Annotated in this window: 55 protein-coding genes and 1 riboswitch; of the genes, 28 read left to right on the plus strand and 27 right to left on the minus strand. The window is 72.2% G+C overall.

What is annotated here, in order from left to right; genetic code table 11:
- Positions 1-34 precede the first annotated feature (34 nt).
- Genes ACZ69I_RS34020 through menC form a run of 3 tightly spaced genes read left to right on the plus strand, consistent with a single transcriptional unit; the run spans position 35 to position 3,026 of the window.
- On the plus strand, positions 35-1,117 hold the full coding sequence (locus ACZ69I_RS34020; RefSeq protein WP_470836452.1) for a M20 family metallopeptidase: 1,083 nt from the start codon (positions 35-37) through the stop codon (positions 1,115-1,117).
- Positions 1,114-1,917 (plus strand): GNAT family N-acetyltransferase, encoded by an 804-nt coding sequence (locus tag ACZ69I_RS34025; protein WP_470836416.1) that lies wholly within the window; start codon positions 1,114-1,116, stop codon positions 1,915-1,917. The genes ACZ69I_RS34020 and ACZ69I_RS34025 overlap by 4 nt, the downstream gene beginning before the upstream one ends.
- Positions 1,918-1,958: 41 nt before the next feature.
- Entirely contained in the window at positions 1,959-3,026 is a 1,068-nt protein-coding gene (menC, locus tag ACZ69I_RS34030; protein WP_467681883.1) for an o-succinylbenzoate synthase, read from the plus strand.
- A 28-nt stretch (positions 3,027-3,054) separates the two neighbouring features.
- On the opposite strand, the gene ACZ69I_RS34035 is transcribed toward menC, so the two are convergent.
- On the minus strand, positions 3,055-4,269 hold the full coding sequence (locus tag ACZ69I_RS34035; RefSeq protein WP_470836418.1) for an acyl-CoA dehydrogenase family protein: 1,215 nt from the start codon (positions 4,267-4,269) through the stop codon (positions 3,055-3,057).
- Between the two features lie 374 nt (positions 4,270-4,643).
- On the opposite strand from ACZ69I_RS34035, the gene ACZ69I_RS34040 reads away from it, so the two are divergent.
- From ACZ69I_RS34040 to ACZ69I_RS34050, 3 genes are all read left to right on the plus strand, one after another.
- A complete protein-coding gene (locus ACZ69I_RS34040; protein WP_470836419.1) occupies positions 4,644-5,237 on the plus strand; it encodes a M23 family metallopeptidase in 594 nt (197 codons plus the stop codon).
- A 36-nt stretch (positions 5,238-5,273) separates the two neighbouring features.
- Positions 5,274-7,022 carry an ankyrin repeat domain-containing protein gene (locus ACZ69I_RS34045; protein WP_470836420.1) on the plus strand — a complete coding sequence of 583 codons (1,749 nt, stop codon included), beginning with the start codon at positions 5,274-5,276 and terminating at the stop codon, positions 7,020-7,022.
- Between the two features lie 85 nt (positions 7,023-7,107).
- Entirely contained in the window at positions 7,108-7,974 is an 867-nt protein-coding gene (locus ACZ69I_RS34050) for an AraC family transcriptional regulator (protein WP_467681773.1), read from the plus strand.
- Position 7,975: 1 nt separating this feature from the next.
- Here the strand turns inward: ACZ69I_RS34050 and ACZ69I_RS34055 are convergent, their stop codons facing one another.
- Entirely contained in the window at positions 7,976-8,758 is a 783-nt protein-coding gene (locus ACZ69I_RS34055; RefSeq protein WP_467681775.1) for a helix-turn-helix domain-containing protein, read from the minus strand.
- Positions 8,759-8,842: 84 nt separating this feature from the next.
- On the opposite strand from ACZ69I_RS34055, the gene ACZ69I_RS34060 reads away from it, so the two are divergent.
- Positions 8,843-9,646: a sulfite exporter TauE/SafE family protein gene (locus ACZ69I_RS34060; RefSeq protein ID WP_467681777.1), complete on the plus strand. Its 804-nt coding sequence runs from the start codon at positions 8,843-8,845 to the stop codon at positions 9,644-9,646.
- 23 nt (positions 9,647-9,669) lie between these two features.
- On the opposite strand, the gene ACZ69I_RS34065 is transcribed toward ACZ69I_RS34060, so the two are convergent.
- A complete protein-coding gene (locus ACZ69I_RS34065) occupies positions 9,670-10,806 on the minus strand; it encodes an alpha/beta hydrolase (RefSeq protein WP_470836422.1) in 1,137 nt (378 codons plus the stop codon).
- Positions 10,807-10,989: 183 nt separating this feature from the next.
- Positions 10,990-11,193 (minus strand): hypothetical protein, encoded by a 204-nt coding sequence (locus tag ACZ69I_RS34070; protein ID WP_467681781.1) that lies wholly within the window; start codon positions 11,191-11,193, stop codon positions 10,990-10,992.
- Positions 11,194-11,608: 415 nt separating this feature from the next.
- Between ACZ69I_RS34070 and ACZ69I_RS34075 the strand changes: the two genes are divergently transcribed.
- From ACZ69I_RS34075 to ACZ69I_RS34105, 7 genes are all read left to right on the plus strand, one after another.
- The gene (locus ACZ69I_RS34075) at positions 11,609-11,941 is read left to right on the plus strand and encodes an STAS domain-containing protein (RefSeq protein ID WP_467681783.1); all 333 of its coding nucleotides are present in this window, start codon (positions 11,609-11,611) and stop codon (positions 11,939-11,941) included.
- A 112-nt stretch (positions 11,942-12,053) separates the two neighbouring features.
- Complete coding sequence (locus ACZ69I_RS34080; RefSeq protein ID WP_467681785.1) at positions 12,054-12,929, plus strand: DUF1206 domain-containing protein; 876 nt, start codon at positions 12,054-12,056, stop codon at positions 12,927-12,929.
- Between the two features lie 121 nt (positions 12,930-13,050).
- Entirely contained in the window at positions 13,051-13,665 is a 615-nt protein-coding gene (locus ACZ69I_RS34085) for a TetR family transcriptional regulator (protein WP_467681787.1), read from the plus strand.
- A gap of 72 nt (positions 13,666-13,737) precedes the next feature.
- Entirely contained in the window at positions 13,738-14,625 is an 888-nt protein-coding gene (locus ACZ69I_RS34090) for a LysR family transcriptional regulator (protein ID WP_467681789.1), read from the plus strand.
- Between the two features lie 103 nt (positions 14,626-14,728).
- On the plus strand, positions 14,729-15,784 hold the full coding sequence (locus ACZ69I_RS34095; RefSeq protein WP_467681791.1) for a tartrate dehydrogenase: 1,056 nt from the start codon (positions 14,729-14,731) through the stop codon (positions 15,782-15,784).
- Positions 15,785-15,906: 122 nt separating this feature from the next.
- Positions 15,907-17,343 (plus strand): C4-dicarboxylate transporter DctA, encoded by a 1,437-nt coding sequence (gene dctA, locus ACZ69I_RS34100; RefSeq protein WP_467681793.1) that lies wholly within the window; start codon positions 15,907-15,909, stop codon positions 17,341-17,343.
- A gap of 15 nt (positions 17,344-17,358) precedes the next feature.
- Positions 17,359-17,907 (plus strand): tellurite resistance TerB family protein, encoded by a 549-nt coding sequence (locus ACZ69I_RS34105; protein ID WP_467681795.1) that lies wholly within the window; start codon positions 17,359-17,361, stop codon positions 17,905-17,907.
- An 85-nt stretch (positions 17,908-17,992) separates the two neighbouring features.
- Here ACZ69I_RS34105 and ACZ69I_RS34110 read toward each other — a convergent pair whose 3' ends face one another.
- The 12 genes from ACZ69I_RS34110 to ACZ69I_RS34165 form a co-directional block, all read right to left on the minus strand.
- The gene (locus ACZ69I_RS34110) at positions 17,993-18,541 is read right to left on the minus strand and encodes a YciI family protein (RefSeq protein ID WP_467681797.1); all 549 of its coding nucleotides are present in this window, start codon (positions 18,539-18,541) and stop codon (positions 17,993-17,995) included.
- A gap of 48 nt (positions 18,542-18,589) precedes the next feature.
- Positions 18,590-20,941 carry a protein translocase subunit SecD gene (gene secD / locus ACZ69I_RS34115; RefSeq protein ID WP_470836423.1) on the minus strand — a complete coding sequence of 784 codons (2,352 nt, stop codon included), beginning with the start codon at positions 20,939-20,941 and terminating at the stop codon, positions 18,590-18,592.
- A gap of 115 nt (positions 20,942-21,056) precedes the next feature.
- Positions 21,057-21,428: a hypothetical protein gene (locus ACZ69I_RS34120; protein WP_470836424.1), complete on the minus strand. Its 372-nt coding sequence runs from the start codon at positions 21,426-21,428 to the stop codon at positions 21,057-21,059.
- Between the two features lie 134 nt (positions 21,429-21,562).
- Positions 21,563-22,618: a LacI family DNA-binding transcriptional regulator gene (locus ACZ69I_RS34125; RefSeq protein ID WP_470836454.1), complete on the minus strand. Its 1,056-nt coding sequence runs from the start codon at positions 22,616-22,618 to the stop codon at positions 21,563-21,565.
- A 52-nt stretch (positions 22,619-22,670) separates the two neighbouring features.
- Positions 22,671-23,552, minus strand: a complete 882-nt coding sequence (locus ACZ69I_RS34130; protein ID WP_470836426.1) for an ROK family protein — start codon at positions 23,550-23,552, stop codon at positions 22,671-22,673.
- Positions 23,549-25,258: a class I mannose-6-phosphate isomerase gene (locus ACZ69I_RS34135; RefSeq protein WP_470836427.1), complete on the minus strand. Its 1,710-nt coding sequence runs from the start codon at positions 25,256-25,258 to the stop codon at positions 23,549-23,551. Before ACZ69I_RS34135 ends, ACZ69I_RS34130 begins: the two co-directional genes overlap by 4 nt.
- Before the next feature lie 69 nt (positions 25,259-25,327).
- Entirely contained in the window at positions 25,328-28,549 is a 3,222-nt protein-coding gene (locus ACZ69I_RS34140) for a glycoside hydrolase family 38 N-terminal domain-containing protein (protein ID WP_470836428.1), read from the minus strand.
- 33 nt (positions 28,550-28,582) lie between these two features.
- On the minus strand, positions 28,583-29,395 hold the full coding sequence (locus ACZ69I_RS34145; RefSeq protein WP_470836429.1) for a carbohydrate ABC transporter permease: 813 nt from the start codon (positions 29,393-29,395) through the stop codon (positions 28,583-28,585).
- A gap of 11 nt (positions 29,396-29,406) precedes the next feature.
- Positions 29,407-30,381, minus strand: coding sequence for a carbohydrate ABC transporter permease (locus tag ACZ69I_RS34150; protein ID WP_470836430.1), 975 nt, complete (start codon positions 30,379-30,381; stop codon positions 29,407-29,409).
- Positions 30,378-31,688, minus strand: a complete 1,311-nt coding sequence (locus ACZ69I_RS34155) for an ABC transporter substrate-binding protein (RefSeq protein WP_470836431.1) — start codon at positions 31,686-31,688, stop codon at positions 30,378-30,380. The genes ACZ69I_RS34150 and ACZ69I_RS34155 overlap by 4 nt, the downstream gene beginning before the upstream one ends.
- A 202-nt stretch (positions 31,689-31,890) precedes the next feature.
- Positions 31,891-32,361: a cyanase gene (cynS, locus tag ACZ69I_RS34160; RefSeq protein WP_470836433.1), complete on the minus strand. Its 471-nt coding sequence runs from the start codon at positions 32,359-32,361 to the stop codon at positions 31,891-31,893.
- A gap of 46 nt (positions 32,362-32,407) precedes the next feature.
- Positions 32,408-32,992: a carbonic anhydrase gene (locus ACZ69I_RS34165; RefSeq protein WP_467681817.1), complete on the minus strand. Its 585-nt coding sequence runs from the start codon at positions 32,990-32,992 to the stop codon at positions 32,408-32,410.
- 189 nt (positions 32,993-33,181) lie between these two features.
- Between ACZ69I_RS34165 and cynR the strand changes: the two genes are divergently transcribed.
- The 3 genes from cynR (at position 33,182) to ACZ69I_RS34180 (ending at position 34,969) form a co-directional block, all read left to right on the plus strand.
- The gene (gene cynR / locus ACZ69I_RS34170) at positions 33,182-34,102 is read left to right on the plus strand and encodes a transcriptional regulator CynR (RefSeq protein ID WP_470836434.1); all 921 of its coding nucleotides are present in this window, start codon (positions 33,182-33,184) and stop codon (positions 34,100-34,102) included.
- A 252-nt stretch (positions 34,103-34,354) separates the two neighbouring features.
- On the plus strand, positions 34,355-34,705 hold the full coding sequence (locus ACZ69I_RS34175) for a PRC-barrel domain-containing protein (RefSeq protein WP_467681821.1): 351 nt from the start codon (positions 34,355-34,357) through the stop codon (positions 34,703-34,705).
- A gap of 108 nt (positions 34,706-34,813) precedes the next feature.
- Positions 34,814-34,969 (plus strand): DUF6131 family protein, encoded by a 156-nt coding sequence (locus ACZ69I_RS34180; RefSeq protein WP_361733010.1) that lies wholly within the window; start codon positions 34,814-34,816, stop codon positions 34,967-34,969.
- A gap of 184 nt (positions 34,970-35,153) precedes the next feature.
- Here ACZ69I_RS34180 and ACZ69I_RS34185 read toward each other — a convergent pair whose 3' ends face one another.
- The gene (locus ACZ69I_RS34185; protein WP_263398772.1) at positions 35,154-35,282 is read right to left on the minus strand and encodes an LPFR motif small protein; all 129 of its coding nucleotides are present in this window, start codon (positions 35,280-35,282) and stop codon (positions 35,154-35,156) included.
- Between the two features lie 250 nt (positions 35,283-35,532).
- On the opposite strand from ACZ69I_RS34185, the gene ACZ69I_RS34190 reads away from it, so the two are divergent.
- From ACZ69I_RS34190 to ACZ69I_RS34200, 3 genes are read left to right on the plus strand one after another with little or no spacing between them, the layout of a single operon-like run.
- On the plus strand, positions 35,533-36,066 hold the full coding sequence (locus ACZ69I_RS34190; RefSeq protein ID WP_467681823.1) for a (2Fe-2S)-binding protein: 534 nt from the start codon (positions 35,533-35,535) through the stop codon (positions 36,064-36,066).
- A complete protein-coding gene (locus ACZ69I_RS34195) occupies positions 36,063-37,058 on the plus strand; it encodes an FAD binding domain-containing protein (RefSeq protein ID WP_467681825.1) in 996 nt (331 codons plus the stop codon). Before ACZ69I_RS34190 ends, ACZ69I_RS34195 begins: the two co-directional genes overlap by 4 nt.
- 29 nt (positions 37,059-37,087) lie before the next feature.
- Positions 37,088-39,193: a xanthine dehydrogenase family protein molybdopterin-binding subunit gene (locus ACZ69I_RS34200; RefSeq protein ID WP_470836436.1), complete on the plus strand. Its 2,106-nt coding sequence runs from the start codon at positions 37,088-37,090 to the stop codon at positions 39,191-39,193.
- An 85-nt stretch (positions 39,194-39,278) separates the two neighbouring features.
- Here ACZ69I_RS34200 and ACZ69I_RS34205 read toward each other — a convergent pair whose 3' ends face one another.
- Both ACZ69I_RS34205 and ACZ69I_RS34210 read right to left on the minus strand, forming a co-directional pair.
- Positions 39,279-40,307, minus strand: coding sequence for a PHP domain-containing protein (locus tag ACZ69I_RS34205; RefSeq protein WP_470836438.1), 1,029 nt, complete (start codon positions 40,305-40,307; stop codon positions 39,279-39,281).
- Between the two features lie 137 nt (positions 40,308-40,444).
- Positions 40,445-40,672, minus strand: a complete 228-nt coding sequence (locus ACZ69I_RS34210; RefSeq protein WP_467681831.1) for a DUF5133 domain-containing protein — start codon at positions 40,670-40,672, stop codon at positions 40,445-40,447.
- A gap of 206 nt (positions 40,673-40,878) precedes the next feature.
- Between ACZ69I_RS34210 and ACZ69I_RS34215 the strand changes: the two genes are divergently transcribed.
- The 3 genes from ACZ69I_RS34215 to ACZ69I_RS34225 all read left to right on the plus strand — a co-directional run bounded on the left by ACZ69I_RS34215 (position 40,879) and on the right by ACZ69I_RS34225 (position 43,056).
- A complete protein-coding gene (locus tag ACZ69I_RS34215) occupies positions 40,879-41,181 on the plus strand; it encodes a hypothetical protein (protein ID WP_467681833.1) in 303 nt (100 codons plus the stop codon).
- A 110-nt stretch (positions 41,182-41,291) separates the two neighbouring features.
- Complete coding sequence (locus ACZ69I_RS34220; RefSeq protein WP_467681835.1) at positions 41,292-41,783, plus strand: hemerythrin domain-containing protein; 492 nt, start codon at positions 41,292-41,294, stop codon at positions 41,781-41,783.
- A gap of 130 nt (positions 41,784-41,913) precedes the next feature.
- Positions 41,914-43,056 carry a barstar family protein gene (locus ACZ69I_RS34225; RefSeq protein ID WP_470836440.1) on the plus strand — a complete coding sequence of 381 codons (1,143 nt, stop codon included), beginning with the start codon at positions 41,914-41,916 and terminating at the stop codon, positions 43,054-43,056.
- 66 nt (positions 43,057-43,122) lie between these two features.
- Here ACZ69I_RS34225 and ACZ69I_RS34230 read toward each other — a convergent pair whose 3' ends face one another.
- The gene (locus ACZ69I_RS34230) at positions 43,123-43,539 is read right to left on the minus strand and encodes a CBS domain-containing protein (RefSeq protein ID WP_389721524.1); all 417 of its coding nucleotides are present in this window, start codon (positions 43,537-43,539) and stop codon (positions 43,123-43,125) included.
- A gap of 304 nt (positions 43,540-43,843) precedes the next feature.
- Here ACZ69I_RS34230 and ACZ69I_RS34235 point away from each other — a divergent pair, with 304 nt between their 5' ends.
- Both ACZ69I_RS34235 and ACZ69I_RS34240 read left to right on the plus strand, forming a co-directional pair.
- Entirely contained in the window at positions 43,844-44,725 is an 882-nt protein-coding gene (locus ACZ69I_RS34235; RefSeq protein WP_467681839.1) for an SGNH/GDSL hydrolase family protein, read from the plus strand.
- A 217-nt stretch (positions 44,726-44,942) separates the two neighbouring features.
- A complete protein-coding gene (locus ACZ69I_RS34240; protein WP_470836456.1) occupies positions 44,943-45,755 on the plus strand; it encodes an endo alpha-1,4 polygalactosaminidase in 813 nt (270 codons plus the stop codon).
- Between the two features lie 39 nt (positions 45,756-45,794).
- Here ACZ69I_RS34240 and ACZ69I_RS34245 read toward each other — a convergent pair whose 3' ends face one another.
- The 4 genes from ACZ69I_RS34245 to ACZ69I_RS34260 are packed head-to-tail and all read right to left on the minus strand — an operon-like array spanning position 45,795 to position 48,525.
- Positions 45,795-46,676: an energy-coupling factor ABC transporter ATP-binding protein gene (locus tag ACZ69I_RS34245; RefSeq protein WP_467681841.1), complete on the minus strand. Its 882-nt coding sequence runs from the start codon at positions 46,674-46,676 to the stop codon at positions 45,795-45,797.
- Positions 46,673-47,422, minus strand: coding sequence for a cobalt ECF transporter T component CbiQ (gene cbiQ / locus ACZ69I_RS34250; RefSeq protein WP_467681843.1), 750 nt, complete (start codon positions 47,420-47,422; stop codon positions 46,673-46,675). Before cbiQ ends, ACZ69I_RS34245 begins: the two co-directional genes overlap by 4 nt.
- Positions 47,423-47,428: 6 nt before the next feature.
- A complete protein-coding gene (locus ACZ69I_RS34255; RefSeq protein ID WP_467681845.1) occupies positions 47,429-47,815 on the minus strand; it encodes an energy-coupling factor ABC transporter substrate-binding protein in 387 nt (128 codons plus the stop codon).
- Positions 47,815-48,525 (minus strand): energy-coupling factor ABC transporter permease, encoded by a 711-nt coding sequence (locus ACZ69I_RS34260; protein ID WP_467681847.1) that lies wholly within the window; start codon positions 48,523-48,525, stop codon positions 47,815-47,817. The genes ACZ69I_RS34255 and ACZ69I_RS34260 overlap by 1 nt, the downstream gene beginning before the upstream one ends.
- 30 nt (positions 48,526-48,555) lie before the next feature.
- A riboswitch (cobalamin riboswitch) is annotated at positions 48,556-48,739 on the minus strand.
- 171 nt (positions 48,740-48,910) lie between these two features.
- Here ACZ69I_RS34260 and ACZ69I_RS34265 point away from each other — a divergent pair.
- Positions 48,911-49,561 (plus strand): alpha/beta fold hydrolase, encoded by a 651-nt coding sequence (locus tag ACZ69I_RS34265; protein ID WP_467681849.1) that lies wholly within the window; start codon positions 48,911-48,913, stop codon positions 49,559-49,561.
- Positions 49,558-50,139: a histidine phosphatase family protein gene (locus ACZ69I_RS34270; protein WP_467681851.1), complete on the plus strand. Its 582-nt coding sequence runs from the start codon at positions 49,558-49,560 to the stop codon at positions 50,137-50,139. Before ACZ69I_RS34265 ends, ACZ69I_RS34270 begins: the two co-directional genes overlap by 4 nt.
- A gap of 127 nt (positions 50,140-50,266) precedes the next feature.
- On the opposite strand, the gene ACZ69I_RS34275 is transcribed toward ACZ69I_RS34270, so the two are convergent.
- Positions 50,267-51,028, minus strand: coding sequence for a CbtA family protein (locus ACZ69I_RS34275; RefSeq protein WP_467681853.1), 762 nt, complete (start codon positions 51,026-51,028; stop codon positions 50,267-50,269).
- Between the two features lie 22 nt (positions 51,029-51,050).
- The gene (locus tag ACZ69I_RS34280; protein ID WP_467681855.1) at positions 51,051-51,272 is read right to left on the minus strand and encodes a CbtB domain-containing protein; all 222 of its coding nucleotides are present in this window, start codon (positions 51,270-51,272) and stop codon (positions 51,051-51,053) included.
- A gap of 367 nt (positions 51,273-51,639) precedes the next feature.
- Between ACZ69I_RS34280 and ACZ69I_RS34285 the strand changes: the two genes are divergently transcribed.
- The gene (locus ACZ69I_RS34285; RefSeq protein WP_470836443.1) at positions 51,640-52,632 is read left to right on the plus strand and encodes a DUF3048 domain-containing protein; all 993 of its coding nucleotides are present in this window, start codon (positions 51,640-51,642) and stop codon (positions 52,630-52,632) included.
- A gap of 110 nt (positions 52,633-52,742) precedes the next feature.
- Here the strand turns inward: ACZ69I_RS34285 and ACZ69I_RS34290 are convergent, their stop codons facing one another.
- On the minus strand, positions 52,743-54,962 hold the full coding sequence (locus ACZ69I_RS34290) for an MMPL family transporter (RefSeq protein ID WP_467681859.1): 2,220 nt from the start codon (positions 54,960-54,962) through the stop codon (positions 52,743-52,745).
- Positions 54,963-55,081 lie beyond the last annotated feature (119 nt).

The following is a 55,081-nucleotide window of genomic DNA, read 5'->3' on the forward strand; positions in this document are numbered from 1 at the left end:
TCCCCCTTCCCGTCCCGCCCCGCAGCTCGGTGCCATGCTCGACGACCTCGAAGAACTCGTGTCCTGCGAGTCCTACTCCGCCGACCACGCCGCCGTGGCCCGCAGCGCCCGCGTCGTCGCGGCGCAGGGCGAGCGGCTGCTCGGCGCGCCGCCCCGGACGCTGGTGACGCAAGGGGTCACCCATCTGCAGTGGACTTTCGGGACGCCGCGGGTCCTGCTCCTCGGCCACCACGACACGGTCTGGCCGATCGGCACGCTCAGGACCCACCCGTTCTCGGTGCGGGACGGCGTCGCTCGCGGACCCGGCGTCTTCGACATGAAGGCCGGCCTGGTGCAGATGTTCCACGCGCTGGCCCTGCTGCCCTCTCTCGACGGCGTCTGCGTCCTGGTCACCGGGGACGAGGAGGTCGGCTCGGACACCTCCCGCGCGCTCATCGAGGACACGGCGCGCGCCTGCCGGGCCGCCCTCGTCCTGGAGGCCTCGGCGGCGGGCGGCGCCCTCAAGACCGGCCGCAAGGGCGTGTCCCACTACGACCTCACGGTCCACGGCCGCGCCGCGCACTCCGGCCTCGACCCCGAGAAGGGCGTCAACGCGGCCACGGAACTGGCCCACCACCTGCTCGCCCTCCAGCGCGTCACCGAGGCCGTGACCACCCGGACCGGGCCGGGCACGACGGTCACCCCGACGGTGATGTCGGCGGGCACGACCACCAACACCGTCCCGGCCCGCGCCGAACTGAGCCTCGACGTGCGGGTCCCGAGCCGGGCCGCGCAGGACGCGGTCGACGAACTCCTGCGCGGGCTCACGCCGCACCACCCGGGCGCCCGTCTGGAGGTCGGCGGCGGCCCCAACCGCCCGCCCCTGGACGCCGACGCGTCGCAGGAGCTGTTCGCGCTGGCCGACGAGGTGGCCACCCGGACGGGGATCGGCCCGCTGCGGCAGGCCTCGGTCGGCGGCGCGTCCGACGGCAACTACACGGCGGGCGTCGGCTGTCCCACGCTCGACGGCCTCGGCGCCGTCGGCGACGGGGCCCACGCCGACCACGAGCACGTCCTGACCGCCGACATGCCGCCCCGCGCCCAGCTCCTCACCGATCTCGTCGGAGCGATCCTGTGAGCCGCCCCGACATCCGGGAGCTGCACACGGTGGCCGAGTTCGAGTCCGTCGCGCACCTGTACGCCGGAATCTGGGGCACGGAGCCGAGCACGGCACCGGTCTCCGCGGAGGTCATGCGCGCGCTCGCGCACGCCGGGAACTATGTCGCGGGGGCGTACGAGGACGGCCGCCTCACCGGGGCCTCCGTCGCGTTCTTCGGCGAGCCCGCGGGCACCACCCTGCACTCCCACATCACCGGCGCCGTCATGGGCCGGGGCATCGGCCTCGCCCTCAAGCTGCACCAGCGCGAGTGGGCCCTGGACCGCGGCCTGAAGCGCATCACCTGGACGTACGACCCGCTCATCCGCCGCAACGCCCACTTCAACCTCACCAAACTCGGGGCACGCCCCGAGGAGTACCTGCAGTCCTTCTACGGCGCCATGGACGACGCCATCAACGGCGGCGACGAGTCGGACCGGGTCCTGGCCGCCTGGGACCTGTCGGCCCCGCGGCCGGAGACCGGGCAGGCGGGCATACGGCTGCCGGACGGCGCCGCACACGCCGTGCGCGACGACGGCGGGCGTCCCGAACCGCGGTCCACCGACGCGGAGTTCGTCCTCATCGACCTGCCGGACGACATCGAGGCACTGCGCCGCACCGACGCTCCGGCCGCCCGAGCCTGGCGCGTCGCCGTCCGGGAGTCCCTCGGCGGCCTGCTCGCCGAAGGAGCCCACGTCGTCGGCTTCCACGACCGGCGCAGCTACGTCGTCCGCCGCACCCCCGCCACCTCCGCGCCTCTGCCCACCGGGAGCAACCAGTGACCAAGACGAAGATCACCGGCATCGAGCTGCGCCGGATCGCGATGCCGCTCGTGGCGCCGTTCCGCACCTCCTTCGGCGTCGAGACCAGCCGTGACGTCCTGCTCGTACGGGTCGTCACCACCGACGGGGAGGGGTGGGCCGAGTGCGCCGCCATGTCCGAGCCCCGCTACTGCGGCGAGTACGTCGACGGCGCCCAGGACGTCCTGCGCAAGTTCCTGATCCCCGCGCTGCCCAAGGACGGTGTGGACGCCGCCGGAGTGGGCCGGGCCCTGGCTCCCTTCACCGGGCACCACATGGCGAAATCGGCCCTGGAGAGCGCGGTCCTCGACGCTCAGCTCCGCGCCTCGGGCGAGTCCTTCGGCTCCTACCTCGGGGCCGCGCGCGACCGCGTCCCGTGCGGCGTCTCGGTGGGAATCATGGATTCCGTCCCCCAACTGCTCGACGCCGTCGAGCAGTACGTCGCCGAGGGCTACGTCCGGATCAAGCTGAAGATCGAGCCGGGCTGGGACGTCGAGCCCGTGCGCGCGGTCCGCGAACGCTTCGGGGACGACCTGCTCCTCCAGGTCGACGCCAACGCCGCCTACACCCTCGTCGACGCCCAGCACCTCGCCGAGCTCGACGCGTTCGGCCTGCTCCTGATCGAACAGCCCCTCGCCAACGACGACATGGTCCAGCACGCCCGGCTCGCCAAGCTCTTGCGCACTCCCGTCTGCCTCGACGAGTCCATCGAGTCCGCCGCCCACGCGGCAGCGGCCATCTCCCTCGGCGCCTGTTCCATCATCAACGTCAAGCCCGCCCGGGTCGGCGGCTACTTGGAGGCCCGCCGTATCCACGACGTCGCCCGCGCCCACGGCGTCCCGGTCTGGTGCGGCGGCATGCTGGAGACCGGCATCGGACGCGCCGCCAACGTGGCCCTCGCGGCACTGCCCGGCTTCACCCTCCCCGGCGACACCTCCGGCTCACACCGCTACTTCGCCACCGACATCACCGAACCGTTCGTCCTCTCGGACGGCCACCTCGACGTCCCCACCGGCCCCGGCATCGGGACGGAGCCCTTGCCCGAGGCCCTCGAAGAGGTGACGACGTCGGCGGAGTGGATCGCTCTGTAGAGGCGGCCTCCCGGGGCCGCTCAGGCGTTCACCAGTCGGAGTTCTCCGCGTCGCACATGTTGAAGCCGAGCGTCGACCTGCCCACGTACCGCAGGCATTCCTCGGGGCCCGTGGGCAGTGTCGAGCAGAAGGCGGCCTCGCGCAGCAGGCGTTCCAGCGGGCCCGGTCTCCGCAGGGCTTCGGGGCCGCAGATCCGTACGGCGGCCAGGGCGAGGCGGGGGGCCAGTTCGCCGACGCAGTACTTCGCCGCGTGTACCGCGGTGTCGGCCTCCAGGGTGCCCTTCTCCTCGTCGACCAGCCGGGCGGCGGAGTAGACCAGCGAGCGGGCCGCCTTCAGGTCGACGCCGAGCCGGCCGATGTCCGCCTGGAGGGCAGGCGAGGAGCGGCGGCGCTCGTCGTCCCGCAGGAGACGGACCGTCGACCGCAGGATGGACTCGGCGATGCCCAGCTGCGCGCCGAGGCAGCCGGACACCGACCAGTGCGGCTCCCGTACGAGCCGGAACAGGGACAGCCCTTCCACACCGAGGAACAGCCGGTGCCGCGGGACGGGCACGTCGCTCATCGTCATGGTGGCGGTCCATGTGCCGCGCGGCGCGGGCGAGTTGCCGGGATCCGAGAAGGCGACGCCCTGATCGTCCTTCGCGACCACGAAGTGCGACACCCTGTCGCTGATCACGGAGCCTTCCGCGCGGGCCGCGACCACGTAGTGATCGGCGATCCCGGCGGGCGACACCGCGGACCTGATGCCTTTCAGCGCGTAGCCGTCGCCGGTGCGCCGGTAGGTGGCGCGAATGTCGCGGAGCCTGGTTCCGGTGCCCGTCTGGGACGTGGCGGAGGCGAACATGGCGCCGCTCTCCACCACTTGCGCGAAGAGCCAGGAGCGGAACCGGTCGGCGGCGACGGGCAGTTCGGATCCGCCGGTCTCGCACAGCGAGCCGATGGCCGCGTTGTGCGTGTGGAATCCGATGGCGGTCGCGGCGTCGCCGGTGGCCAGCGTCTCCAGGACCTTGGTGTAGTCGAGGAAGGACAGTCCCGCACCGCCGAACTGCCGGGGCACGAGCAGCTTCAGGAGTCCGGCGTCACGTATCAGGCGGTAGCCGCGGTGCGGGGTGAGGTGGCCCCGGTCGACCTCGGCCGCGGTGCGGGAGAGCTCCTGGGCCGTCCCGCGCACCCGGTCGAGGAGAGCCGTGGTCTCCGCGGCGTCCATGGCGTGTGTCCGGTCCTCTCCATCGACGCGTTCCACCCGGACTCCAGGAAGCGCTGCGTCGCCGGAGCGGACGCGTCCCCCTGCTCCCGTTGTCCTGACGTCGTCATGCGAGGCACAACCCCCTTGATGTGCACAGCAATACGGAAACCCGGCAAGGGTTCGTCTGACGCGACGCCCTGTCAGTATCGTCACGACATTTGAAATACGTCCAATATCTGTTCGTACTCGGCCCCAGTCCGGTCAGTTATGGGGGAATTAGTACTCCCGGCGGCGGGCGGACATGAGGGCCCTGTCCACCGGATGGCCCAGTCGACGTGCGTTCCACGGTCGCGGACGGTCTGCTGACGTAGATGGGTTACGACATAGAAAGCCCGCGCCGAGCGGGCACCACACGACGTGACGCACTGGGCATGGCAGCGGTGCTGCTGACGGGCGGGGCCTTCTCCGTGGGAGCGGACTCGCCCTGGGACGGCCCGCAGCCCGACGCCTCCTGCGCGGTCACCTACGACGCCGAGTTCGAGGCGGCCCTCGCGCAGGGCGACGCGGAGGTCCCCGAGGACGAGGCCCGCGGCCTCGAACAAGGCGGCCCGGCCCTGCGGTTCACACTTCCCCTGCGCCGCCGCTACCGGGTCACCACCCGCTACGGCGTGCGCGGCAACTGGCTCGCGGGCCACCACACCGGGGTCGACCTCGCGGTCCCGCGGGGCACCCCCGTGTACGCGGTGGGCGGCGGGGTCGTGGTGCTGGCCCGCTGGTCCGGCGCGTACGGCAACGCCGTCACGGTGCGCATGCCTAACGGGCACTACGCGGTGTACGGGCACCTCTCCCGCATCCGGGTGCGGCAGGGCACCCGCGTCGGCGCCGGTGCGCGGCTCGGCCTCAGCGGCAGCACCGGCCGCGCCACCGGGCCCCACCTCCATCTGGAGATCAGGGCCCGGCGCGGCTACGGCTCGGACGTCAACCCCTACCGGTACCTGGCCAGACGGGGCGCCCGTCTCTGGTGACGGTCCGTTGTCAGACCCTGCTGCCAGCATGAACGCATGGGATTCTTTGACGACTTGGTGCTCCCGGAGGAACCGGCCGAGCCGCTCGGCGAAGTGGTCGGGCTGGGCTCTCGTGGGGACGACGCGCCCCGCGACCGGCCGCCGGCCGACTGGTTCGCGCCGGCGTTGGTGCCCCAGCTCGCGGTGGCCGGTGCGGGACCGGCCGCCAAGGTGCTGGTGACCGGCTGGTCCGTGTGGCCGGACTCGGTCACGCTGCACCTTTCCGTGCACCGGTCGGTGGTCCGGCGGGGCGAGCGCCGCGGCCGGCAGTCGGGGCTCCGGGTGGGGCTCCTGCTGGCGGACGGCCGGCGGGTGACCTCGCTGGACGCGCCCGAGGAGGCGGTGCTCGGGCCGGCGCAGACGTATGCCGCGATGAGCTCGCGGGGAGCGGGGTCCGGGCTGGTCCCACTGGATCTCGACCCGAGCGACGACCGCGGAGCGATCTTCAGGAAGGGCGTCGACCTGTACCTGCCGGAGCTGCCGCCGCCCGGGGCGACGCGGCTGGTCGTGGAGTGGCCCGACGAAGACATCCCCGAGACCGCCACGCCGGTCGACGCCGCCGCGCTGCGCGCCGCGGCCACCCGCGCCATGGAGGTGTGGCCCGATCTTCCGGCGCCGGACACGGAGGCGGACACGGGCCCCCAGCTGATCTGGGTGGCCCATCAGGGCGGCCCGCCCGAGTTCCTCGCCCGGCCCGCGTCCGCGTACGAGCGCAGGAGGCGTCAGGAGCAGGAGGCGGCGCGGCTGCGTTACGTACCGCGGCCCGACTGGGAGGGCATGCGGTACGAGGACTGGGGCGACGCCGCACTGCTCCGCGCGCGGCTCGACGGCGGCGCACGGGCCGACGCCGTGGTCTCGTCCGGCGCCACTCCCCTGCACTTGGCCGCACAGCAGGGCGGCGCGGCGGCGGTGGCCGTGCTGCTCCCCCACGTCGCGCGGGTCGACAGGGGCGACGAGGAAGGGCACACCGCGCTGTGGCACGCCGCCTGCCGGGGCGACGAGGAGAGCGTGCGCGCGCTCGTCGCGGCCGGAGCGGACGTGTGGAGTCCGCAGACCGGCCCCTGGTCGCCGGGCCGGCTGCTCCTCACCACCGCGCTCGCACCGGTCGTCGCGGAGCTGCCGGGCGCGGTGCCGCTGCCCGCGCAGGAGCTGGCCGCCTTCCGTGCCGCGGACGCGCTCGTCGCGGCGTTCGACGACGAGGCGTGGACCGAAGGACTCGGCATCGCCTTCGTCCGCGATCTCGACGAGGAGGAGGCCGTCCGGCGGCTGGGCGCGGACCCGGCGCGCTGCCCCGACGTCACGCAGGAGCACGCCCCGTTCGACGAGGAGGACTACGACGCGTCCTTGCGCCACGTCTCGGTGACCGCCCTGCCCGGCAACCCCGGCGGCTGCGTCATCACGCAGGACGGGTACATGCCGCACGACGACGGCGTACTGCGGGCGATATCGCCGCGGACCACCGCGTATGGCATGTACTTCAACCCCAAGGGCGGCGTACACGGCACCCTCGCCAGGGACGGCCGGTGCCTGGCGTGGGAGGAGATCCTTCTCGATCCCGACGCGGCGGAACCGTCGGCGCACTGGCACTTCCGCTTCTGGCAGACCGGGCCCGGGGCCTCGTACACCGCACGCAAACTGGCATACGCCTGCGCGGCCGCCGGTCTCCGCGTCACCGACGGGCGGGCGGCCACCGAACACAGCCGCCCGCGCCGCTGGGTGGAGCTGCCGCCGGACCTCAGGCGCTGACCCGACCGCATCGGGCACAGAATGTCGGGTCCGAGACCGTACCCGCCCGTAGCGTGGTGATCGCGGGAGAGGAAGGAGACCGGACGTGCTGGAGCGGCTCAACCAGGCCATGGAGTACATCGAGCGCCATCTCGGGCAGTCCGTCGACGTGGCCGAGGCGGCGCGCGCCGCGGCCACCTCGGAGTACCACCTGCGCCGAATGTTCTCGGCGCTCGCGGGCATGCCGCTGTCGGAGTACGTCCGGCGTCGGCGGCTCACGCTCGCGGGCGCCGAGGTGCTCGCCGGGCGGGACACGCTCCTGGACATCGCGGTCCGCCACGGCTACGGCTCGGGCGAGGCGTTCGCCCGGGCGTTCCGCGCCATGCACGGCATCGGGCCCGGCGAGGCCCGGCGCACCGCGGCGACGCTCAGCTCCCAGTCCCGGATGACCTTCCGCCTCACCATCGAAGGGGGCAGCGACATGCGCTACCGCGTGGTGGACAGGCCGGCCTTCACCGTCGTCGGGCCCAAGGCCCGGGTGCCGCTGGTGCACTCGGGGCCCAACCAGGCGATCATCGATTTCGTCCGGGGCATCCCCCGTGCGGACATGGAGCGTCTGGAGAAGCTGTCCGAGCACGAACCGCGGGGTGTTCTCGCCGTCTGCGACGACCTGGACCCGAGCCGTGCCGAAGGCACCGAACTCGACTACTACCAAGCGGTCGTCACGTCCGCGCCCGCCCCGCGGGGCGCGGCCACGCTGGCGGTCCCGGCCGGGACGTGGGCGGTCTTCGCGACCTCGGGTCCGGTACCGGAAGCCATCCAGTACCTGTGGCGGGACGTGTTCACCGAGTGGTTCCCCTCGAACCCGTACCGCGCCCGCCCCGGCCCCGAGATCCTGCGTACGCGCCCTTCGGCGGACGAGGCCGAGGCGGACGCCGAGCTCTGGCTCCCCGTGGAGCGCGAGGAGGGCTGATTCAGGGCGCGCCCGCGCCCCGCCGGCCCGCGGCGAAGCGGGACGGCGGCAGGCCGAAGGCGCGGGTGAAGGCGGCGGTGAACGCCGCGGGCGACGCGTAGCCGATCCGGCCGCTGACCTCGCTGACCGAGGCGGTGCGCAGGAGCGGGAGGGCCGCGAGCAGCCGGGCGCGGCCCCGCCAGACGGCGGGGCTCTCGCCCGTCTCGGCGCGGAAGCGGCGCGTGAAGGCCCGTTCGCTCATCGCCGTCCGGGCGGCCCACACGGCGTTGGTGGCGTCGGGGTCCGGCGCGGCCAGGTACGCGCGGCAGAGCCCGGCGAGGTCGGCGGAGGCGGGGATGCCCACGTGGAAAGGGAGCGGGGCGCGCTCGGCGATCTCGTACAGGAGAAGCGCGGCGACGCTCCCGGACCGTCCGGAGAGGCTGTAGTCCGCCTCGAAATCCACGGCGGCCAGGAGCAGTTCGCGCAGCAGCGGGGGTACGTCCACGACCGTGCAGGTGGTGGGCCACCACGGGACGGCGCGCGGTTCGATGTACAGGCTCCGGGTGCTCACCCCCAGCATGCGGACCCGGTGGCGGGTGGCGGGCGGGATCAGTACGGCGCGCTCGGGCGGCACGGTCCAGGCGCCTTCGGCGGTGTCGACGGCCATGACCCCGGTGGCGCCGTAGAGGAACTGCGCCCGACGGTGCTCGTGCCAGTCCAGGACGTGGCCGGGCGGGTAGTCGGTGCCGATCGGCAGGACGGCCCGGTCGACGTGGTCGACCTCGGCCAGCGGGACGTTCTTCACCGGTCCACCGTAGTGGCCGGGACGCGAAGGAAACAGGCCGACCATCGGATGCGGGCCGCTCGGCGCGGCTGGTGGGGTGGGCCCATGGACTTCGTGATGTTGGTCGGGGTGGGGCTCCTCACCGGAGTGACGACGGTGCTGTTCGGCTTCGGCGGCGGGTTCGTCGCGGTGCCGGTCGTGGTGGGGGCGGACGCCGCGCTCGGCGCGGACGCGATGCGGGTGGCGACGGCCACCTCGGCCCTGGTGATGGTGGTGAACGCGGCATTCGCGACGGCCGTCACCCCGCGGCGGGTGCTCCGTGCGCTCCGCGGCAGCGGCGGGCTGCTCGCCCTGCTGGCGGCCGGCGCCTCGGCCGGTGCGTTCGCCACCCGGTTCGCTCCGGCCGCCCTGGCCCGCTGGGCGTTCGTCGGCTATGTGGCGCTCACCATCGTCGACCTGCTGCTGCGCCCCGGCTTCCTGCGCCCGCACCCGCGGACGGCGGCGCCCACCGATGCCCCGCGTCCGCTGCCGGCCGCCCTCGGCGCGCCGATCGGCGCCGTCGCCGCCTTCCTCGGTGTGGGCGGCAGCGTCATGACCGTCCCGGCGATGCGGCGGGCCGGGCACCCCATGCGGGTGGCGACCTCGCTGGCCAACCCGCTTACCCTCGCCATCGCGCTCCCGGCCACGGCGGTATCGCTTCCCGTGGCGGCGGTCCCGGCTGCGGCGGACGCTCACGTACACCTCGTGGGGCTGCTCGACTATCGCGCGGCCTCGGCACTGCTGCTCGGCGCCCTGCCGGTCATCGCGGTGCTGCGGCGGCGCCCGCCGCGGATACCCGACCGCACCCACGCCTGGGCCTACGTGGGGCTGCTCGCCCTGGTGGCGATCGTGATGCCGCTGCTTTCCTGAGGCCGTGCGGGCGGCGGCGCGACTCAGGGTTCCTGTCGCCAGCCGGTGGTGTCGGGGCACGGGGTGGGCGCAGGGCCGAAGGCGAAGCGGAGGAAGTGCTCCAGTGCGGGCGTCCAGGTTGCGAAGTCGTGTCCGCCGGGGCCCGAGCAGTACCGGTGGGAGACGCTCTGCTGCTTCAGCGTCGCGTGGAGTTCGTTGTTCCACGCGTACGGGTCCTCGTCGCGGCCTGCGTAGAGCGCCAGCTTTCCCTGGTACGAGCGGTACTCGTCGGGTCGGCTCCGGGCCACCTGGGCCGGGTTGAACGCGGGCCAGCCGGACTGCGGCCCGAAGACCAGCTCGGTGCGCTGCAGCGCGTTGGGGTTGCCGGGGAACAAGTACTTCCAGTAGTTCCCCGCGTCGCTGCCCGAGCCGTGCTTCCAGAAGCGGGCCCCGTAAAGGGTGGTGCCCTCGTTGACGATCTGCTGGTGATCGGGGCGCCGGATGTCCGTGCCTCCGGAGAAGGCGCCGACGGCACCGAACAGGTCGGGGCGCTGGGCCGCGTACTTCAGTGCGCCGTAACCGCCCATGGACATGCCCGCGACGGCGCGACGGCCGGACGTGGCGAAGTGCGCGTCGATCCAGGGCACCAACTGCTTGATGTGGAAGGTCTCCCACAGGGGCGCGAAGTTGCCGTAGGTGGCGCCCTGCCAGTCGGAGTAGAAGCCGACCTTGCCGCCTTCGGGCATCACGACGATGCCCTTGAAACCGGCTTTCGTGACGCTGTCGGTGATGTTGCCGCCGCCGCTCGTCCACTGCTCGTAGTCGGCTGCGCCGCCGTGGAGGAGGTAGAGCACGGGGTAGGCGGCCGAAAGGTCGTAGTCCGCGGGCAACTGGACGCGCACCCGTACGGGGCGGCGCACCGGGTCGATCTGCGGTGCCCCGGGCCCGCGCGGGGTGTAGAGCGCGCCCGTGGTGAACTCGGCCTCGCAGACGAGGCCGTCGGGCGAGGGCTGCCAGTACTGCATGTCCAGGCTGTTGGAGTCACCCGACCCGATGGCCGGGCAGCTCACGGCGGCGGCCGAAGCGGCCGGTGCCTGCGCCTGCGCCCCGGCGAGCATCAGGGCGGCGGCCAGAGCGGTGGACGCCGACCACGTCTTCGCGGCTCTCCTCCACCCGGGCAAGGATCTCCACCACCCGGGCATCGATCTTCTGCACCCCTGCACGGAATTCCTCCACCCCTGCATGGCCCCCACCCATCTCCTCGATCTCCGGCGAACGCCCCGGCTCGACCGGCGTTTTGGACGCTATCGCCGCCGGGACTCGCCCACATACAGCCGCGGGTGGACATCGGCTACCGCTCTGGTTTACCCCGCCGCACCGGGCTGCCCGGCCTGCCCCGTCACACTGACGAAACCGCGGGTGACGTGCGTCCCCGACCCGGCGTCCTCCGCCTCGTAGTCGGACTCGCCCACGCAGTCGCTGTACTCGTAGTTGGCCCTCGTCGTGCCGCTCAGGCCGCCCCCGTCGGTGGACGTGGGGCCGCCGAAGACGACGTCGGACCCGGGCATCACCCAGGGTGGCTTCTTGCCCGCGCCTGCCGGAGGCGGAGTGTTCCTGCCGCGGGCGGAGCCGGAGCCGCCGATTTCAATGCGCCCTCGGAACGACACCGGGCGGCTCCCACAGGGCTCCCGTGCGACCCCGCGACCCGATTCACGTGCATAACTACGCTCCGTAGTCGGCGAGTTGAAGCGCGACCGGCCGCGACACCCGGGCAATCTCCCTGCCCCATGAGGGTAAGAACGGCCCTGAGCGGGAACGATTGACATATGAACTCGGTGCCGCCCGGGACCCCGGTGGCATCCGGCGCCGGTCATCGCACGTCACGTCACCGCTTTGCTGGTTACTCTCCGTGAAGGGAGAGAGACACTGCTGGACTGGGAAACGGGCACTGCCGACTTCACCTTCGGCCTGCACCACCGCGTGGTGAACGGCACTGATGTCCTTGCGTTTTGGGGCGAACTGGACGCCTGGGCCGACCAGGAGCTCGCCCCCCGTGTCACGGCACTCCTCGACAGGGCCGGCCCCCGGGTCGTCACTGATCTACGAAAGGTGACCTTCATGGACGCCGGCGGCCTGCGGCTGCTGGTCCGGATCCGCAATCAAGTCGCCCACGACCAGGGCACCTTGTGGCTGGTCCCCGGCAGCGCGCGCAACTGGCGCCTGCTGCGCATCACCGCCCTCGACCGGGCGTTCACCATTCCGGCCTGCGCTCCGGCCTCCTGCGCGCGGACCGGCGCCCGCAGCGGATTCCACTGAGCCACCACCGCTACCAGCACCACGGAGAGAACCGCACGCCACAACACCCCCCGGCCGTATCAAGAAGACCCAGACCCCGCATGAGACGGAGAGCGCGGGGCATTCGGGAGCCATGCATCTCCCCTCCCTACGCCTCTCCTCCAGACGCACCCCCTCGGCCACCCTGCGCGGCAAGCGCAAGGCCCGCAAGGCGGCCAAGGGGCAGGGCGTCGCCACGGTGGCGCGCGCCGGATTCGTCGGCCGCGGCGTCATGTACCTCCTGGTCGGTGCGCTGGCCCTGCGGATCGCCTTCTCCGACGGCGGCGGTGGCCGCCAGGCGGACCGCGGCGGCGCGATGGCGGAGCTCGCCGACAAGCCCTTCGGCAACGTCCTGCTCTGGATGCTCGGCTGCGCCCTCGCCGGAATGGCGCTGTGGCGCCTCTCGGAAGCCCTCTTCGGACAGGCCGGACCCGACGGCGACGGCGCGGGCAAACGGGCCATGGCCGCCGTGCGCTGCGTCTTCTACGGCTTCGTGTCCTACTCCGTCCTCGCCTACGCCGCGGGCGACGAGGGCAGCGGCAGCGGTGCGAGCGACCGGAACACCCAGGACGCGACGGCCAAGGTGCTCGACTGGCCCGGCGGGCAGTGGATCGTCGCCGCCGCGGGCGCCGGAGTGATCGTCGCCGGGCTCTGGATCGCCGGGCGCGCCCTTCTGCGCAAGTTCCACAAGCGGCTGCGCATGTCCGAGATGTCGCAGCGCGTGCGCCGCGGCGTCGACGCCCTCGGCGTCTCCGGCGGCGCGACCCGAGGCGCGGTGTTCGCCTCTGCGGGCGGCTTCGCCGTCGCCGCGGCACTGAAGCACAAGCCCGGCGAGGCCAAGGGCATGGACAACACGCTGCGCTCCTTCGCCGATACCGGCGCGGGTCCCTGGCTGCTCGTCCTGGTCGCCGTCGGCCTCGGCGCGTTCGGGCTCTTCTCGTGGGCGAACGCGCGTTGGCGCAAGCTCTGACGACCGGCCGGGCAGGGTGCGCGTGATCATCCGGCGCACCCTGCTTTCCGTGACACCTGATGCCAGGCCGCCCCTGAGCGCCAGGAAGGGCATGCGAACGCCCGATGTGTACGATGTCGTGGTGACTTCCCGCCCCAAACTGAGCATGGCCGAGCGCAAACGCCGACTCGTCTCGGACGAACTCACCGAGTCCGCACTGCAGTTGCTCGCCCTGAAGGGGTACGACGCGGTCACCATCGACGAGATCGTCGCCGCCGCTGGCGTGTCCCGGCGGACGTTCTTCCGGTACTTCGCGTCCAAGGAGGACGTGGTCGTCCAGTTCCTGGCCGACATGGGGACCGACATACGCGCGGAGCTGGCGGGCCGCCCCGCCGGGGAGCGCCCCTCCGTCGCCCTGCTGCACGCCGTCGGGGTCCCACTGGCCGCCTGCTCGGCCGACTCCGAGCGTGCGCTGAACGTCGTGCAGCTCATCCTGCGGACACCCGCCCTGCTGGCCCGTTTCCTGGAGCGCCAGGCACAGTGGCGCGGCGACCTGACCGAGGAGCTGGGGCGCCGCACGGGACTCGACCCCGAAGCCGAGCTGTACCCGCGGCTGGCCGCGGGGATGGCGCTGACCGCGTTCGACACGGTGCTGCAGCGGTGGAGCGGCAGCGACGGCGCCGAGGACCCGGCCGAGCTGCTCGACCGGGCTTTCGACGTGATCGCCCCGGCACTGGACGCCGCCGCGCCCCGCTGACTCCCGTCCGACGTACACCGTTCGCCGCCCGCGGTTCGCGACGCCCGTTCGTGAGTCTCCGAGGATGTACGCATGGATGTCCGTCAGCTGGAGTACTTCCTCGCGATCGTGGACCACGGGGGTTTCAACCGCGCCGCTTCGGCCCTGTACCTCTCGCAGCCGTCGCTCTCACAGGCCGTCCGGGCGCTGGAGCGCGACCTGGGCAGCAGCCTGTTCCACCGGATCGGCCGCCGGGTCGTGCTCACCGAGGCGGGCACGGCGCTGATCGAGCCCGCGCGGGCCGCCGTGCGCAGTCTGGAGACGGCCCGGGCCAGCGTCGCCGCCGTGCACGAACTGCGCGAGGGCCGTCTCGACATCGCCGCCATGCCCTCCCAGGCGGTCGAGCCGCTGACCACGATGATCCGGAGCTTCAGCGCCCGCTACCCCGGCGTCTCGGTGAACATCCGGGCCGCCTTCACGCCGCGCGGGGTCATCGACATGGTGCGCACCGGGGCCGCCGAGCTGGGCCTCCTGGCGACGCCGGACCCGCTCTCCGACAAGGAGGTGATCTCCCATCCCGCGGGTGAACAGCGCTTCGTGCTGCTCACCCCGCCCGACGGGCCCTTCGCAGGGGCCGGGGCGGTGGCCCGCGAGGAGCTGGCCGGGCAGCGGTTGATCGTCGGGCAGCGGGGCACGGGGATGCGCGCGTACGTCGACGGGCTCCGCGAGAGCGGGATCGACTTCACGATCGCGGCGGAGACCGAGCACCGGGTGGCGATCCTGCCGCTGGTACTCGCGGGCGTCGGGCTCGCCGTGGTCACCGAGTCCTGGCGCACGACGGCCGAGCGGGCCGGGGCGCGCGTGCTGGACATCGAGCCGAGGACGACGCTGCAGATCGCTCTGGTGAGCCGCAGGGCCGAGCAGTCGCCTGCCGCTCGGACGTTCCTGACTTGCGGCCTTGCCGCCATCGACGGCGCGTAGCCCCGCCCGGCGCCTCGGTTCAGCCATCCCATAGGGCCCCCCTATAAGGCAGATCGGCAGAGTGTCTTGGACGGTCGAGTGTCCCGATTGCTGCAATCAGGACATGACCCACCACCACATCGCACTCATTCCAGGGGACGGCATCGGGGTCGAGGTGCTGCCCCCCGCCCGGCGGGTCCTCGACGCCGTCGGCGCGCGCCACGGATTCCGTCTCTCGTACACCTCCTACGACTGGTCGTGCGAGCGCTACGCCCGCGAGGGCGCGATGATGCCCGCGGACGGCCTGGACCAACTCCGGGACAAGGACGCCATTCTGCTCGGCGCGGTCGGCTCTCCGGGCGTCCCCGACCACGTCTCGCTGTGGGGCCTGCTGATACCGATCCGGCGGAGCTTTCGCCAGTACGTCAATCTGCGCCCGATCCGCGTCTTCGAAGGGGTCGAAAGCCCGCTGCGCGCCGCCGCGCCGGGAGAGGTCGACTTCGTCGTCGTCCGCGAGAACGTCGAGGGCGAGTACAGCGAGATCGGCGGGCGGCTCAACCGGGGCTTTCCGGAGGAAATGGCCGTACAGGAATCGGTGTTCACCCGCGCCGGCGTGACCCGCGTCCTCGACTACGCCTTCGCCCTGGCCGGGCGGCGCGGCTCCACCCTCACCTCGGCCACCAAGTCCAACGGCATAGTGCACACCCTGCCGTTCTGGGACGAGCTGGTCGCCGAGCGGGGTGCGGCCCACCCCGGGGTGGCCTGGGACCAGGAGCACATCGACGCCCTGGCCGCCAAGTTCGTCCTCGATCCCGGACGCTTCGACGTGGTGGTCGCCTCCAACCTCTTCGGTGACATCCTCAGCGACCTGGCCGCCGCCGTGGCCGGTTCCATCGGGATCGCCCCGGCCGCCAACCTCAACCCTGAGCGGGAGTACCCCTCCATGTTCGAGCCGGTGCACGGCTCCGCCCCCGACATCGCGGGGTGCGGCATCGCCAACCCGCTCGGCGCGATCTGGTCGGCCGCTCTGATGCTCGACCACCTCGGCCACCGGGCGGCCGCCGACGACATCACCGGCGCCATCGCCGCGGTGCTCGCCAAGACCGACCTGCGCACCCCCGACCTCGGCGGCGACGCCACCACCGCCGAGTTCACCGAGAAGCTCCTCGAACTGCTCTGACCCGCGCACGGCCAGGACCCGCTACAGACGGACCGCCCGCCGCTGCCACCGCCGTCGGCAGGCTGCACCGCGTCCCGACTGCGTCCACGTCGCATCCACGTTGTTCGACGAGGAGATACGCCATGGCAGCAACCGAACCCACCGCCCCTGCCGCGCGCCCCGCTTCACCACCGTCCAGGGGGCGCTGGTACAAGCAGCTGTACTTCTGGGTCCTGACCGCGATCGTCGCCGGGATCCTGACCGGCTGGCTCACGCCCTCCGTGGGCGTCGCCCTGGAACCGGTCGGCACCACCTTCGTCTCCGCCATCAAGATGCTGATCACCCCGATCGTCTTCCTGACGATCGTGGCGGGCATCGGCGGTGTGGACAGCCTGCGCCGGGTCGGCAGGGTCGGCCTCAAATCACTGCTCTACTTCCAGGCGGGCACGCTGGCCGCGCTCGCCGTCGGGCTGATCGCGGTCAACGTCTTCGAGCCCGGCGCCGGAGTCCACGCCCACCCCGGCGACCTCCGTCTCTCCGGTGACGCCGCGCAGTACGTGAAGGACGGCGAGAACCAGAGCTGGTGGCACTTCCTCACCGACATCGTGCCCTCCAGCGCGGTCGGCGCGTTCGCCGAGGGCAACATCCTCCAAGTCATCTTCTTCGCCGTCCTGTTCGGCATCGCGCTGAAGGCCGTGGGGTCCGTCGGCGCGCCGCTCGTCGACGGCGTCAACCGGCTGAGCACGGTCGTCTTCAAGATCCTGCATTACGTCATGCTCGCCGCCCCCGTCGGCGCGTTCGGCGCCATGGCGTACACCATCGGCAAGTACGGGATCTCGACGCTCACCAGCCTCGGCCGCCTGATCGGACTGTTCTACGGCACGTCGCTGTTCTTCGTCGTGGTCGTCCTCGGCGGCGTCCTCGCCCTGCTGCGGATCAACATTTTCCGGCTGCTGGGTTACCTGCGCGAGGAGTTCCTCATCGTCCTGGGCACCTCCTCCTCCGAGAGCGTGCTGCCCCGGGTGATGTCCAAGCTGGAGGGTCTCGGCGTGCGCCGGGACATCGTCGGCCTGACGGTACCGACCGGCTACTCCTTCAACCTCGACGGCAGCTCCCTCTACCTCTCCCTGGCCGCCGTCTACATCGCCCAGGCCACCGACACGCCGCTCTCCATCGGCGAGCAACTCGGTCTGCTCGCCGTCATGATCCTCACCTCCAAGGGGTCAGGCGGCATCACGGGCGCCGGTTTCATCGCCCTGGCCGCCACCCTCTCCACGGTCGGCACCGTGCCCGCCGCCGGCATCATGCTCGTCTTCGGGATCGACAAGTTCATGTCCGAGTGCCGCGCTCTCACCAACCTCGCGGGCAACAGCGTGGCCACCCTCGTCGTCGCCCGCTGGGAACGCGTCCTGGATACGGCACGCGTCAACAGGGTCCTGCACACCAAGGTCCCCGAGCCCGCCCCGGAGCGGGCCGGGCAGGAACCGGATCCAACGGGTCCGCCGGACGTGGAACTCCCGGAGGCGGGAAGGCGTTGGCAGAACGACGCGCAGAACGCGCGGGTGGAAGCGAACGGGTAGACCGAGGTGGCACGGATGGCGATGTGGGACCGGATCAAGGACCAGGCGAAGGGTCTGCAGCAGTCGCAGGGGGCGCGGGGCGCCGGCGGACACGGCAGGTCGGGTTCCGGGTCCGGCGGGGGCTCGAAGGCCCAGCTCGTGGGCGTCCTGAAGAACCAGCTCTCCTCCCTCAAGACCGAGCTCAAGAGCGGCGCCTATCGGGACGCCAGCATGGCCATGTGCGCCCTGGTCGCGGCCGCCGACGGCTCGGTCGACCCGGCCGAACGCCAGCACGTGGAGTCGCTGATCCTGCAGAACGACGTGTTGCAGAACTTCCCGCCCGAGCAGCTCAGGCAGCGGTTCAACAAGCACGTCGACCAGCTGACGGCCAACTTCCAGCACGGCAAGACCGAGGCCATGCAGGAGATCGCCAAGGCGGCGAAGAAGCAGACGGAGGCCAAGGCCGTCGTCCAGACCGGCTTCGTCGTCGCGGGAGCGGACGGGTACATCGTCCCGGCCGAGGAGCAGGTCCTGCGGGAGGCGTGCGCCGCGCTCGGCGTCTCCCCGCAGGAGTTCGGCCTCTGATCGGGCCCCACTCAGACGCTCGGCCCCGGACCGGTTCAGGTCCGGGGCCGAGCGTTTCAGCGGTCCGCTTCCGTCGGCCGGTTCCTCACCGCCTGCCGCCGAACTCCCAGTCGTGGACCTCGATGTCGGCATACCGGCCCTCGGTCAGAACGGTTCGTGCCGTGTCCGGGTCCGGCGCGCCGAGCAGCGCTGCCGTACCCAGCCAGCCGGCGCCGTCGTCGGACAGCAGCGGCCCGTACGCGATCAGCTCCTCCAGCCCACTCGGCACGTCCAGGTCGGCGGCAGGACCCGAGCCGAGGCCGAGCACCAGGTAACGGTTGCCGCCGGTCCGGCCGCCGGGGGCGTCCCACATGGTGCGTCCCAGCGTGTTGCGCCACCGGCGCAGCAGCACGTCCCGGTACGCGCCCGCCTGGTAGTTCGGTTCGTGGAAGGCGAACGCACGGGCGGCGGCGGGATCGGGCAGGTCGACGATGTGCACGCTGCCGGTGAGTGTCTCACCGTCGTCGGCGAAGGTCGGGCCGCGGGCGATCAGCTCCGCCGCGTACCGGTCCATGTAGGACCAGTGCTCCTCGATCAGCTCCTCGCGCAGGGAGCGGGAGCCTGGGCGGTCACGGTGGTAGCAGAAGAACTCCATGACCACAGACCCTTACCGACGCACGGCCGCATCACAACGGGATTCGGCTCACACGACCGCTCCCGTGCCCCGCTCCCTCCTGCGCCCGGCCTCCAACGGGCTGTAGCCGGCTGGCGCTTCGGCCGAGTCCGCGTTCGAGTCCGAGGGGCCGGGCCGCCCGGACGGCGGTGTCGGGGGATTGCGGTGTTCGAGCGCGACGGCGACCGGTACGGCCGTGAAGACGGTCGAGGCCATACCGACCAGCACCCCGGCGATCAGCGCCAGCGAGAAGTCGGCGAGCGAGTCCCCGCCGAGCACCGCGAGGGCGCTGAGGATGAACAGCGCGCCCATGCCCGTGTTCACCGTGCGCGGCAGTGTCTGCACCACCGCCCGGTTGACCGTGGCCTCCAGATCGCCGCGCGGGTGGCGGCGGCGCGCCTCGCGCACCCGGTCGAAGACGACCACCGTGTCGTTGACCGAGTAGCCGATCACGGTGAGCAGGGCGGCGAGGAACACGCTGTCGACGGGTTTGCCGAGCCACGCGAAGAGACCCACCACGAGCAGCACGTCATGGACCATCGCCGAGACGGCCGCCGCCGCGAACGTCCAGCGGAATCGCACGCTCAGGTAGATCAGCTGGGCGGCCACGGCGATGCCGAGGGCGATGAGCGCCTTCTGGCGCAGCTCGCTGCCGAGGCTCGGGCCGATCAGTTCGTCGCGTTCGACGGTCACGGTGCCGCCGGGCCGCTCCAACGCCGTTCTGACGCGCTGCTGTTCGGTGTCGGTCAGCCGTTCCGTGCGTACGGTGATGTCGCCGTCCCCGGACTCCTGCACCACCGCCCGCGGGAATCCCGCGTCGGACACGGCCGCGCGGGCCGTGTCGGCGTCGACGGACCTGCTGGTGCTGTACTCGACGAGGCGGCCGCCGGTGAACTCCACGCCGAACTCCAGGCCGCGCAGGGCGACGCCCGCGACCGCCACGGCGACCAGGAGGCCGCTGACGCCGACCCAGCGGCGGCGGTGGCGCACCAGGTTGGGGTCCCGCCGGGCCAGCCAGGCGCGCACGCGGCCCGTCGAGGCGATGCCCGTCAGCGCCGGGCGGCTGCGCACGGCTTCCCGGTTGACGGCGAAGTCCGCGAGGACGCGGGTGATGACCAGCGCGGTGACCATCGACGCGAGGACGCCGACGCACAGGGTGATACCGAAGCCCTTGACGGGTCCGGTGGCGAAGAAGAACAGCAGTCCGGCGGCGAGCAGCGTCGTGACGTTGGAGTCGACGACCGCGCTCCACGCCTTCGAGAATCCCGTGCGGACCGGTTTGGCCAGGTCCTTCGACCGGACGGCGAGGTACTCCTCCCTGGCCCGTTCGAAGACGAGGACGTTGGCGTCCACGGCCATGCCGATGGCGAGGACGAACCCGGCGAGGCCGGGCAGGGTGAGCGTCGCGCCGAGTGCCACCAGGGCGGCGTAGGAGATGAGGCCGTAGAGCGCGAGGGCGAGCCCGGCGAGGAAGCCCAGGAGCCGGTAGACCGCGGTGATGAAGAGGGCGGTCAGGGCGATGCCGATGAGGGCCGCCCGGGTGCTCGCCTCGATCGCTTCGGCGCCGAGCGTCGGGCCGACGGTGCGCTGCTCGACGACGTCGACGGGCACCGGCAGCGCCCCGCCCTTGACGAGGGCGGCGAGGTCACGGGCCTCCGACTGGCTGAAGTTCCCCGTGATCTGGGTGGTCCCGCCGGTGATGCCGGTCCCGCACGCGACCCCCTCGTTGACACCGGGCGCCGAGATGATCTTGTCGTCGAGCGTGATGGCGACCCGGCGTTCGGGCGCGCCCCGCGGCGCGCAGGCCGCCTCGCCCGTGACCTTCGCCCAGGTGTCCCCCGCCCCCTTGCGGAAGTCGAGGGAGACGGTCCAGCCGGCGAGGGACTGCTGGTCGAGCCTCGCCTCGGCGTCCTTGACGCCTTCGCCGGTCAGCTCGGTGGGGCCGAGCCTGAGGTGGTTGCCCGGCCTCTCGGGGTCGGGCAGGGTGCGCGATCCGTCGGCGGCGGGCTTCGCGGTGCCCTTGGCCGGTGACTCCCCCGTCACCGGGTGGACGGTCAGCTGCGCGGTGCGGCCGATGACTTCGGCCGCCTTGCGCGGGTCCTGCACGCCGGGGAGCTCGACGATGATGCGCTTCTCGCCGGAGCGCGCGATGCCCGGTTCGGAGACGCCGAGGGCGTCGACGCGCTGCCTGAGGACCTCCAGGGCACGGTCGGTGGACGCGGCGTCCGCGGTGACGGTGGGTGAGTTCCTGGTCTCCAGGACGATCTGGCTGCCGCCTCGCAGGTCGAGGCCGAGGCGGACGGATTGAGTGAGGGCGATGTAGAGGGACAGGGCGACGACCGCGAGGGCGACCACCGCCCGCCACAGGGGCGCGCGTGACATGGGTTCTCCACGGATGAGGGCAGGACGGAGGAACGCGTGACCGGGCGTCGCGCAAGCGGTACGGCGTACGGCATGCGGTGTGCGACGGGTCAGGCGTCGGGAACGGTCTGCGTGCTCATCGGTGGGGCGGCCCGCGCGGGGCGGCCGCCGCGTGGGTCCGCTGGGGCGGTGCGAACGCGGTGGCGGGCCGGGCATCGGGTCCGCTCAGGGCGCGCTGCGGCGCCGCGTCGAAGGCCGTGGGCGCCGGGCCGGCCGGCTGTGGCCCTGGAATGTGGGCGTCCGGCCGGTGGGCGACGGCGACGTGGAGGGCCGGGACGTCGTGGGGTCCGGTGGGTTTACCGGCGTGCGCCGCCACGGCGTGCCGGATGGGCGGGGCGTCCGCCGATGCTCCGCTCGCCGCGGCGGACGGGACGAAGAGGACGAGCACCGTGACGAAGAAGGACAGCGCGGACGCGGCCAGGCGCGCGGAACGGCTCTGCTGCGACACGCCTCTCCCCCGTTCCTCGGCACTCATGCGGGTGCGCACGGCATGGCCGAGCCCCGCCCCCGACCTGCCCAACGTGCGGGGCACCCCGGTACGTTCCGCACGAGCGCACAGATCGACGGCGTACGGCCGGAGCCTCAAGCTCCGTATTCCACCAGGCTGGTGGGCACCACGATCTGCCGGGGCGCCCCGGACGCACCCTCACCCCCTCCGGCGTGCAGCCTGTCGGCGAGGAGGCGGCCCGCCGCGCGGCCCACCTCGTCGCTGTCGTAGGCGACGAGTGTGAGCGCGAGGCCGAGCGCGTCGGCCAGCTCGAAGTCGTCGAAGCCCGCGAGCGCGACGGTTGCACCGCCCTCGGCGGCCCGCAGGGCGCGGAACGCCCCTATCGTGTTGCGGTTGTTGGAGCAGAACAGCGCGGTCGGCGGGTCGGGCAGCGCCAGCAGCCCGGCCGCGGCGCGCGTGGCCTCTTCCGGTTCCGTCTGACCCTGGCGTACGAGGCTCGGGTCGGTGGCGAGCCCCGCCGAGGCGAGGGCGGCCGCGTATCCGCGGAGCCGTTCCGTGCCGGTGTGGACGGCGGGCGGTGAGCCGAGGAAGCCGATGCGCCGGTGGCCGCGCGCCAGGAGGCGGGCCGTGGCGGCGTGCGCGCCGCCGAAGTCGTCCACCAGGACGCAGTCCGCGGCGAACCCCTCGGGCGGGCGGCTGGCGAGGACCACCGGCACGCCGTCGGCCGCCGCCGCGGCGAGGTGGCGCTGGTCGGCGCCCGCCGGGACGGCGATGATGCCGTCGACACGGCGGCCCAGCAGATCGGCGACCAGCTCCCGTTCGGCACCGGGGTCCTGGCCGGTGTTGCCGATCACCGTCTTCAGCCCGTGCCGGGCCATCACCGAGTCGACGCCGAGGGCCAGGCGTGAGTAGAAGGGGTTGGCGAGGTTGGTGACGACGAGCCCGACGAGCCCGGTGCCGCGGCCCAGCCGGAGACTGCGGGCGACCTCGTTGGGGCGGTAGCCGAGGGCGGCGGCCGCGGCCCGGACCCGCTCGCGGGTGGCGGGCAGCACCTGCGGGTCGTCGCGCAGCACCCGCGACGCCGTCATGGCGCTGACCCCGGCGCGTTCGGCGACGTCCCGCAGGGTGGGCTGACCGCTTCTGGGATCGCGCCGCGGCCGGCCGCCGCCGTGGTCGTGCGGTCCGGGCATGGTGCGGATGTCCTTCCGTTCCGTGCGGCGCCCGGTCCGGGCGCGCATCCGCTCAGGGCACGGCGGCCGCGTGCGCCGCCGCGCCGACGAGCGCCGCGTTCCCGCCGAGCCCCGCGGGGCGCAGCGTGACGGGAGTATCCCCCAGCCCGGCGCGCAGCGCGGGCCGGAGCAGGTCCCAGGAGGCGGCCATGGCGCCACCGACGACGAGGACGGTCGCGTCGAAGGCACGCAGGTGGGGGGCGAGCACGGCACCGAGGGTCGTGAAGGCCTCGTCGAGGACCTGCCGCGCGGGCCGCTCCCCCGCCCGTGCCCGGTCCGCGATCTCGCTGACGTCGAGGTCACGGGCCGTGTGCTCGCCGCCGTAGCGGGCCAGGATCGCCCGCCGCGACACAGTGTCCTCCAGCGGCCTGCCGTTCGCCCGCACGAGGTCGATGCGGCCCTGGGGTGGGACGCCGGGCCCCCGGTGCTGTGCGTCGCCGGCCACGAGGAAGGCCGACCCCACGCCCGTCCCGAGGGTGACTCCCACGCTGCGGTGGTGCCCGCGGGCGGCGCCGGCCCGCCACTCGCCGAGCAGGAAGGCGTGGGCGTCGTTGAGGAACACGGTGTCCGCCGGGCGCGGCCACACCCCGTCGAGGAGCACCGAGCGGACGTCGATGCCGTACAGGTCGTCGAACTTGCCGACGCCCTCGAAGCGGGCGATGCCCTTGTCGTAGTCGAACGGGCCGGGGACCGCGACGCCCCACACCTGTCCGGCCGGGGCGTCCAGCTCTCCGGCGCAGCGCACGAGTGCGCCCAGGACGTGTTCGGCGCTGGAGCGGGCGTGGACCCTGCGCCGCACGCACCGGGTCACGGTGGCGGTGGCGGGGTTGACGAGGGCCGCTGTCACGTGGGTGCCGCCGAGTTCGAGGACTGGTCTCAGCCGGGCGGGTCTCATACGGACAGGTCCGGGCGGACGAGCGCCTTGACGACCGCGACCGGGTGCTCGCCGACGGCCGCGAGGCGGTAGGGGCCGACCGCCGCGGGCACCGTCAGGGTCTCCGCCCGGGAAAGCAGGTGCCGCTCCCCCGCCGCCGTGTGCACCATGACGGCCTCGCCCTCCACGACGTTCAGGACGTGGAAGCGGCCGGCCGTGTCGTCGTCGGCCACGGCGTTCCGGTCGAGGGCGTAGCGCCGTACTTCGTAGAACATCTCGTCGAGCGCGCCCAGGAGTTCCTCGCGCCAGCCGGCCCCGGCGCGCAGGGTGCGTGGTTCCTGGACCAGGTCCCGTGCGACGGCGTCACCGCGGCGTTCCGTCTCCAGGTTGGCGAGGCCGTGCTCGTAAGGGAGTTGGCGGGGGTGTCCGTCGGCGTCGGGGCGCAGCCAGTCGTAGAAGCGGAGGGAGTAGAGGTAGGGGGTGGCGCTGATCTCCAGGACGAGGTTTCCGGCACCGGAGGCGTGCGGGGTGCCCGCGGGGATCATGAAGAGGCGGCCCTGTTCGGCGGGGAAGGTCAGGACGTGGTCCTCGGGGTCCATGGGGGTCCCGTCGTGTGCGGCCTCCTCGATCTCCTTGCGGAAGCGGGCCGGGTCGGCGTCCTCGCGCAGGCCCAGGAAGACGCGGGCGCGTGGGCCTCCGAGGGCGATGTAGTACGTCTCGTGCTGGGTGTAGGTCCAGCCGAACCGCTCCCTCATGTACCGATCCCTGGGGTGGCAGTGCACGGAGAGGTTGCCGCCGTCCACGGTGTCCAGGTAGTCGAAGCGGATCGGGAAGGAGGCGCCGAAGCGGGCGGTCACCTCGGGCCCGAGGAACTCCCCCGGGTGCAGGGCGCAGAGCAATTGGAACGGGATTTCGGCCTGTTGGCCGGGGTGGGCGCCGATGAGCACGCCGGACTCGGGGGCGATGAGTTCGTATCCGAGGGCGGTGTTGCGGGCGGCGGGGTCGAAGCCCAGGTGGCGCTGTGCCCAGTGGCCGCCCCAGGGCGTTGAGTTGAAGTAGGGGCGGGTGCGGACGGGGCGCAGGGCGAGGCCCGCGAGGGTGGCGCGCAGTCCGGCGCCGTCGACGTACGTGGGCCGCTCGTGTTCCTGGACGTCGAGCCAGCCGTCGAGCCGAGGCGCGAGGGCGTCTCGGTGACGGTCGAGGACGGGCCAGTCGATGAAGAAGAGACGCCTCAACTCCCCTTTGACGTAAGGCAGTCCAAGGTTGTGACCCGACCCCGCCGTGACGGCCGCCTCGGCGTGGCGCTTGGGCAGGTCGGCGTACCAGAGCAGGTCGTGCCGGACGAACGAGGCGCCCGGCCCGTGGACGAGCAGCAGCTCGCAGCCGTCCGGCCGCTCCGGACGGGGAAGGCCGTCGAAGAAGTCGCGCAGGGGGGTCTCGGCGAGCTTGGCGTAGTACGGGTCGTCGGCGGTCACGGCGGCTTCGGTGCGCCGCCGCACCGTGGCGGGCGAGGCGTGATGGGCACGCAGGTCGAGGGCCCGCACGGAGGTTCCGCGCGCGGAGAGCTCCTCGGTCAGCCGGGCGGCGAGGCCGTCCCAGTCCACCGTCGGGGGGCCGTCCACGGCGAGGGTGACGGGTCCCGGGGGCAGCTGCGCGGCGACGCCCCGCCAGCCGGTGACCAGGACGGCCCCCGGTGCGGGGGCGTAACGGGGGTCGAGCCGGTACACACGTTCTCCTTCGCGCGGACGGGAACACGTACGGGAACAACGCTCGGTGCGGCTTTCAGGGATGCGCGGTCAGGGGCGCACGGAGGGGGGTGCGGGCGGTACTCCAGGCCCCGTCGCCGCTCCGGCCGGGCGCGTGAAGAGCACCGCGGCGGTACCGAGCGCGGGCATCTCCAGCGTGACTTCACCGTGCGGGCAGGGCAGTTGGGCGCCCGGTGTGCCGAGGAAGTCCGCGTGGTGTGCGGCGGTGACCGGGAAGTGGGCGCGGACCCGACAGGTCACCGGCTGCTCCGCGAACGACTGCAGGCGCAGCAGGGTGTGGCCGGGCCGTGGAGTGGTGGCGCCGACGAGCCGGACGCGGGGGTCGTCCAGGTCGGCGAAGGAGTACTGGTCCGGCGCGCCGCCCGAGCTCCCCCGGGCCCGGACGGCGCGCATCGGGCGGCTCCAGGCGGCGGCCGTTCGTGGCCCGAGGCCGCCCGCACCGGACCCGCTGGCCAGGCTGTAGCGGAAGGCGAACGCGAAGCCCTGCTCGCTGGGGAAGTTGGTGTCCCAGAGGTTGTTGTGGATCCACGAGAAGACGGTGGCGGGCTCGTCGTGGTCCAGCGTCTTGGGGAACGGGGCGTAGGGCAGGGCGATGTTGCCGAACTGCACGAGCGGCGCGTCCTGCGTGGACCAGGCCACCGTCAGGTCGTCGTCGGCCAGGGTCACCCAGCGCCGTACCGCGCGCATGTGCGGCGCCGAGCCCGGCACCACCGGCAGTCCGCTGCCCGTGACGCCGCCCGAGGCCTCCATCCGCACGACCGGCTCGTCGAAGGCGAAGGGAAAGGCGAAGTAGGCGCTCTCCTTGCCGAGACCGGCGTCCTTGTCGAGGTGGTTCTCGATGTCGAGCCGGGGCACGCCGTGCGGGAGGGTGAGCGTGGTGCGCAGCCGCCGGGCGCCTGCCGGGCGGGTCTCGTACGTGAGGGACTCGGCGACGGCCGTCGAACGGCGGGCGATGAGTGCGGCGGGCGGGGCGAGCGCGCGGGTGCCGAGGTGTTCGAGGCGGTCCGACGCCGTGGTGCGACTGGAGTTGTGGTTGAAGCCGCCCGCGGTGGTGTAGCTGTCGTGGAGGTAGCCGTTGAAGCCGACGACGGCGTCCGCGCGGACGAGCTCACGGCCGGTCCTCTTGTCGATGACCGAGGCGACGCAGGCGTGTGCGAGGTCGACGCGGACGGCGAAGTGGTCGTTCTCCAGGTGGGTCGGGTCGGGGTGGGCCAGCGCCTCGGCCGCCGTCTCGCCGGGGTCCTCGCGTTCGGTGCCGCCGGTCGGATTCCAGCCGGTGGCAGCCTTCGTCCTCGCGCCGTCCGGCTCCCGGGGCGGTGCGGCGGCCGCGGCGAGGACGTCGAGGCGGACCGATCCGGCGGGGGGCACGTCGTCGACGCGGACGAGCAGGAACCGGCCCGCGTCCCGGTGGTCGTCGTTGGTCTGCGGCCTTTCCTCGCAGTCCAGTCGGCGCCCGTCGCGGGCGTCGCGCACGGTCACCGGCCGCTCCAGCGGCACGGTGCTCTCGGGCAGGAAGACGTGGACGACGTCGGTGCGCGGCCATGAGCAGGTGTTGACGACGTGGTACGTGGCCGCCGCGTCCGGCGAGGCGGCGAGCCGCTGTCCGAGGCGGGCGCTCGCACGGGCGAGGAGCGCGTTGCCGTCGTCGTGCGCGCGCATCGCCTGACCGTACTTCCAGTGCCACTGGTGCTCACCGGAGTGGCCGCCCTCGTGGCCGTGGGTCCACGGGTCGCCGGCGCCCCAGGTGTGCTCGTCGAAGAGCGACACCGCCTCGTAGACCCCGGCGGCGTCCCTGCTGTCGTCCTCGGCCCCCGTGGCGTCGAGGAGGGCGGCGAACGTGCCGATGGTCTGGGCGTCGGCGACCACGGACTGGGCGGTCCTGGCCAGGGACAGCGGGTGCGCCCCCGACCCGACCCCGTCGACCCACCAGTCGGTCCAGTCGCCCTCGAAGGTGCGGATCCCGGCGCCGAGCCTGGCCTCGACGTCGGTGAAGAAGTCCTCGTTGCGGGAGAGCCGCAGGCGGGGGAAGGCCCAGGTGTCGTTCCAGCGGCGGACGGTGTCGGCGATGATGCGGCGCGGCGGCGCGTTGTCGCCGAACTTACCCTGCACGCGCAGGTGGAGCACGTCCCAGGGATAGGGCTCGCGCTTGACCTCCGTATGGTCCATGGCCCAGCCGAAGATGCCGCCCCGGTAGGGGTAGGGGTGCGTGGCGAGGGAGGTCAGGTAGGCGGGCAGCAGGTCGTCGACGTCGTCGTACCGGGTGTCGAATCCCAGGAGCGGGCCCTCCATGTAGGCGAGGCCGTGCGGGGTGTCGGTGACCCACACCAGGACGCTGTTGCCGCTGGGCGCGCGCCAGCGGAAGAGGCGGGGCAGCTTCTCGCCGCCGACGAGGTGGGGCACGGAGCGCCCGGCCCAGTTGTGGGCGACGGAGAGGTACTTGACGCCCGCGGCGGCGAGGGCGTCGACGAGGCCGACGACGGCGCCGGGAACGTCGGTCTGCATGGCGGAGGTGAAGCGGACGCCGTGCTCGTCGCGCACGGTGCGGGCGGCCCGCAGGAGTTCGTGCAGCTCGTCGGTGGAGCAGGTCTCGGTGTGCAGGTTGAACGGGAGCGCGGTCAGTTCGATGCGGCCCTCGTGGACCCTGCGGACGAACTCGTCGACCTGTTCCGCGGGGCGGGCCCGCGCCCACTGCTGGAACGACCACAGCGACTCAACGCACCACCGGAACCTGGACTCGGCGGGCCAGTCGTCGGTGGCGCGGGTCAGTTCGAGGCAGGAGTCGAGGAACGACAGGTGCTCGGCGAGGACCCGGCCCTGCGGGTCGGTGTAGCCGATGTCGAGGTGGGAGTGGTGGATGAGGTGCAGGGTCCAGCGGCGCTGCGGGGTGAGCCGCACCTCGATGCCGTCCCGTGCGCCCGGGAGGCCGACGGTGACGCGGGTCGCTGCGTCGACGGCGGGCAGCAGGAGCCGCACGGAACGGTCGGGTCCTGCGATCCGCTCGCAGCGCAGGGCCGCACCACCTTCCGCCCGTACGCTCAACTCCCCCGGTATTGCCGTGCCGTTGACCGGCTCGACCCGCAGCGACTGCAGGAGCGCGCCGTCGTCGGCGTGGCGCAGGAGGGGTTCCTCGGTGAGCCGCAGGACGGCGCCGTCCGCCAGGACCCCCTCGGCGCCGACCACACCGGCGCGCAGGCTTTTCCGTATCCGTTCGTTGTCCCAGTCGGTGGTGCGGACCAGAGCCCGTGTCGTCATGCGGATCGCTCCCGGGAAAGGGGGGTGGTCGGGTCAGCGGGCGGACGCGGTGATGCCGCGCAGGAACAGACCGCGGAAGAGCAGGAAGAGGACGAGGGTCGGCACGGACACGATCAGCGCGCCGGCCAGGATGACGGGCGGGCCCGTCGAGGAGTAGGCGTTGTTGAGGGTGCTCAGGGCCGCCATGACCGGTTGCACGTCGGGGCTGCGGCTGAGGGTGATGCCCAGGAGCAGGTCGTTCCAGACGGCGGTGAACTGGAAGATGAAGGCCGCCGCGAGGCCCTCCTTCATCAGGGGGACGTGGATGCGCCAGAAGATCCGGCGGAAGGACGCCCCGTCGATCAGCGCCACCTCGGTCAACTCCGGTGGCATGGTGGTCATCTGATTGCGGATCAGGAAGAACGCGAAGGGCACCGCCCACGCCGCGTAGACCAGCATCAGGCCGAGCCTGGTGTCGTACAGGTCGGCGTCCGCGTACAGGCCGAAGAGCGGTGCGAGGAACATCTGCAGCGGGAAGAGCGTGCCGGAGTAGATCAGCCAGAACCAGAACGCGGGCTTCGGGATGGGCAGGACGACGACGGCGAACGCCGCCATGGCCGCCACCAGGACGGCGGACAGAGCGCACACGCAGGCGTAGAGGAGCGAGGCCTGGAAGCTGTCGCCGATGCCCGCCACGTCCCAGGCGGTCTCGACGTTGTCCGCGAGGTCGAAGCCCTGGAAGGTCCAGTCGGGCCTGCCCGCGTACTCGGTCACCGGGGTGAGGGCGTTGACGACCAGCAGGTACAGCGGAACCAGCCAGAGCAGCACGCACCCGGTGACGAAGACGGTGCGCAGCGCGCGTCCCATGGGACTCCCCCTCAGCTCTTCGCCGTGCCGGTGTCGGGCATCTGATGGCGCAGGTACGCCCAGGACGAGGCCACGACGATGACCGAGAGGACGAGCGCGACGGCCGAGCCGTAGCCGACGTGGAACAGCCGGAACGTCTCGCGGTACATGCTCAGCGCGAGGGTCTCCGAGGAGCGGGACGGGCCGCCCTTGGTCAGGATCCAGATCATGTCGAACGCCTTGAGGCTGTTCACGACGGCCATGCCGACCACGACGACGGTCACGGCGCGCAGCCCGGGCAGGGTGATGTGCCGGAACATGCGCCAGCCGCTCGCGCCGTCCAGTTCGGCGGCCTCGACGGTCTCGCGCGGAATGGCGCGCAGCCCGATCGCGAAGAGGACGACGTTCAGGCCGGTCGCCTGCCAGGTGCTCGCGACGATCATCGAGAGGGTGTTCTGCGGCCACTGGAGGAGCCAGGTGTGTGCCCAGCCGTCGAGGCCGACGCCGCGCAGCACCTGGTTGACGGCGCCGTCGGAGGTCAGCATGAAGTTCCACAGGACGGCGGTCGCGGCGCCCGAGATCGCGTACGGCAGGACGATGATCAGCTGGGTGATTCCGCCGAACCGCGTGCGGTGGGTGGCTACGGCGATGAGGAGTCCGGCGAGCACCGGCAGGAGCAGCGTGCCGGCCACCCACATCAGGGTGTTGAGCAGCGAGCGGCCGAAGATCGGGTCGTCGGCGAGGCGCGTGTAGTTGTCGAAGCCGGTGAAGCTGCTGGTGAAGCCGTTGTCCTCGAAGAAGCTGCCGTAGACACTGCGGAAGAAGGGGTAGACGAGGAGCACGCCGACGAGGGCGAAGGCGGGCAGCGCCCAGGGCAGGGCGGCGAGGGGGCCGCCGAGCCTGCCGCCGCCCGCCTTCGCGGCCTGGTGCGGGGTGCGCGTCGGTATCCGGTGGCGTATGCGCACCGCCTTGGCGCCGCCGTGCGCGGTGGACGCGGTCCCGGTCATGTCTTCTCCGCCTCCCGCCACACTCGCCACGCCTCGTCGGCGCGGTCCTGCATGGTGCGCAGCGTCCTGCGGTACGAGGACGGGTTCAGCAGGAATCCGGCGAGGTCGTCGACGGTCGCCTCGACGAGTTCGGGCGGGCCCTGTTCCCAGAAGCGGTTGAGCAGCCACAGCTGGTCGCCGCGCACCTTCTCGGTGAGGCCCGCGATGACGGGGTTGGCGGCCTTGACCTTCGGGTTGGGGCAGCCGTCCTGGAGGGCACCGGAGAAGGCCCGCATGACCGCGGGGTGCAGCCAGGAGCCGGTGGCCTCGACGGCCTCGTCGTGGTCGGCGCCCTTGACGGTGGCGACGAGGGCACTGGACTCGAAGACGACGCTGGGGCGGGCCTTCGGGTCGGCGATGGGCAGCACGAACGCGTCCACGTTCTCCCCCGGTTTCCCGCCCGCTCCCGCCAGTGTCGAGCCGAGCCAGGTGCCGCAGGCGACCACGCCGACCTTGCCGGCCACCAGGGCGGCGGCCGCGTCGGTGTGGCTCAGGTCCATGGGGGTGAACCAGTCCTTGTCGAAGAAGGAGGCGATGGTGCGCAGTGCGCGTTCGGCGCGCGGGTCGGTGTACCGCTCGCGGCCGTTCATCAAGTCCTGGTAGAAGCGCGGGTCCTGACGGCTGAGGACCTCCTGGAACCAGATGAAGGAGGGCCATCGGTCGGCGGCGGTGCCGTGCAGCGGCGTGATGCCCGCCTTCTTCAGGCGCACGCAGGCAGCGAGGAATCCGTCCCAGGTCCGCGGGGTCCCGATGCCGTGCTCGCGGAACACCTGGGGGTTGTAGAACATCACCCAGTACGCGAGGTTCATCGGCAGCCCGTAGACCCGCCGCCGGTGGGTGAACGCGCCCCGCAGCGAGGGGTCCACCCAGCCCCTGGCGACGGCGTCGTCCCACTGGGGCGTCAGGTCCTCGATGCCGCCGGTACGGGCCAGGTCCTGCAGCCGGTAGCCCGACCAGTACTTGAGCATGTCCGGCGTCTTGTCGGTCCGCAGCGAGGACCGCACGATCTGCTCGAACGACTCCAGGGACGGGTTGACCTCGGGCACGAGGCGCAGCGACGCCACGGACTTCATGGCCGCCCCCGCGGCGGTCATGGGCTTCTCCCAGGCGGTGCTGTCGCCGAGCACGGCGACCTCGCCCGCGGGGAGTCCCTCGGCGGTGCCGCAGGCCGTGGCGAGTGCGCCGGCCGCGGCGGCGAGGAGCAGGGTGCGGCGGTCCGTCGAGGGGTGATGACCGCCCGGCCCCGAGAAGTGACGACTACCTGACATGGATGACTCCCTCAGGTGTGCCTCAGCCCGTTGTTAGCGTTAACACGGGCGTCTTGGAGCTTCACCTCGGGCCCGCCCGATGTCAATGGGTCGCGAACCGATCGCGTTCCGACTTCCTTGATCTGCCGTGCTTCGAGAGGCAGTTGGCCCCGACACCGTGCGGCGACGGGGCCAACCGGACGGCGCGCGGCCGTCCGCCGGGTCAGAACGGCTTCGTGGGCAGGTACTTGCCGTCCAGGGTGATCACCGCGCGCTCGCCGCCCTCGGGGTCGGCGACCTTCCGCACGTCGAGCCTGAAGTTGATCGCGCTGATGATGCCGTCGCCGAACTCCTCGTGGACCAGAGCCTTCAGCGTGGTGCCGTAGACCTGGAGCATCTCGTAGAAGCGGTAGATCGTCGGGTCGGTCGGTATGCCGCCGGAGATCGAGCCGCGCGTCGGGATCGTCTGCAGCAGCGTCACGGCGTCCTCGTCGAGGCCGAGCAGTTCGGCGACGGCCCGCGCGGCGGGCGCGGGCAGCGCGTGCTGGCCGAGGACGGCCGCGGTGACGAAGGCGACGGAGAGGCCCGCCGCGTCGGCGATCTGCTGCCAGGACAGGTCCTCGCGGACCTTGGCCTCGACGGCGCGGACGGCGAGGTCCTGGCGTGCGGTGGGGTCGAACTGGGCGTGGATCATGGGGTGGTGTCCTTTCGGAGAGGTTCGGAGAAGGGTTGAGAGAAGTTCAGGCGGCCGGGGTCAGGTTCTCGACGGCGCCGGTGGGGATGTCGTAGACCCAGCCGTGCAGCGTCAGCGCGCCGCGGGACAGGGCTCCGGCCACCGCGGGGTGGGTGGTCAGGCGGGTCAGCTGGGCGAGGACGTTCTCCCGCACCAGGGCGGCCACCCGTGCCGCGCCGCTCGCGGGGCCGGGCAGGCCGGCCACGGCGGCGTCCGCGTGGCGCAACCAGTCGGCCACGGCGGGCGCACAGCTCAGGTCGTGGCCCTCGGCGAGAGCCGTCATCGCGCCGCAGGACGAGTGGCCGCACACCACGATGTCGCTGACACCGAGGACGGCCACCGCGTACTCGATGCTCGCGGTCGTGCCGTCGGCGTACGGCGTGTGGGCCGGTACGAGGTTGCCGGCGGTGCGGACGACGAACAGTTCGCCCGGCTCGCGCTGGGTGATCAGTTCGGGTACGACGCGGGCGTCGGAGCAGCTGATGAACAGCGTGTCCGGTGTGTGGCGGTCGGCCAGGTCCGCGAACAGTTCGGCCTTGGCCGGGAAGACGTCCCGCTGGAAGCTCCGTACTCCCGCCGCGAGGTCTCGCATGGTCACTCCCTTCGACTAAGGGTCAGCCGGTTCGGGAGCGCCGGGGCCCGGAAGGGGTGGCGAACGCCGTGGGCCGGAGGGGACTCTCCACCCCGTTCGACTGACGAGCTCCACCGTGCATGACGTGGACCTATAGAGTCCAAGACCTGCTTTCCATGACTGCTATCGATGACATCTATAGTTGAGGTCATGGCCCCTGAACTGCGTCATCTGCGCTATCTGCTCGCCGTCGCCGAGCACGGCAACTTCACGCGGGCGGCCGAGGAGCTGCACATCTCCCAGCCGACGCTGTCCCAGCAGATCCGGCAGCTGGAACGGGCGATCGGCGTCGCCCTCCTGGACCGGGGCGGGCGCGCGGTGCGGCTCACCGACGCCGGGGCCGCCTATCTGCCGTACGCGCGACGCGCCCTGCAGGACCTGGCCGCCGCCGAGCGCGCCGTGCACGACGTGACCGATCTGTCGCGCGGCACGCTGCGGCTCGCCGTGACGCCGACGTTCACCGCCTACCTGGTCGGACCGCTCACCGCACTGCTGCACTCCCGCCACCCCGGGATCACCCTGCGCCTGAAGGAACTTCCGCAGGAACGCATCGAGCCCGAGCTGCTTGCCGACGAGCTCGACCTCGGCATCGCCTTCCACGGTCCGCACCTGCCGGGACTGGCCGCCACGGACCTCTTCACCGAGGCGCTCAGCCTCGTGGTGGGCGACCGGCATCCGCAGGCGGGGCGCACCACTCCCCTGCCGCTGGACGAGTTGGCGCAGCTCCGACTCGCCCTGCTCAGCGGCGACTTCGCCACCCGCGTACACATCGACGCCCACCTCGGTCGGCACAGGGTGCGGCCCGATGTCACCGTGGAGGCCACCTCGATCAACGCCCTCACGGAGATCGTCCGGCACACCCCGCTGGCCACCGTCCTGCCCGACGCCCTCGCCCACGACCGCCCCGACCTGCACACCGTCCCGCTCACCCCCGCGCTGCCGGCCCGTTCGGTCACCCTGCTGCACCGCGAGAGCGGTTACCGGAGCGCCGCCGCGCGGGCCTTCGCCGAGCTGGCCCGTGAGTGGTCCCAGACGCAACTCCCGCCCAACGAAGATAACTTGAAGGGTTGACGGAATCACGTCAAGCAGTAGCCCAGTGTGCGGCCGGGACCGTGGCCTGCGGCGAGATCACCCATGAGCCGCAGAGCGTCGAGGGGCCCGAGGGCCGCCCGGACTTAGTACCCCCGCGCTCCAAGAATTTCGACCCCTCTTTGTTTGGTCTCGCTCCGGCAGGACACCCGAACAGCGGGAGCGGCCGATCAATAGGTCGCCTCCCCTGGTATTCAAAGACTTGTGTTTCAGATGTCGATTGGGGAGTCCTGCGTGAGCAATGAAATGTGGAACTACGTTCCGACGGCCGGTCACGGCCCGGACGCCGATCTGACCGGCTACAAGGTGGAAGCCTCGGACGGTCACATCGGCAAGGTCGACAAGCATTCCGACGAGGTCGCCAACCAGTACATCGTCGTCGACACCGGTGTCTGGATCTTCGGCAAGGAGGTTCTGCTGCCCGCCAGTACCGTCACGGTCATCGACCATGACGACCGGCGGATCCTGGTCTCGCTCACCAAGGAACAGATCAAGAACGCACCCGAGTTCGACAAGGAAAAGCATCTGGGTGACCCCGCTTACCGCGACCAGCTCGGCGGTTATTACGGCGGATCGGGTCACTGATCCCGTCGCCCCGGCGGTTTCACCCCGGCACGGCGGCAGCATTCACACGCCGGTCGTTTTCACCCGACAGGCGTACACTGGAAAATAGTTCTGAGGGTCGGAGGATCCATGATCGCACTCGGCATCATCTTGCTCGTCATCGGCATGCTGGCAGGTATCTCCATCCTCTGGACCATTGGCGTCGCACTCGTCGTCATCGGTGCGGTCCTTTGGGTTCTCGGAGCAGTCGGACACTCGGTGGGCGGCCGCAAGCATTATTGGTAGACGTCCGGCGGAGCCTCGAAAACGGTGACATCGATGGGCCCATCAGAGAATGGTGGGCCCATTCGCCGTGTGTGAGCCCGGATGTGTGTGGGTCCGTACGTGTGTGAGCCCATAAGTAAGAGGGGGCCGGAGCATTTTGCTCCGGCCCCCTCTTACTTATGGGCTCCGTCGGTCGTGCAGGCCGTCAGTGATGGCCGTGGGCGGTGTCCGAAGCGCCTCCGAAGAGCCGCGCGACCGCGCGGAACGGCAGAGTGACCACCGTGGCAATGGCTCCGCCGATGGCACGGAGAACGTCTGCAATGGCCTTCAGCATGAGGGGCCTCCATAGAGCGCTGGCTCGATAGTGGTCAATTTCTGTACGTCGCCGTACAGCCTTGCTTCTGTCGCATGCCCCGCCGATGCCGGAGAAAACTCGCGCTCGCGTCCAGTGCGCCGGAGACGCTCCCCGGCCGAGAGCTCCACAGCCGATCCGGCCCCTCCCGGCATGCCGGAATGAGTGTTCTGACTCAGGCTGGACAAACGATGTCGTCACAGACCGTTCCAGGACGAGGGAGCAGTGCGCCATGGGAACCGATGTGTTCCATTCAGAAGTGCCCATGACGGTGAACGGAAAGGACTGCAGCCCAGTGGTCGATCACCGTTCGACACTGCTTGACGTCCTGCGGGAGCAGCTGGACCTGACGGGTTCCAAGAAGGGCTGCGACCACGGCCAGTGCGGCGCCTGCACCGTCCTCGTCGACGGGCGCCGCGCCAACAGCTGCCTGCTGTTGGCCGTCGCCGCCGAGGGGTGCGAGATCACCACCGTCGAAGGGCTGCGGGCCGCCGACGGCGAGAGCCCTCACCCCCTCCAGCGGGCTTTCGTGGAGCGCGACGCCTTCCAGTGCGGTTACTGCACCCCCGGGCAGCTCTGTTCGGCCGTCGGCGCCGTGGCGGAGGCCGAGGCGGGCCACGCGTCGTACGTGACGGACCCGGCCGCCGCAGCCGGTCCACCCGTACGGCTGAGCAAGGACGAGATCCGCGAGCGGCTCAGCGGCAACCTGTGCCGCTGCGGCGCCTACCCGCACATCGTCGAAGCCGTCGAGGACGTGGCCCGTTGAAGACCTTCAGGTACGTACGCGCCCACAGCGTCGACGAGGCGACCGCGGCCCACGCGGGACGCCCCGCCTCCCGCTACCTCGGCGGCGGGACCAACCTCGTCGACCTGATGAAGCTCGGTGTCGAGGCCCCGGGAACGCTGATCGACGTCAGCCGCCTGCCGCTGGACGCCGTCGAGGAGCTCCGCGACGGCTCCGTCCACGTCGGCGCCACCGTGCGCAACAGCGACCTCGCCGCCCATCCGCTGGTCCGTGACCGCTACCCCGTCCTCGCGCAGGCACTGCTCTCCGGAGCCTCGGGCCAGCTGCGCAACGTGGCCACGACCGGCGGCAACCTGTTGCAGCGCACCCGCTGCCCCTACTTCCAGGACCTGAGCAAGCCATGCAACAAGCGGGCGCCCGGCAGCGGCTGCGGCGCGCGGGACGGCGTCAACCGTGACCACGCCGTCCTCGGACACTCCCCGCACTGCATCGCCACCCACCCCTCCGACATGGCGGTCGCGCTCGCCGCGCTCGACGCCCAGGTCGAGCTGCGGGGCACCCGTGGCGCGCGCAGGCTGCCCGCCGCCGAGTTCCACCGGCTGCCCGGCGACCGGCCGGAGCAGGACACCGAGATCGCGCACGGTGAGCTCATCACCGGGGTGGTCCTGCCGCCCTCGGGCGCCGGTCTCCCCTCGGCCTACCGCAAGGCGCGCGACCGTGCCTCGTACGCCTTCGCGCTCGCCTCCGTGGCGGTGGTGATCGACGTCGAGGACTCCCTCGTACGCCACGTGCGGATCGCGTTCGGCGGTCTGGCCCACCGGCCCTGGCGCGCCCTGCGCGCCGAGGAGGCGCTGCTGGGCGCGGCGCCGACCGACGAGGCGTTCCGGCGCGCCGTCGACACCGAACTCGCCGCCGCCGAGCCCCTGCGCGACAACGCCTTCAAGGTGCGGCTCGCCCGCAATCTCGCCTGCGACGTCCTGCGGCGCCTGGCCGCGTCGCCCACCGCGTCCTGACCCGTCACATCCGCTTTCAGGGAGAACTCATGCCGGACACCGTCAGTGCTCTCGGGGCGCCCACCGAGCGCAGGGAGGGTCCCGACAAGGTGGCCGGGGCCGCCCGCTACGCCGCCGAGCACTCGCCCGAGGGGTGCGCCTACGCCTGGCCCGTACCCGCCACGGTGGCGCGCGGAAAGGTCACGGCCGTCGACGACGAGGCGGCCCTGGCGCTGCCCGGCGTCGTCGGCGTCCTCAGCCACCTGAACGCACCGAGCCTGGCCGAGCCGGACGACGCGACCCTCGCCGTGCTGCAGAACGACCGGGTCCCGCACCGGGGCTGGTACGTCGCGCTGGTCGTCGCCGACACCCTGGAGGCGGCACGCGAAGGCGCCGCGGCCGTACGGATCAGCTACGCCGAAGAGCCCCATGACGTCACCCTGCGGGCCGACCACCCCGACGCCTACGTACCCGAGGACACCGACGGCACATCCGGTGAGCACGTGCGCGGCGACGCCGAGGAGGCCTTCGCCGCCGCGCCCGTGCGCGTCGACGCCGACTACCGGGTGCCGCCCCTCCACAACCACCCCATGGAGCCGCACGCGGCCACGGCCCGCTGGCACGACGGGCACCTGACCGTGCACGACTCCAGCCAGGGTGCCACCACTGTGCGCGATGTCCTGGCCGGCCTGTTCGAACTGCCGAAGGACCGGATCACGGTCGTCTCCGAACACGTCGGCGGCGGCTTCGGTTCCAAGGGCACGCCCAGGCCGCACGTGGTGCTCGCCGCGATGGCCGCCCGGGTGACCGGCAGGCCGGTGAAGCTCTCCCTCCCCCGGCGGCAACTGCCGACCGTGGTGGGCCACCGCTCCCCGACGCTGCACCGGGTGCGTCTGGCCGCACAGGAGGACGGCACGCTGACCTCCGTGATCCACGAGGTGACCGCGCACACCTCCCGGCTCAAGGAGTTCGTGGAGACGGCCGCCGCCGCGACCCGCGTCATGTACCCCTCCGCACACGGCCGCACCACCCACCGCGTGGTGCCCCTCGACGTGCCGAGCCCCTCCTGGATGCGGGCCCCGGGCGAAGCACCCGGCATGTACGCGCTGGAGTCGGCGATGGACGAGCTCGCCGCGGCGGTCGGCATCGACCCCGTCGAGCTGAGGCTGCGCAACGACACCGACGAGGAGCCCGACAGCTCCCTGCCCTTCAGCAGCCGCCACCTCGCCGAATGCCTGCGGGACGGGGCCCGCCGGTTCGGCTGGGCCGAGCGCGACCCGCGGCCCCGCGCGCGCCGGGAGGGGGCCGTCCTGGTGGGCAGCGGCGTCGCCGCCGCGACGTACCCGGCCAATGCCTCGCCGTCCCGGGCCGCCGCCCACGCCTACCCCGACGGCAGCTTCGTGGTCCAGGTCAACGCCACCGACATCGGTACGGGCGCGCGCACCGTGCTCGCCCAGGTCGCCGCCGACGCGCTCGGCGTACCGGTGGAGCGGGTACGCACCGAGATCGGGAGCAGCGACCTTCCGGCGGCGCCGCTGGCCGGTGGTTCCATGGGGACGGCGTCCTGGGGCTGGGCCGTTCACGAGGCCTGTACGCGCCTCGCCGAGCGGCTGGCCGGACAGGAAGGGCAGGTGCTGCCCCCGGAGGGCGTCGGCGCCACGGCCGACACCGCGGGCACCGCCGACGCGGACAGCGACTACGCCCGGCACGCCTTCGGCGCCCACTTCGCCGAGGTCGGCGTCGACACGGTGACCGGCGAGGTCCGGGTGCGCCGCCTTCTGGGCGTCTACGCCGCGGGCCGCATCCTCAACTCCCGTACCGCCCGCTCGCAGTTCATCGGCGGCATGACCATGGGACTCGGGATGGCACTGACCGAGAGCAGCACGATGGACGCGGCCTTCGGCGACTTCGTGGAGTCCGACCTCGCCGCCTACCACGTGCCTGCCCATGCCGACGTGCCCGTGATCGAGGCGCACTGGGTGGACGAGGACGACCCCCACCTCAACCCGATGGGCAGCAAGGGCGTCGGTGAGATCGGCATCGTCGGGACGGCGGCGGCCATTGGCAACGCGGTGCACCACGCGATCGGGGTGCGCCTGCGTGAACTGCCGCTCACCCCTGACCGGGTGCTGACGGCGCTGGAGGACGGCAGCTGAGCCTGCGTTGGCGCTGTGCGGGACGTCGTGCCGTTCGGGACGTCGTGCCGTTCAGCGCTTCGTGCTGTTCAGGACCGGGTGCTGTTCAGGACGTCGGCCGGGCCCGGCTCTTCCGCGTCCAGGCCAGGAGTTCCTCCGACGGCCAGGTGTTCACGACCCGCTCGGCCGGGACGCCGCACTCCTCGGCCCGGGCGCACCCGATGACCTGCCAGTCCAGCTGGCCGGGGGCGTGGGCGTCGGTGTCCACGGAGAACAGCACCCCCGCGTCCACGGCCCGGCGCAGCAGCCTGCGGGGCGGGTCGAGCCGCTCGGGGCGGCTGTTGATCTCCACCGCCGTGCCCGCGTCCGCGCACGCGGCGAACACCTCGTCCGCGTCGAACTGCGACTCCGGCCTGCCCCGCCCGACGACCAGCCGTCCGGTGCAGTGGCCGAGGACGTCGGCCCGGGGGTCGCTGACCGCGGTCACCATGCGGCGCGTCATCGCGGCCGCGTCCATGCGCAGCTTGGAGTGCACGGACACGACCACCACGTCGAGCCGGTCGAGCAGTTCCGGCTCCTGGTCGAGCGATCCGTCGTCGAGGATGTCGCACTCGATGCCGGTGAGGAGCCGGAAGGGGGCCCAGCTCTCATTGAGCGCGGCCACCACTTCGAGCTGCTCGCGCAGCCGTTCCGGTGAAAGGCCGCGGGCGATGGTCAGCCGCGGCGAATGGTCCGTGAGCACCGCCCACTCGTGGCCGATCGCCCGCGCCGCCCGGCCCATCTCCTCGATGGGGCTGCCGCCGTCCGACCAGTCGGAATGCAGGTGGCAGTCGCCGCGGAGCAGCGCCCTCAGCGTGGCGCCGCCCTCGGCGACCGGAGTGCGTGCCTCCTCCTCCAGCCGCTCCAGGTAACCCGGCACACCGCCGGCCAGCGCCTCACGGACGACACCGGCCGTCTTGGGCCCGATGCCCTTGAGCGACTCCAGGGAGCCGTCGGCGGCGCGGCGCCCTGTCTCGCCCTCGGCCAGCCCCGCGACCACCGCGGCCGCGGTGCGGAAGGCCCGCACCCGGTAGGTGGGCGCGCGGCCCCGCTCGAGCAGAAAGGCGATGCGTTCCAGCGCCTCCACGGGCTCCATCGACACCTCCGGCCTCTGGGACTGCGGCGTACCGTACGCACTCGGTGCTTCGGCGCGCTCCGGCACTCTCCAGCCTGGCGCAAGGGCGAGCCCATGGCGCGGCGAACCGAGACGCGGCGGTCCCGCCGGTCCCGCGGTCAGGCCGCCAGGTCGGGCATCTCGTCGCGGTCCCCAGCGGACAGCTGGGCCGTGGCAGCCGCGACGGCGGCCTCCACGGTCCGGGTGCCGGTGGAGACGCACAGCGTGTACGAGACGTCGTCCAGCCGACGACGGATCTCTGGTGAGTCCTCGGCGACCTGCTGGGCTCGCAGGGTCGAGTAGGTGTTGAGCAGTGCGTCCAGAAACGCCGGGTCGGGCCTGAGCACGCCGTACTCCTTCCACGATGTGAAATTCCGCTGGGTTTTTCTCCTGTACCCGCGCTTCTGGGCCGTACGCATCCGAATGGTCCGTTGCCCGCTTCCCCCGTAGTCGCCGCTCCGTAGCCGTACGCCGTCATCCGTCACGCCGTCATCGTTACTCCCTCTGCGGCCGACCGGAGGCGGACGGTCCGCGGGGTGGCCAGGATGGGGCCATGGCGAACACCACGGCGAAGAACGGACCGCGGCGGGCCGACGGCCTCGACGCCGCCACCACCCGCTGGGCCGCACGCGATGTCTCCTCGGCGCACGGCCGCCTGCGCGACGCGCTGATCTCCTGGCGGACGTCTCTGCCCCCGGCCTTCGACGCTCCGGCGTCCGAGCCGCCCGGCGCGCCCGTGCGGCTCGTCGTCGCCCCCGCCGCGCCGGGCGCACCCGATGACGCCCTGCTCCTCCACCTCAGCCCCGGCGAGGTGGAACTGCTCATCGCCCGGCTCCGGGCGGACACCGCCCCTTGAGCGACTTCCGTCGCGGATCCGCGGAATGAGCCCCGGTCACGGGGTACACGGCTACCTGAACCGGAGACCGAACGGGCCGGCGCACGCCGCGGCCCAGGAAAGGCGGACCCATGCCCCCGACGCAGGACGTCGTCGAACTGATCCTCCAGGATCACCGCACGATGGAGGACCTCTTCCGCGACATGCGCAGCGTGGAGGCCGACCGGGCCGCCGCGCTCGGCACGTTCGCCGACCTGCTGATCGCGCACGCCCTGGCGGAGGAAGCCGAGGTGTACCCCGCGCTGCGCCGCTACAAGAACATCGACGACGAAGAGGTCGAGCACGGCGAGGAGGAGCACGAGGAGGGCAACAAGGCGCTCCTCGAACTGCTCCAGGTCGACGAGGTCGGCTCGGACGAGTGGGACGAGAAACTGGAGAAGCTCGTCGAGGCCATCGCCCACCACACCGACGAGGAGGAGCGCACGATCCTCAACGACGCCCGCGAGAACGTCGCCATGGAACGGCGCGAGGAACTCGGCGCGGCGTTCCTCGCGGAACGCGAGAAGCAACTCGCCGCCCACCGCGGGAATGTGGACGACATCCGCGACATCCTCGGGAAGTGACGGGGGTCCGGGACACACCCGGCTGGGCCTTCGCGCCGGGCGGCTCCGTATCGTAGGCGCGAAGACTGCTCAGATGTTCGGGGGTTGGGTGCGCGTCGCGGATCATGCCAGGTGGGACCGGGACCTTCCGGTGAAGTACCTCCTGGTTCAGGAGGACGAAGACGGCGTGGAACAGCTCTGGGGGAAGTGCGCAGGTCTCGAAGGGCTGTTCGTCGACCCGGTCCCGCCGCCACGGGAGGTCCTCACCCTCCGCGGATGCCGCCCCGATGGTCTCCTGAGCGAAGTCCTGGCCGAGCCCGGCGTCTCGCTCCGGAGTCTGGGCGACGTGTGCGTGGAGGTCTGGGAAGGCGACGGGCCCGTGCAGTGGTGGACCCTCGTCGATGCGGCCGTGCTGGCGCAGCGGCCCCACCCGGACGACCCGGAGCGGTACGACATCGTCCTCGGCGCCGGTGTCACGAGCGAGGAGAGCTTCTTCGAACTCCCCTCGGCGCCGCGCTTCGAGCTTTTCGCGGGAACGACGGCCGCCGCAGCGAAGGCGGGCCAGTGCTCCGCTGTGGACGGCCTGTTCGAGGCGCGAGAGGGGCCGGCGCCTGTTCCGATGGAGCTGATCGGCTGCGAACCTGCGGAGCCCCTGCTCGCGGCGCTGCGGCGACCCGGTCGGCCGGAGCGGGACTGGGCCTCCCTCCTGGTACTGGATCGCCATGGTGCCGTGATGGCCTCCACCACCGTGGGCCTGGACATCGCCCGAGCGCGACCGTCCGTGCTCGGCGGCACGCTCGTCGACATCACCCTGGCCGATGGCGGGGACGACCGGCCGTCGCCGGCGGACCGTCCGGTCTGGGCGCAGTGGTACCAGGGCCCGCCGACAGAGCCCAATTTGTGGGCACCGTACGACTCGCAGGGCCGGGCCGCATGGTTGGACCTGACTCCTCGTGCCTGGCGAGTGCCCACGCCCCGGCCGGATCGGTCCGGCGGCGAGCACCATCTCGACGGCCGGTTCGTGACGGACGTTCCAGGGCTGCACTGCGCGATGGCCGAAGCCCTGCTCGGGCCCGGCCGCTACTTCGGCCGGGAGTGGAACGCTTTCAAGGACTGTCTGAGCGGCGGCTTCGGAGTGGCTCCGCCCTTCACCCTGACCTGGCACGACTCCGAGGTCGCACGCCGCGCGCTGGCGGACGAGGTGCACGATCCGCAGGACGGGCTCTCCTACTTCGAGGAGATCGTGCGGCTTCTCCAACGGTACGGCGTCACGGTGCTGCTCCCGCGGGCATGAAACCGCCGCGGGCGGGCTCGGCGAACGTGACCGCTGCGACGTCCGCTGAGCCGACCTGAGCACGGGTCAGTCCGTCGAGAGCGCCTCAAGCAGCTGTCCTGCCTTGGGGTCGTGCAGGGCGCGGGCGGCGTCGGCGAGCGCGACCATGCCCACCAGGGCGTGGCCGTCGATCACGGGCAGCCGACGCACCTTGTGGCCGGTCATGGTCGCGAAGACCTCGTCGACGCTGTCGTCCGCACCGATGGTCACCGCTTCGCTCTGCGCGAGTTCCCCGACGAGGACCTTGGACGGGTCCTTGCCCTTGCCCACCACCTTGACCACGATGTCCCGGTCCGTGATGACGCCCTTGAGGCGGTTGTCGGTCCCGCAGATCGGCAGCGCCCCGACGTCGAGCTCGGTGAGCTTGGCGGCTGCCTGGAGGACGGTCTCCTCGGCCCCGGCGCACTCCGCGCCGGGAGTCATGATCTCGCGTGCGGTGGTCATGTGATCCTCCTTGCTCGTCGGTGTGCGGTCCGGCCCTGTCGTCCACCCCGTGGGCCGGGCCGTCGTCGCCGACCGGGTGCCCAGCGTGTGTGAGCGAAACACCGGCTTGCGCCGCTGCTCGCGCGGGCCGACGCCACCGGCGATCCGAGCCCCCCTTGTCACCCGGATGCCAAACCTTCTCGCGCGGACGCGCACGCACACACGTAGTGAACCGTCCCGTCGTGAACTACGTTGCACACGCCCCACCTCTGGAAGCCTCGCCCCGCCCCCACCCGCGCTTCCCCCTGCCCGGAGGAGAATCCTCATGCGCATGCCCGCTCCGCATCGCACCGTCGCGGTCGTCGCCGCCGTCACAGGAGTCGCCGCGCTCGGCCTCGCCGCGGGACCCGCCGCCGCCGACAGCTCGGAGCCGTTGCGCTACGTCGCCCTCGGGGACAGTTACAGCGCCGGTTCGGGCGTCCTCCCCCTCGACCCCGGGGCGCCCCTCCTCTGTGCTCGTACGTCGAAGAACTACCCCCACCTCCTCGCCGCCTCGCTCGGCGCGAAACTCACCGACGTGACCTGCGGGGGCGCCCAGACCCAGCACTTCAGCACGGCCCAGTACCCGGGCGTCGCCCCGCAGTTCGACGCCCTCAAGAGCGACACGCAGCTGGTGACGCTCACCATCGGCGGCAACGACAACAACACGTTCATCAGCTCGATCCTGGCCTGCGGCAGCGCGGGCGTCCTCTCCGGCGGCAAGGGCAGCCCCTGCAAGGACCGGTACGGCGACACTTTCAAGGACGAAGTCGAGACGAAGACCTACCCGGCGATCAAGGCGTCGCTGAACCGGATCAAGGCCAGGTCGCCGAAGGCGAAGGTCGCGATCCTCGGCTATCCGTGGATCACTCCGGCGAAGTCCGTGCCGGGGTGCTTCCTCAAGATGCCGCTCGCCGAGGGCGACGTCCCCTACCTGCGCGATCTGCAGGCCCACTTGAACGGCGCGGCGCGACGGGCCGCGGCGGAGACCGGCGCCACCTACGTCGACCTGGCCGCCGCGTCCGACGCGCACGACGCGTGCCGCCCGGCGAACCAGCGCTGGATCGAACCGGTCCTGTTCGGCACCAACTTCGTCCCCGTGCACCCCAACGCCGCCGGTGAGGCCGGCATGGCCGAGCAGACGGCGAGCGCGCTCGATCTGACGTGACCGGCCGCCCGCCGCACATGTCGCGGGCGAGTGCTGCGATCCTGGTCGGGTGACCGTGATCAAGTGGCTTACCAGCAAGAACCGCTCCGCACACGGCGATGAGATCCATCGCGCGGGGAGCGGACAGGACGCTTTCGCGCGGCCGACGGGCTCCGAGCCGACCACCCGGGCACGGGCAGGTGCTCGGCGGGCCGTGCGGATCGGTCTGGGCGGTGCGATGCTCATCGCCCTCCTCGCCAGCTGCTCCACCGGCGACTCCAACGACGCCGACAGTCCCGACCGCACCGAGCGCACCGCCGGACGCGACGTCCGGCAGCCGCCCGTCGACGCGGCCTTCGACTACCAGCTGGGCGGCCCGTACAAGCCGCCGTCCAAGGTACGCGCCGTCTCGCGCGACCGCACGGCCGACCCCGCCCCGGGCCGCTACAACATCTGCTACGTCAACGCCTTCCAGGCCCAGCCGGGCAAGAAAGCGACGCGCTGGTGGGAGCGCGAGCACCCCACTCTCGTGCTGCGGGACGACGCGGGGGACCCGGTCGTCGACGAGGACTGGAACGAGCCGCTGCTCGACATCTCCACGGCGAAGAAGCGTGCGGCTCTCGCCGAGATCGTCGGCCGGTGGATCGATGGCTGCGCGGAGGCGGGCTTCGACGCGGTGGAGCCCGACAACCTCGACTCCTACGAGCGCTCCGAGGATCTCCTCACGCCCGATGACGCGGCGGACTTCGCCCGGCTCCTCGCCCGGCGGGCGCACGACAAGGGCCTGGCCATCGCGCAGAAGAACACCACCGACCTCCTTGACCGGCGCAAGCACATCGGCTTCGACTTCGCCGTGACCGAGGAGTGCGCCCACTACAAGGAGTGCCCCGACTTCGCGTCCGCGTACGACGGGAAGGTCTTCGACATCGAGTACGTGCGCAAGGACTTCGACGCCGCCTGCCGCACCTGGGGCAAGGACCTGTCCGTCACGCTGCGCGACCGCGACGTCCGGCCCGCGGGCGAGGACGGCTACGTGTACCGGCACTGCTGAGCAGCCGCCCGGCGGACGGGCCACAGGGGAACGGCGCGCTCACCGCTCCCCGGCCACCAGCGCGGCCAACTCCTCGGCGGTGCGCGGCCCTTCGCCCGTACCGACCGGCAGGCCGTGCGCGCGCAGGAGCTCCCCGACGGCGATTCCCCACGGCAGGTGGAGCCCGGCCCGCGCGAGCAGGTCCCGCCGGCCCAGCATCTCGGCGACCGGCCCGGTCCGCACCCCGGCGGGGGTGAGCAGCGCCGCGTCGTCGGCCCAGCGCAGCGCCAGGTCCACGTCGTGGGTCGCCATGACCACGGTCGTCCCGGCGTCCCGCAGGCGCTGCAGCGTGGCGAGGAGACGTTCCTGGCCGTCGGGGTCGAGGCCCGCGGTCGGTTCGTCGAGGACGAGGACGCGGGGGCGCATCGCCACGGCGCCCGCGATGGCGGTCCGTTTGCGCTGGCCGTAGGAGAGCAGGTGGGTGGGCCGGTCGGCCAGCGCCACGATGTCGAGCGCGGCGAGCGCCTCGGCGACCCGTGCCCGCACCTCGGCGTCGGGCAGGCCGAGGTTCAGCGGGCCGAAGGACACGTCCTGCTCGACGGAGGCCGCGAACAGCTGGTCGTCGGGGTCCTGGACGACCAGCTGGACAGTGGTGCGCAGGCGGGTCAGGCCCTTGCGGTCGTACGTCACCGGGGCCCCTTCGAGTGTCAGCCCGCCCGCCGCGGGGCGCAGCCCCCCGCTGAGCAGCCGCATGAGGGTGGTCTTGCCGCTGCCGTTGCGTCCGAGCAGGGCCAGGGCGCGGCCCGCGACGATGTCGAAGTCCAGGCCTTCGAGGACGGTGGGCCCGTCCTCGTAGGCGTAGGACGCGCCGCGCAGGGCGACCAGGGGCTCGCTCGGCCCGCCGCGGTCGACCGGCTCGCGAAGAGCCCTCGGCTCGGTCATGGAAGGAACCTTTCCAGTACGAGGGTGAGGGCCACGAGGCCCGCGAGGAGTACCGCGGCCGCGGCCACGAAGCGCCGGGAGATCCGGGCGTCGGGCACGAGGACCCGCAGCGTGCCGTCGTAGCCGCGTCCCGCGAGCCCGGCCTGCAGCCGGCCCGCCCGGTCGAAGGCCCGCACGAACGCGGTGGCGCCGAGACCGGCCAGGGAGCGCCAGGTGGCGGCGCGGGTGGTGTGGCCGAGCCGGGCGGCCTGCGCCTGGCGGATCCGGCTCATGGAGTCCAGGAGCAGGAAGCTCATCCGGTACGTGACGAGTGCGACGTCCACGACCGGCGCGGGCACGCCCGCCTTCACCAGCCGCGGCAACAGGTCCGACATCGGCGTGGTGAAGGCGAACAGGAGCACCCCGAGCGAGGCGGCGGAAGTCCGCAGGAGCAGGCCGCCCGCGCGCGCGGGACCACCGTCGGCGAGCGTCACGAACCCGTCGGGGCCGCCGAGTTGGACGAGCAGCGTCAGGGCGCTCGTGACGCAGAAGCCGAGCGGCACCCGGTAGGCGCGCCACAGCTTGCGGGGCGGCACGCCCGCGGGTCCGAGCAGCAGGACGAGCGCCGCGAGGACCACCAGGGCGGCGCCCGGCCAGGGCGGCAGGGAGATGGCGAGGACGGTGAGGCCGAGCCCGAGCACGGCCTTGTCCACGGGGTGACGGCGGCGCCAGCGGCTGCTGTGCGCCGCCGCGTCGATGGGCAGCACGCCGGGTCAGACCTGCTCGGTCTCGGGCCGCTTGTCCGCCGCGTCGGGCGTCGAACCGGTCGGCGAACCGGTCCGCTCGCGCTGCTCGAGGAGCTGCTCCGCGCCCTGGCGGCGTCCCTTGCGCAGCCCGAAGTAGTACGCGAGCACCCCGGCGCCCATGGCCGCCTGCAGGGCGAAGAGCGCCGACTCGATCTCCCCGGAGGGGGGTTCGTACAGCGGGGAGAACCACGGTTCGTAGTCCGGCTCCATCTCGGTGATCGCCGTCTCGGCCTGCGCGTCGGCGCCTGCGAACGGTTCTTCCTTGTCGTCGCCGAGTCCGAGTGCCAGGGGCAGCACCGCGAGCGCGGCGACGACCACGAGCAGCAGAATGTTGATCTTCGCGTTCCGGCTCATCAGGCGTTGGCCCCCGTCTTCGTCTCGGCCGTCGTCACGGTCCGCTTGCCCTGCAGCAGCACGCCGAGCCGGGTGAGCTCGCCCTTGCTGGACTGCACGAGCAGCCGCATCACCAGGACGGTGAGCAGCCCCTCGCTGACGGCGAGCGGGATCTGGGTGACGGCGAAGATGCCGCCGAACTTGCCCAGGGCGCCCAGGAATCCGCTGCTGGGGTCGGGGAACGCCAGGGCCAGCTGGACGCTGGTGACGCAGTAGGTGGACAGGTCGGCGACGAACGCCCCGAAGAACACGGCGACCATGAGCGGCACGTCGTACCGCTTGAGGAGCCGGTAGACCGCGTATCCCGCCCAGGGCCCGACGATCGCCATCGAGAATACGTTGGCGCCCAGGGTGGTGAGCCCGCCGTGGGCGAGCAGCAGAGCCTGGAAGAGCAGGGTGATGGTGCCGAGCACCGTCATGATGGGCGGCCGGAACAGGATCGCTCCGAGGCCGGTTCCCGTCGGGTGCGAGCAACTGCCCGTGACGGACGGGATCTTCAACGCGGAAAGAACGAATGTGAAGGCCCCGGAGGCGCCGAGGAGCAGGGTGCTCTCCGGGTGTTCCCTGACCTCACGGGTCAGGGAGCGGACTCCGTGGACGACGAACGGCGCGGACGCTACGCCCCAGGCGATCGCGTGCGCCGGCGGGAGGAAACCCTCGGCTATGTGCATGGCTCGGCAGACCCTCTCCAGCACCTCGTGGATGGACAACGCGCCTTGGCCGGTCTCCTGGCTGACGGGTCGTACCGACCGGACTCCGCCTTCCCGGGTACGTGAGTACCCAGTGGCTGCCGCGAGGGCTGGAGCCGGACTTCCCGATCACAGTGGCGAGGGCCGCACCGGCATCACACCGGATTTCCCGTGCACCAAGGCGTGGTGACATTAGTGCGCAACTGATCTGCTGACAACTTGCGCCGTGGGCGCGGGGGTGGCACACGCGAGCGCGTATACCACCGCGTACGCCCCTGTTCAGAGGCCGTGTGCGGCGGGTGGGGCCGGTGTTGGTCCGACGCTCCCGGCAGCGGGCGGGCGGGTCACGTCCGGGTAGGTTTGCGCGGTGACCTCGATTCGGACGCAGGGCCTCGCATCGATGCGCGACGGGGCGCGACTGCACTGGACGGCACTGCGGGGCGGTGACTGGCGCACCGCGTACCGGGCGGAGCGCGACCGCCGCATGTCCGCCGCACGGAGGGAGCGGCTCCGCGCGCTGGAGGAGTTGACGGGCCGTACGGAGGAGCAGGAAGTCGACTTGCTCACACTGGCGTGGTCCACCGACCACGCCGATCCCGAACTCGGATGGGCATGGGCCACGCAGGCTGCCCGACGGCGGCGCCCGGTCAACTGGGCGATGAACGGTGACCTCGGCAGGGAAGGCCGCGCGGACCCGCTCGACGCACATCTCGACGGCCTGTCCGCGTGCCTGCCCGCGCGAACGGAGCTCCTCGGCGGGGCCGACGACCCGCGCCCCCTGTCCTCACTCGCTTCCCTGGCGCACCGGCTCGGTCTTCCGCTGACGCGGATCGAGGGCGCCGGGCACGAACCCTGGCTGGAACAACCCGACGCGGTCCGCGCGCACCTGCGGCGATTCGTGCGGGACGCCGAGCCCACGGAAGGCGGCGAGCCCCGGACCGGCGCGCCTTCGCCGCACTCCGTTGAGGGATGCGCCAAGGCCTCTCCAACTCCCCACCCGCGGAAGGACGTTCCGTGACCACGCGCGTGCTGTTCGTCACACCTGCCCTGACCGCCGCGGCGCGGCGCGGTGTGTTCGGCGACGACGAGTCCCTCGACCCGGCCGGTGCGGCCCAGACGCGTCGGGCGGCCGGAACCCTGCCCACGGGGTGCCAGGTCCTCGTCTCCCCCGGCGCGCGCTGCGCGCAGACCGCCGACGCCCTCGGCCTCGGGGCGGGCCTGGCGGTGGCGTCGCTGGCCGGTCTCGACCCGGGCAGGTGGCGCGGCAGGCCGCTGGAGGACGTGCACGCCAGGGAACCGCAGGCGGTGGCTCGTTGGCTGACCGAGCCGGAGAGCGCGGCTCCGGGCGGCGAGTCCGTGGCCGACGTGTGCACGCGGGTGGCCGGGTGGCTGGACGCGCTCCGGGCGGACACCCCGTCCGGACGCGTCCTCGCCGTCGTGGAACCCGAGGTGGTGCGTGCGGCGGTCGTGCATGCGACGGGGGCTCCGCTGTCGGCCTTCTGGCGATGCGACGTCCTGCCGCTGTCGACGACGGAACTCAGCGGACGCTCCGGACGCTGGAACATCCGGCTCGGCTGCCCGCTCGGCGCCGCGTGACGCGCTCGGTTCGGCGGCCGCCCTGATCGTGGTGGCGGGCCGGCAGCACGGCCGCCGTGAGGGCGACCGCCGCACGCCGTCGAGGGTGATGAGGCGCGGCTCGGGGTGCCTGGGCGCTCCCCCGGCCCTATCGGTCCGCCGCGACCGGCTCCCCGGACGTGGACGCCGTCGGCTTCGGCAGCAGCAGGCGCTGCGCCAACTCCCCGAAGATCAGCCCGAACGCGCCCCACAGCGTGGCCTGCACGGCGAGGGCGGAGAGCCGGAAGCGCCAGAGCAGGGCGGCCGGGAAATGCTCGGGAACGTCGTTGACCACCGGTAGGAACTCATAGGCCAGCCCGATGGCCACGGCGAAACCGAGCACGGCCACGACGGTCGCGTACCAGGCGCCGAGCGCGGGCGCGAGCCGCTTGCCCAGCAGGGTCGCGGCGATCGCGAGGAGCACGCTGAGCACCGTCATCAGCAGGTACAGCGAGGTCCGCTTGCCGATGGTGTCGGGGTTGCCGACCGCGGGCGGGTTGGCCGGATACTTCAGGAACGGCACGACGTACACGGTGAGCAGCGCGCAGCCCGAGAGCAGCAGCGCCGTCGCGCGCGGGCCGAACCGGCCGACGCGGCCGAGAGCGAAGCCGCAGGCGAGCGCGGCGATGCCGCCGAAGGCGACCCCGTAGACGAGGACGCCGGTGGCGAGGCCGGCGGTGGACTGCAGGCTCCGGGAGACGAGTTCGGCCTCGTCGCCGTGCGAGTGGCCCGCGTGGGCCTCCTCGAAGTCGATGGCGGCGTCGACGTTCGGCTCACCGAGCCAGTAGGCGATGACGAGGGCGAGCACGCCGGCCGCGAGACCGGCGAGCATGCCTCGAACGAGCAGGTTGCGTACGGTTGCCGAGTTCATGAGCGGGCCGGATTCCCCCTGGTCAGTGGCAGGGGAAGCCGAGCAGATGGCGGGCGTCGTGCACCCACTCATGGACCTCCGCGCCGCTGAACACGGAAGTGGCGCCCTGTTCGGCGCCGACGAAGTACAGCAGGACCAGCATCAGGATTCCGAAGAAGACCGCCCACGGGGCGATCACCTTCAGCGGCAGCTTGACCGGTACGGCAGGTGCGTCGGCGGTCGGCTGAACGACGTGTTGCGCCATGGCGGTGCCTCCTTCGGGAGTTCGCGTCCCGTCTCGGTGGTGCACAGGACGACAGCCACGGGTCTGACTCACAAGCGGTATGGGGACCGCTCGCACACAGTGGCGCGACCGTGCCGGATTCACACCGGCTTCCGTCGTGCTGTCGTCGATATCGCAGTGACGGTACCGCGTGGCGCGTACATGGCCAAGCCCGGCCGATGTCGGAGCATCCCGGAGCGCCCTTCGATGCGCAGCCACGCGGCGGGCCCCCGTAAAGAGTGACGTGGCGGTGGTGGATGGCGCAGCGGCGGTTGGGGCCGGGGTCCGGGGCGGTAGATCTGCGGCTGCGTCAGGCACCACCGGTTCCGCCACGAATGGAGACGTCCCCATGGCAGCCAGGACAGCCCGGGCCACCCGCCGCACCCGTCTCGGCACACGTGTGCTCGCGCTGGTCGCCATGGCGGCGCTCGCCGTGAGCGCCCCCTCGTTCGCGAGCGCCCCGGCTCACGGGGACGGTGCCGCGCACCGGACCCCCTCCCCCTTCACCGGGCAGCTGGCGAGCCAGGGGCCGGTCCTCGCCGTGAAGTTCGACAACGCCCGCGCGGCACGGCCGCACACCGGTCTCGACCAGGCGGACATCGTCTACGTGGAGAAGGTCGAGGGCGGCATGAGCCGCCTGATGGGCGTGTACTCCAGCAGGGTTCCGGAGTCGGTCGGCCCGGTGCGCAGCGCGCGCGAGTCCGACACCGAACTCCTGCGCCAGTTCGGCCGGCCCGTGCTCGCCTACTCCGGGGTGCGCAGCGCCCTGCAGAAGGTGCTCAGGGAAGCGCCGCTGTACGCCCGCCCGCACGACCGTGTGCCGCGCGCCTACTTCCGTGACAGCGCCCGCCCCGCCCCGCACAACCTCTTCGTACGCCCACGGGCGCTGCTGCGTTCGGCGCCGCGGGCGGGCCACCCGACCGACATCGGCTTCCGCTTCGGCCCGGCTCCGGCGGGCGGCACCCCCACCGGAAGCCGGACCGTCCGCTACTCCGCCGCCCGGCACACCTTCGACTGGTCGCCGCGGGAGCACCGGTGGCTCGCCTCCTTCGACGGCGCCCCCGCGCTCAGTACGTCGGGCTCCCGGCTCGGCGCTCCCACCGTCGTGATCCAGTACGTGACCATGCGTCCCTCGCGTTTCAAGGACGTCAACGGCGCGGTGACGCCGTACATCGAGACGGTCGGCAGCGGCCGGGCGCTGGTGCTGCGAGACGGCAGGAGCTACCCCACGCGCTGGAAGCGTTCCGAGGCGACCGGGGGCACCGCGTTCACCCGCGACAACGGTGAACCGATGCCCTTCGCCCCGGGGCAGGTCTGGATGGTCTACGCGGACCGCGGCTGAGGCGCGTGTTCCCGGCTCCGACGGAGCCGGGAAAAAGACCGGGCGGGCCGGCCGGGACGCTCCCCCTCAGGGGTGTCCCGGCCGGCCCGCCCGTGCCGGACCGTCGTGTGTCACCTGCCCGCGGGGGCAAGCTCCCGGTCCGTCTCGGCCTCGGGTGTCCCCGTGTCACCGAGGTTCTTGTGCAGCTTCTCGCCCTCCACGTCCACGTTGGGCAGGAGCCTGTCCAGCCAGCGCGGCAGCCACCAGGCGGACTTGCCGAGCAGGGCCAGGACCGCGGGCACGATCGCCATGCGGACGACGAAGGCGTCGAAGAGGACGGCGATGGCCAGACCGAAGCCCATCATCTTGATCATGTCGTCGTTCTCCATGATGAAGCCGGAGAAGACGCTGATCATGATGATCGCGGCCGCGGCCACGACCCGTCCGCCGTGCGTGAAGCCGGTCACGACCGACTCGCCGGGGCGCGCCCCGTGGACGTACGCCTCGCGCATCCGCGTCACGAGGAAGACCTCGTAGTCCATCGCCAGGCCGAAGACCACGCCGATCATGAAGATCGGCATCATGCTCATGATCGGACCCGGCTGGTCGACGCCCACGATGTCCGCGAGCCAGCCCCACTGGAAGACCGCGACCACGGCTCCGAGCGCGGCGGCCACCGAGAGCAGGAAGCCGAGCGCCGCCTTGAGCGGGACCAGGATCGAGCGGAAGACCAGCATCAGGAGCAGGAACGCCAGGCCGACGACCAGGCCGAGGTAGGGCAGGAGGGCGTCGTCCAGGGTCTGCGAGAAGTCGATGGTCATCGCGGTCTGGCCGGTGACCAGGATCTCGGAGCCGGTGTCGGAGCCGATGCCGTCGGCGGTCGAGCGGAGCGACTTGACCAGTTCCTCGGTCTCGTGGTCGCTCGGTCCGGTCTTCGGGACGACGTTCATGATGGCGGTGTCGCCGGCCTTGTTGGCCTGGGCCGGGGTCACGGTGGCGACGCCGTCGATCTTGCCGATCGAGTCGCCGACGGTCTTGGCGGCGGCCGCCACGCCGGAGTCCTTGCTGACGGTGACCATCAGCGGGCCGTTGAAGCCCGCGCCGAAGGACTCGGACAGCATGTCGTACGCCTTGCGCTGGGTGGTGTCCGGCGCGGACGTTCCCTCGTCGGGCAGGCCGAGCTCCAGGCTGGCGGCGGGCACGGCCACGGCACCGAGGCCGAGGACGGCGACCAGCAGCACCGAGAGCGGGTGGCGCAGCACGAACCGCGCCCAGCGGGTGCCGAGCTTCGGCTTGGCGTGCGGGTCGATGAGCGAACCCGCGGGCTTCTTGCGGTCCTTGCGGCGCAGCACCTTGCGGCCCGCGAAGCCGAGCAGCGCGGGGATCATGGTGAGCGCGATGAGGACGGCGATCACGACGGTGCCGGCCGCGGCCAGACCCATCTTGGTGAGGATCGGGATGTTGACGATCGCGAGGCCCGACAGGGCGACGACCACGGTGAGACCGGCGAACACGACGGCGGATCCGGCGGTTCCGGTGGCCCGGCCCGCGGCTTCCTCCGGTGCGCGGCCCTCGGCTATCTCCGCTCGGTAGCGGGAGACGATGAAGAGGGCGTAGTCGATGCCGACGGCGAGGCCGATCATCATCGCGAGCGTGGAGGTCGTGGCGGAGAGGTCGAGGACGCTGCCGAGCGCCGCGATGCCGGAGATGCCGATGCCGACGCCGATGAGCGCGGTCAGGAGCGGCATGCCCGCGGCGATCAGCGAGCCGAAGGTGAGGATCAGGACGACCGCGGAGATCGCGATGCCGATGAGCTCGGCGCTGCCGCCCATCTCCTGCTCGGCCATGACGGCGTCGCCGCCGGTCTCGACCGTGAAGCCCGCGTCGCGGGTCTTGTCGGTCGCGTCGGTCAGCGCGTCACGGGCCTTGTCGGTGAGCTCGGTGGCGGCCACCTTGTAGGTGACCGAGGTGTAGGCGGTCGAGCCGTCCTTGCTGACGGTCTGGGCCTTGTAGGGGTCGTCGACGCTCGACACCTGCGGGCCCTTGCCTATCGCCGCGACGAGCTTCTCGACCTCGGCCTTGGGCTCGGCCGAGGTGATCTTCTTCCCTTCGGGGGCGCGGATCACGACACGCGCGCTCGCTCCGTCGGCACTGGCGTCCGGGAAGCGCTTCTCCAGCAGGTCGAAGGCCTTCTGCGACTCCGTACCCGGCATCGAGAAGGAGTCTTCGGGCGGGGCGGGAGCGGCCGAGGAGGCGAAGATCGCTCCGGCCAGCGCCACCACCCACAGCAGCGCCACGTAGCGGCGTCGCCGGAAGGCGAAGCGGCCTAGTTTGTACAAGAACGTAGCCACGGCGAAGAGGGCTCCCGTCGGGTCAGGTGCGGACGACCCTCTGCCGGTGCGATCGGCGCACGTCAGCGGGTCCAGCAGGAATAGCTCCATCCTCGCCGCCGAGCGAGGAGAGCAAGTCC

The organism is Streptomyces sp. NPDC036815 (genome assembly GCF_055609205.1).

Bases quoted from the DNA above. Each gene is read 5' to 3' on its own strand.
- ACZ69I_RS34020 (WP_470836452.1), top strand. From the start codon at position 35: ATGCTCGACGACCTCGAAGAACTCGTGTCCTGCGAGTCCTACTCCGCC.
- menC (WP_467681883.1), top strand. From the start codon at position 1,959: ATGCCGCTCGTGGCGCCGTTCCGCACCTCCTTCGGCGTCGAGACCAGC.
- ACZ69I_RS34040 (WP_470836419.1), top strand. From the start codon at position 4,644: ATGGCAGCGGTGCTGCTGACGGGCGGGGCCTTCTCCGTGGGAGCGGAC.
- ACZ69I_RS34045 (WP_470836420.1), top strand. From the start codon at position 5,274: ATGGGATTCTTTGACGACTTGGTGCTCCCGGAGGAACCGGCCGAGCCG.
- ACZ69I_RS34060 (WP_467681777.1), top strand. From the start codon at position 8,843: ATGGACTTCGTGATGTTGGTCGGGGTGGGGCTCCTCACCGGAGTGACG.
- ACZ69I_RS34070 (WP_467681781.1), bottom strand. From the start codon at position 11,193: ATGCCCGGGTCCGACGTCGTCTTCGGCGGCCCCACGTCCACCGACGGG.
- ACZ69I_RS34080 (WP_467681785.1), top strand. From the start codon at position 12,054: ATGCATCTCCCCTCCCTACGCCTCTCCTCCAGACGCACCCCCTCGGCC.
- ACZ69I_RS34090 (WP_467681789.1), top strand. From the start codon at position 13,738: ATGGATGTCCGTCAGCTGGAGTACTTCCTCGCGATCGTGGACCACGGG.
- ACZ69I_RS34095 (WP_467681791.1), top strand. From the start codon at position 14,729: ATGACCCACCACCACATCGCACTCATTCCAGGGGACGGCATCGGGGTC.
- dctA (WP_467681793.1), top strand. From the start codon at position 15,907: ATGGCAGCAACCGAACCCACCGCCCCTGCCGCGCGCCCCGCTTCACCA.
- ACZ69I_RS34105 (WP_467681795.1), top strand. From the start codon at position 17,359: ATGGCGATGTGGGACCGGATCAAGGACCAGGCGAAGGGTCTGCAGCAG.
- ACZ69I_RS34110 (WP_467681797.1), bottom strand. From the start codon at position 18,541: ATGGAGTTCTTCTGCTACCACCGTGACCGCCCAGGCTCCCGCTCCCTG.
- secD (WP_470836423.1), bottom strand. From the start codon at position 20,941: ATGTCACGCGCGCCCCTGTGGCGGGCGGTGGTCGCCCTCGCGGTCGTC.
- ACZ69I_RS34125 (WP_470836454.1), bottom strand. From the start codon at position 22,618: ATGCCCGGACCGCACGACCACGGCGGCGGCCGGCCGCGGCGCGATCCC.
- ACZ69I_RS34130 (WP_470836426.1), bottom strand. From the start codon at position 23,552: ATGAGACCCGCCCGGCTGAGACCAGTCCTCGAACTCGGCGGCACCCAC.
- ACZ69I_RS34140 (WP_470836428.1), bottom strand. From the start codon at position 28,549: ATGACGACACGGGCTCTGGTCCGCACCACCGACTGGGACAACGAACGG.
- ACZ69I_RS34145 (WP_470836429.1), bottom strand. From the start codon at position 29,395: ATGGGACGCGCGCTGCGCACCGTCTTCGTCACCGGGTGCGTGCTGCTC.
- ACZ69I_RS34150 (WP_470836430.1), bottom strand. From the start codon at position 30,381: ATGACCGGGACCGCGTCCACCGCGCACGGCGGCGCCAAGGCGGTGCGC.
- ACZ69I_RS34155 (WP_470836431.1), bottom strand. From the start codon at position 31,688: ATGTCAGGTAGTCGTCACTTCTCGGGGCCGGGCGGTCATCACCCCTCG.
- cynS (WP_470836433.1), bottom strand. From the start codon at position 32,361: ATGATCCACGCCCAGTTCGACCCCACCGCACGCCAGGACCTCGCCGTC.
- ACZ69I_RS34165 (WP_467681817.1), bottom strand. From the start codon at position 32,992: ATGCGAGACCTCGCGGCGGGAGTACGGAGCTTCCAGCGGGACGTCTTC.
- cynR (WP_470836434.1), top strand. From the start codon at position 33,182: ATGGCCCCTGAACTGCGTCATCTGCGCTATCTGCTCGCCGTCGCCGAG.
- ACZ69I_RS34180 (WP_361733010.1), top strand. From the start codon at position 34,814: ATGATCGCACTCGGCATCATCTTGCTCGTCATCGGCATGCTGGCAGGT.
- ACZ69I_RS34185 (WP_263398772.1), bottom strand. From the start codon at position 35,282: ATGCTGAAGGCCATTGCAGACGTTCTCCGTGCCATCGGCGGAGCCATT.
- ACZ69I_RS34190 (WP_467681823.1), top strand. From the start codon at position 35,533: ATGGGAACCGATGTGTTCCATTCAGAAGTGCCCATGACGGTGAACGGA.
- ACZ69I_RS34200 (WP_470836436.1), top strand. From the start codon at position 37,088: ATGCCGGACACCGTCAGTGCTCTCGGGGCGCCCACCGAGCGCAGGGAG.
- ACZ69I_RS34205 (WP_470836438.1), bottom strand. From the start codon at position 40,307: ATGGAGCCCGTGGAGGCGCTGGAACGCATCGCCTTTCTGCTCGAGCGG.
- ACZ69I_RS34215 (WP_467681833.1), top strand. From the start codon at position 40,879: ATGGCGAACACCACGGCGAAGAACGGACCGCGGCGGGCCGACGGCCTC.
- ACZ69I_RS34220 (WP_467681835.1), top strand. From the start codon at position 41,292: ATGCCCCCGACGCAGGACGTCGTCGAACTGATCCTCCAGGATCACCGC.
- ACZ69I_RS34230 (WP_389721524.1), bottom strand. From the start codon at position 43,539: ATGACCACCGCACGCGAGATCATGACTCCCGGCGCGGAGTGCGCCGGG.
- ACZ69I_RS34235 (WP_467681839.1), top strand. From the start codon at position 43,844: ATGCGCATGCCCGCTCCGCATCGCACCGTCGCGGTCGTCGCCGCCGTC.
- ACZ69I_RS34240 (WP_470836456.1), top strand. From the start codon at position 44,943: ATGCTCATCGCCCTCCTCGCCAGCTGCTCCACCGGCGACTCCAACGAC.
- ACZ69I_RS34245 (WP_467681841.1), bottom strand. From the start codon at position 46,676: ATGACCGAGCCGAGGGCTCTTCGCGAGCCGGTCGACCGCGGCGGGCCG.
- ACZ69I_RS34255 (WP_467681845.1), bottom strand. From the start codon at position 47,815: ATGAGCCGGAACGCGAAGATCAACATTCTGCTGCTCGTGGTCGTCGCC.
- ACZ69I_RS34260 (WP_467681847.1), bottom strand. From the start codon at position 48,525: ATGCACATAGCCGAGGGTTTCCTCCCGCCGGCGCACGCGATCGCCTGG.
- ACZ69I_RS34275 (WP_467681853.1), bottom strand. From the start codon at position 51,028: ATGAACTCGGCAACCGTACGCAACCTGCTCGTTCGAGGCATGCTCGCC.
- ACZ69I_RS34280 (WP_467681855.1), bottom strand. From the start codon at position 51,272: ATGGCGCAACACGTCGTTCAGCCGACCGCCGACGCACCTGCCGTACCG.
- ACZ69I_RS34285 (WP_470836443.1), top strand. From the start codon at position 51,640: ATGGCAGCCAGGACAGCCCGGGCCACCCGCCGCACCCGTCTCGGCACA.